A 57,671-nucleotide genomic window follows, 5' to 3' on the forward strand; every position below is an offset into this window, starting at 1 on the left:
CCCCTTTGGTATCAGCACGGTAAATTGGCTTTAAATCAGCCATAAATGCCTTCTGATCTTTACTGGCAACATAGCGTAAAGAATTACGAATTTGATGAACGATACACAGTTGTATTTCTGTTTGAGGGTAAATCGCTGCTATGGCTTCGGGGAAACCTTTTAGTCCATCTACACAGGCAATCAGAATATCCTGAACACCACGATTTTGTAGGTCTGTCAGTACACTAAGCCAATGGTTCGCCCCTTCGCTTTCCGATAAATGCAAGCCGAGTAGTTCCTTCTTACCTTCAACATTTAAAGCTAAAATGGTATAGATCGCTTTGCTCACATAAACACCTTTATCCTTCACTTTGTAATGTATGGCATCTAACCAAACAAAGGGATAAATTGTATCGAGTGGGCGTTGTTTCCATGCTTGTAACTGAGGGAGGAGCTTATCTGTAATATTGGTGATAGCACCATCTGAAATCTCCAATCCATACATATCAGCAACATGCTTTTGAATATCACGATAGCTCATACCAAGTGCATAGAGTGATATGATTTTATTGTCAATTTCTTCTGATAATTTGGTCTGGTTCTTTTTAACTAACTGTGGCTCAAATTCACCATTTCGATCTCTAGGGGTTTCAAGCTCAAATGAACCTGATGTAGATTTTACTGTCTTGCGAGTATAGCCATTGCGGCGATTACCTTGTTTCGGATTCGCTTCAATGTAATTCTCGATTTCTGCTTCAAGAGCAGCTTCGGTCAGCTGTTTAATTAAAGGGGTGAGTATGCCATTTTCTCCAGTCAGTGCTTGTCCTGACTGGAGTTGTTTTAAGGCTGTTTCAAAATCAAATGTAGTTGCCATAATGCATCATTCCTGTTTTTAACAGTTTAAGGAAATGACACAGTTTTTTGAACACTACCTTCATTTATTTTATCGTCATCTGACCGACAAACAGTGGCATAAAATTACTTTTTTAAGTCTATTTTTCACCTTTAACATATCCCATTGGATCCGCATCGAAGTATACGATTTACACCTAGATTATTATTTCCGATCTAACTCTACTAGACCCTGTCTTGCTTCTGTAATGATCAGCTGAATTTCTTCATTTTGCTTTCTCTTTTGTTCAAAATACACATAAATGCCTAGAGAAAATCCCACAGCTAAAATGATCAGCGTCATCATGATAATTGCATTATGATTCATTATATTTAGCCCCTTTAAACTTCCTCACTATTGTGAGATGCAAGGACTATACACAGCAATAACAAAAATGCTCAATTCCAATAAAGAAAATACACTGTTTTTTTTAATTTTATCTAAGAAAAACACTTTATTATTTAACAATATAATAAAAACCAAAATGTAACACGCATTCAAAAAATACGTTAAAATTCAATTATATTTTGTTCTATCTGTCATGATTATATTTTTAAGATATTTTAATTAATTTTCTCTCTATCTCAATTATCAGTCTGTTTAAATAAAAATTGATCTAAAAAACATAAGCTTATTTAAGCCATTACAGCCCGTTTGAAAAATGCTAATCTACAAAAATACCAACACAAATATGTGACGTAGTTAGCATTTTTAATCAATTCTTCAATTTTTTCTTGTGATGTGAAATACAATTTTTTGCATCCAGTGACTAAAAAAACACCAACTTCGATACGCTCCACTGATGCTCAATCATTCTGCTGTTATATTGAAGCTCTGACTAATCTAGATTGAAATGACTTTAAATCACCAAAACTCTGACAATGATGGTTTGATGTTCTTCATTTTCCTCAATCAACTGTAAACGCTTTTGTTCTTTACTCACCACTTTAAAGCGCAAGTTTTGATATTCAATAATGCTTGGAATTTGGTCAAAATATTGTGCATCAGCATCAATTTCATCCTCAAATAATGATGTACCAAGTTGATAGTCCAAACTTTTTAAAACGATATATTTCACCGTTGTTTTCATCACAGCATCCTTTTTATTACTTTTTGCTTTACTTTTATTTGTATCACCGTTCATGCCACGATTAAACCTATAATTGTAAATTTTGCTGTATTTATAGGCAGTTAAATCGTGAACATTCTTATTTTAGCATTTCACTTTTTGATGTTTTTTTCGCACAAGTCGACAAAATTCAGTACACTTGAGCAACTTATTCTATTCACTTGCAGATTTATCATGCTCAAACAATGCTGTGCCATACTTGAACAACGCCAACAGACTGTGGCTTTTATTGAAAGTGCCAGCTCAGGTTACTTATGTAGTCAGTTTTCTATTTATAAAAATAGCGGTGCCAATATTTTACTTGGTGGATTAGTCAGTTACGACCCAAGCATTAAACGTGAGATTTTGCATGTGAATAGTGACTTAATTGCCACCTATACCGCTGAATCCGCAGAAGTCACACAAGCCATGGCAGTTCAAGGCAAAAAACTATTTCAACATGCTGATTTTATTGTGGCATGCACAGGGTTACTGAAACCAGGCGGCAGTGCCACACCAGAAAAACCTGTAGGGACATTTTTTATCGCCATTCATTATCAGCAGCAAACTTTTCAGTACAAATATTTTTTAGATGGCAATCCATTACAACGACTAGAACAGCTCACTCTGTTAGTCGCTCAAGACCTGATTGATCTAATGCAAGATACAAACACTTGTACTGCACCCTGAAGTAAACCTATCTTTTTAAGTCTCTATAAAAATTCTCATGACTGCCCAATTTTAAAAGATAGAGTGTCATGATTTCGTCATCACTCACAGAGTAAGCCAGTAGCACAAGCTGTTTGTCCATTTTAAATTTATAAACAAATACTCCTGCTAAATCCCCCACTTTAGCTTCTCCGATATCAGGATTATTCCAAACGGTTATTACGGCATTATCAACATCTTTTTTCTGCTGCTTGGTTAGTTTTTTCACTGTCCGTTCAAATAAGGGAGTTTGTTGTATATTCATTGAACTCAACCAAAGCTATATGGTGTTGTATTCCCTGCTTTGACATGCGCCATACTAAGCAACAAATCTGCTATATCTTGAAAAGTTAAATCGGGATTGTCTTGTGCGATTTTTCCAATTTTAGCCCAGTACTCAATTTGTTTAGTTGCACTTCTACTTTCAGCCATCCCGTAAATCTTTGCTGATTCAACAATATCGCTGTCGATTTTAACTGCTACATGTGACATTGCTTTTTCCTCATATTAGTTATGGAATAAATTTTAGCCAATCATGCAACCATTTACAACCTTAAGAAACAAAATACAACAACCTTCTTTTATGATCAAATATTTAAAAATGCGCTATCGTACGCCCGATCTTTTTTAATTCTCTAACGCTTCAATAATTACTCATTGTATTTTTGACTACCCTCATCCAAACCTCAAAAAAAATAAGGTTCCATTGCTTAACAATGAAACCTTATCTTCAGCCTAAACTGCTGCATCACATGATGTTCATGCACGGTACAGCTTTTTAGACAACCAATTAAGCAGCCGAACGCTCTGCAATTGGTACAACTTTACGCAATTCTGGGCCTGTATAATCTGCACTTGGGCGGATAATACGGTTATCTGCACGCTGTTCCATCACGTGTGCTGCCCAACCTGTTACACGGCTCATCACAAAGATTGGTGTAAATAGTTTGGTCGCAATACCCATAAAGTGATACGCAGACGCATGGAAGAAGTCAGCATTACAGAATAATTTCTTCTCACGCCACATCACTTCTTCACAACGCACCGATACAGGATAAAGTACTGTATCACCTACATCTTGCGCTAAACGCTCAGACCAGATTTTGATGATGCCGTTACGTGGATCATTGTCTTTATAAATCGCATGACCAAAGCCCATGATCTTTTCTTTACGTTCCAACTTGCCTAGCATTTCACGTTCAGCTTCTTCTGGCGATGTCCAATTTTCAATCATTTCCATCGCTGCTTCATTCGCGCCACCGTGTAATGGGCCACGTAATGAACCAATCGCGCCTGTAATACATGAATGCATGTCAGACAAAGTTGATGCGCAAACACGTGCTGTAAATGTTGATGCGTTGAACTCATGCTCTGCATACAAAATTAATGACACATTCATGACTTGTTCATGCAATTCATTTGGTTTTTCACCACGTAATAAATGCAGGAATTGTGCGCCAATTGAATCATCATCCGTATTTTCTTCAATACGCACGCCATCGTGGCTATAACGATACCAGTAGCAAATAATAGCTGGCAAAGTCGCCAAGATGCGGTCTGCTACATCTTGTTGCTGTTCAAATGACTGTTCGGTTTCTAAGTTACCTAGCATTGAAACACCTGTACGCATCACATCCATTGGGTGTGAATCTGCAGGAATACGCTCAAGCACTTCTTTGAGTGCTTGAGGCAATGCACGTAAAGATTTCAATTTTGCTTTATAGGCAGCCAATTGCTCTGAAGTCGGCAATTCACCAAAGAAAATCAAGTATGCAACTTCTTCAAACTGACAGTTTTCTGCCAAGTCTTGCACATCATAACCACGGTAAGTTAAGCCTGCGCCACTTTTACCAACAGTTGAGAGTGAGGTTTTACCTGCCACTTGTCCACGCAATCCTGCGCCTGTGAGTACTTTTCCTTCAGCCATTTTTTTAATTCTCCTGTTTGAACAGCTTGTCTAATGTATTTTCAAAAGTATGATAATCAAGGAATTCGTATAATTCTTTACGTTGTTGCATTTTGTCTAAGACATTCACTTGCGTGCCATCTTTACGAATGGATTGCATCACTTCAAGTGCTGCTTTTTGCATAGCACGAGTTGGTGAAAGTGGATACAACACCATGCGAATGCCCTGCTCAGCCAATTCTTCAGTGGTGTAATAAGGGGTATCACCAAACTCGGTAATGTTTGCCAATACAGGTACACCTACGGCATCACATACAGTTTTATACATGGTAATATCAGTCATAGCTTCTGCAAAAATTGCATCTGCACCCGCTTCCACACATGCGCAAGCACGGTCAATAACCGCCTGTAAACCTTCTTTTTGCAAGGCATCAGTACGTGCCATGACTACAAAGTTTGAATCGGTTTTCGCATCAACAGCCGCTTTAATACGATCAACCATTTCTTGCTGGGTTACAATTTCTTTGTTTGGACGATGTCCACAACGCTTTTGTGCAACCTGATCTTCAATATGAACTGCAGCAGCACCCGCAGCAATCATTTGTTTAATACTGCGGGCAATATTGAATGCACCGCCCCAACCTGTGTCAATATCCACCAATAATGGTGTATCAACACGCTCAGTAATACGACGTACATCTTCCAAGACGTTGTCTAAACTGGTCATGCCCAAGTCAGGTAAACCGTAAGAATAGTTGGCAACACCTGCACCAGATAAATAAATGGCTTTATAGCCCACTTGTTTTGCCATCATGGCAGCATAAGCATTTACCGTGCCGATAATTTGTAATGGCTTTTCGACTTCCAAGGCTTGTCTGAATCTTAAGCCCGCAGATGTTTGTTCTGTCATCTTCCTTTCCGCTTTTCTTACTATATTTTTCGAGATTCGAGTATATCGAGAATGCGAGATCACGCCATGGCTTTTTAGAATCTATACTCTAAAACTTTAGTCAAATAATTTTCAAATTTATCGCACAATAAATTTTCGTGATGTTGGTTATTCTTTATTTTTGATAAACACAGCTTTTTAGTACACTAAATGAGCAAAATTTAAACTATTTTCTAAAAATATGGCTTTTTCAGCTCAAATCATGCCATGTGCAAGTACACTTCGACACAGCACGCTGTACATATATTTGTTATAATGACAATCTCCCTTCTATTTAATTGATGATTTTTTACTCAATATGCACGAACTCGCCCATTTCGCTCCTTTAGGTAAAGATATACCACCAACCAAGCGTGGTCATGAGCGATGTGTAGCGTTATTAGTCAGTGCAACTGAGCTATTTTTAGAGCGTGGTTACGATGCCGTATCCTTAGATGATATTGTGCAACACGCAGGCGGTTCTAAAGCGTCGATCTATAAATACTTTGGCAATAAAGAAGGGTTATTCAAAGCTATTTGTGATTATCGCCGTGATAAATTTTTTCAGGATATTCACATTCCCTTTGAACAAATTGATTCAAATTTACGTGGTTATTTGATTCAAACCTTATTGAATTTTTATCATCATATTTTGGAACCAGAAAATGCAGCCTTTATGCGTCTGGTATTAGAGCAAAGTCAGCGCAATCCTGATATTGCCTTACACATACATGAGCGCGGCCCTTTGCATGTGCAACTTTGTATTGCCAAAGTATTGGAACATGCCAGTCAGCAAGGTTTAATTTGCTGTGAACAGCCTATTTATTCTGCACAACTGTATTTCGGTATTTTAAGAAATTTTGAATGGCGTATCATCATGGGTATTCCAAAACAAGAAACAGAACAAGAAACAACCAATTATGTAAGTTATTGTGTAGATCGCTTTCTAGACGCTCATCAAAAAGCTTAGATTTTTTGCAATTTCTGCATCCTATAGTATATTAGCCGATTCCCTTTTTCACTTAACCAACCAACAACTAATTGTTGTTTTTTCTCATTCAGCAATTATTGTGGAGTAACGAATGGCTCTACGTCACTTTCTAACATTACGCGATTTATCGACTTTAGAACTGAATCAAATTTTGCAACGCGCCATTGAGCTTAAGCGTAAACAGCATAACAATGAAGTTTTCCAGCCTTTTCCTGGCAAAGTCATGGGTATGATTTTTGAAAAATCCAGCACCCGAACCCGTGTATCGTTTGAAGCTGGCATGAGTCAGTTTGGTGGTAGCGCGATCTTCTTATCATCACGTGACACACAATTAGGTCGCGGTGAGCCAATTGAAGATTCTGCACGCGTCATTTCAAGTATGCTTGACATTGTGATGATTCGTACCTTTGGTCACGACATTGTAGAACGCTTTGCTTCTTACTCTAAAGTTCCTGTGATCAATGCCTTAACTGACGATCATCACCCATGCCAACTCCTTGCAGACATGCAAACCTATGTTGAACACCGTGGTTCAATTGAAGGTAAAACTGTGGCGTGGATTGGTGATGGCAACAATATGTGTAACTCATATATTGAAGCAGCACACATGTGGGGCTTTAATTTAAAAATTGCGACACCGAAAGGTTATGAGCCAGAACAGCGCTTCCTGTCTGAATTTGCACACTGCGTAGAATTGGTCGATTCTGCTCAGGATGCAGCAGTGAATGCTGATCTGATTGTGACCGATGTTTGGGCAAGCATGGGACAGGAAGAAGAACAAAAAATTCGTGAAAAAGCGTTTGCAGACTATCAAGTGAATGAACGCCTGATGGATTTAGCACATCCTGATTGTTTATTTATGCACTGCTTACCTGCGCACCGTGGTGAAGAAATTTCTGAAAATATGCTCGATCACAAAAATGCTGTAGTGTGGGATGAAGCAGAAAATCGCTTACATGCTCAAAAAGCATTGGTTGAGTTTTTATTGAATGAAAATCTTAAAAAAGACTAAGCTTTAAAACCCGTCTTAAATATTCGCAAAACTTTGATGAGTTTTGTTACAAACAGCACCAAAAGGTGCTGTTTTTTTATTTGGCTCGCTATAATCTTGAGTTATGGTCTATTTTTCTAAAATTTCTAAAAGAGCCTAGATGAACAATATGATTTATAAAACACTTGCTACAATTACGCTGTGCACCACTACACTGATCGCGAGTGCTTCACTCTATGCCAAAGCCAGTGAATTAGATCAATATTTAGTCCAACAAAAGATTTTAAGTGCAGATTATAAAATTCAAAATGTTGCTGCATTAAATGAAATTTTAGATGTCATTAGTGATGAAGATTCTCGTACTATGCCTTATCAGGTCGATCAAAATACAGTGATTGAACAAAGTACGGCGACAGACAAACAAATCAATATTCGTGGCATGATTATTTCACCTGACTTCAGGCAGTTTGTAGAAAGTACGGGTTATAACAATGTCAAAAATATGATTAAACAAAACTTAATTCATAATTGTGAATCTATTTTTGAGCATCAGTTCCAACGGGTAAATCCCTATGTATTGAACTTAAAACTCAGTGCAGAAAAAACCCAGTTTAATGTGCAATTGGCAAATAGCGAGTGCCAATTTAAAGCAGACTGAACTGTATTTAAAACTAAAACAACCTCAGCTTTAAGATTTAATGCCTAAGGTTTAATGCGTAAACCCAAATATAACCTAACGTATTAAACCTTGCGGTTGTAAAATAATGATCAATGCGCCTAAAACTACTATCATTCCACCGAACATATCCCAACGTGTTAAATTGACTTGATCTACATACTTTAACCAAATCAAGGCTGTACAAATATAAATACCACCATAAGCCGCATAAATTCGCCCCGATGCCGCAGGATGTAGAGTCAATAACCACACAAAAGCCGCTAAGGCTAAAATTGTTGGCAGCCATAACCACTGTGATTTCCCCTGATTTAAAATCAAATAAGGAAAATAACAGCCTAATATTTCCATAACTGCCGTAACAAAAAACAAGAACGTTGTGCTGGCAATTTTAGTGATCTGAAAATCCATAAATCCTGTGTGGTCTCTCTTTTAGCAGTAACGATTCAAGTTCACGCATCTGCGAATTCATAAAAAATAACCCATGTTCAACATGGGTTATTTTCAAAATTCAAATAAGGATTGATTAGGCTGGTTCAGCCGTTTGATCTTCAAAGACTTCAAGTTTCAAACCGACTGCCTTACCGTTCTCTTTCTTCACAGAAACAGCCACATTACCGCCCTGTTCTGCAAGTTCACCAAACAGAATCATTTCTGCCAATGGCTTTTTCAAGTGTTCCTGAATCAGACGTTGCATTGGACGTGCGCCCATTAAGCGATCATATCCATGCTCAGCCATCCATTCACGCGCATCTTGATCAACCTCAAGAATGACTTTTTTATCATCCAACTGCGCTTGTAATTCAGTCAAGAATTTATCCACTACATTTTCAATTACTGTAGTAGGTAAAGCTTTAAATTGAATGACCCCATCCAAACGGTTACGGAACTCAGGTGAGAAGGCTTTTTTCATCGCTTCTTGGTTGTCATTACTGTTGTCTTGATCCATGAAACCAATGCTCACGCGGGAAATACTTTCCGCACCAATATTAGTGGTCAGAACCAAAATCACATTACGGAAGTCTGATTTACGACCATTATTATCGGTCAATGAACCATGATCCATAATTTGCAGCAATAGGTTAAATACATCAGGATGCGCTTTTTCAATTTCATCCAACAACAACACACAATGCGGATTTTTATGAATCGCATCGGTGAGTAAGCCACCCTGATCAAAACCGACATAGCCTGGAGGTGCACCAATTAAACGTGAAACGGCATGGCGCTCCATGTACTCAGACATATCAAAGCGAACCAATTCCACACCCAACAGTTTTGCCAACTGCTTGGTAACTTCGGTTTTACCAACGCCTGTCGGGCCAGCAAATACAAAACTACCCACTGGTTTGTCTGGTGTTTTTAAACCAGCACGTGACAGTTTAATTGCTGATGCTAACGCTTCAATAGCTTCATCTTGACCAAAGACCACACGTTTTAAATCACGCTCAAGATGTTCAAGTACAGTCTTGTCATCTTTCGATACGGTTTTAGGTGGAATACGTGCAATTTTAGAGACGATATCTTCAATGTTTTCTACTGTGATTAAAGTATCATCTTGCTCAGCTCTTAAACGGCGCTGCGCACCTGCTTCATCAATCACATCAATGGCTTTGTCTGGCAAGAAACGATCATTGATAAATTTGGCCGATAACTCTACCGCAGACACCAATGCTTTATCATCATATTTAACATGGTGAAATTCTTCAAATTTCGATTTTAAACCACGTAAAATATCAATCGTTTCTGAAATTGAAGGCTCATTCACATCAATTTTTTGGAAACGGCGTGAAAGTGCATGGTCTTTTTCAAATACCTGACGATATTCTTGGAATGTCGTCGAGCCAATGCAACGCAAAGTACCATTTGCCAACGCAGGTTTAATTAAATTTGATGCATCCATCGTGCTACCCATGCTTGAGCCTGCACCAATAATCATGTGGATTTCGTCAATAAATAAAATGGCATCAGGTTTCTTTTTCAAGGCATTTAACAGTTGTTTTAAACGCTTTTCAAAGTCACCACGGTATTTTGTACCCGCTACCAACGCACCGATATCCAAACTATATACTTCGGCATTTTCGAGTGGTTTTGGCGCTTTACCATTCACAATCAGCCACGCCAGACCTTCGGCAATAGAGGTTTTACCCACGCCTGGATCACCCACCAACAATGGGTTGTTCTTACGACGACGGCATAGAATTTGTGCAGCACGCTCAATTTCTTTTTCACGCCCAATTAACGGATCGGTTTTACCCTTTTGCGCTTCAGTATTCAAATTTAGCGTGTAAAGCTCTAACGGGCCAGCATTGGCAGAGCTTGAACTTTCGCTATCTAATTCTTCAACCTCTTCTTCCGCTTGCGTTTCGTCTTTACGTGTACCGTGCGATAAGTATTGCGTTAAGGTCAAACGGTTAATTTGATGACGCTTGAGTAGATACACGGCAAATGAATCACGTTCAGAGTACATTGCCACTAAAATATCTGCGCCTTCAACCGTACGGTCACCACCGCTAGATTGCACATGAAAAATACCACGCTGCAAAATGCGGTCAAAACTTTCGGTCGGGTGCGGCGCCTGATCGTTATTTTCAGCAAGTTTAGGGGTATGTTGTTCTACATATTCTTCGAGTTCTTTACGCAGCACAATAACATCTGCACCACACGCCTTGAGTGCATTGACTGCCGAATCATTGTCTAATAAAGCCAATAATAAATGTTCAACCGTTAGAAACTCGTGTCTCTTTTGACGAGCCATGCTAACAGCCAAACGTAGTGATACTTCTAATTGACGACTGAGCATGTAACCCCCTTAATCTTTAGGCTCAATCTGACAAAGTAATGGATGACCTTGTGATCGAGCGTAATTATTGACTTGGTTCGCTTTCGTTTCCGCAATATCCCGCGGATAGACCCCTGCGACACCTTTTCCTTCATAGTGTACAGTTAGCATTACTTGAGTCGCTTGGTCAAGATTCATTGCAAAGTATTGTTGTAAAATTTCAATTACAAAGTCCATTGGGGTGTAATCATCGTTCATTAAAACGACAACATATAAAGGTGGGCGTTTTAATTGTGGCGGCGCAGTTTGTACCGCAATATCACCATCATCTTCATGTCCTGCATCATCCACACTTAAACGCGGGGTTAAATGCCAATCGACATAGCCAGATTGATGAAAAGTGGTTTTAATTTCATTTAAACAGATGGATCTTTTTTGGGTTCGCATAAGTTTTACATATCACACATTATTGAGCGCTAGCTTCTGCTTGTGGAATTTCAGAAATAAAGGCAGAATCTGCCTCCACGGCTTTGCCTTTGCTCCAACTGAAGCGTTTAATCACAGGAGTTGCGCCATTTAAACGGACTTCAATAAAGTCTGGATTAAAGCCTTTAGGCATGCTCCAGCGCCCTGTTAAACGCTCATAATTATCAAAATTAAAATTGCTGTCTTCCATCGGAACAACCAGCACTTCTGTGCCTTGAATTAAACGCAGTTCTACCGTACCACTTGCACGTCGCTTGTTTGGACTCACTTGTACCAAATCGACCTGATATTCATAAGCATTGTCTGGTAATGGTTTCACCCCAAGATTTTGCACGGTCAGGCTTAAACCACCACGTTGACGCAAAACTTCACGATAAATCGCACTCATGCCTTCAGTACGTTGCTTATCTTCAGTTGCTTGAGTGAAAGCTTGATACAAATCATTGGAGTTACTGACCGCAACATCGCGTTCTTGAACCGCAGCATTTAAGCTTTTATTCAGACTTTCCAAACGCGTTTTTTGTTCTTGCACCACTTCAACCAGTTGTTCTGCATCGGCATCGTAACCAACCACAGTTAAGCCCTGACGATGCCCGACTGAATAGCCCAAAAAGCCACTACCTAAAATTAAAATGGCAGCACCAATTGCCAAAGGCGCATTGCTTTCAAGAAATGGCTTTTTTTCTGGCGGTGTAGATGAGGGTGTCATGCTTGAATTCGACTGTGACGTGGTTTCTGTATCGGTGTTATGCATCGTCATCTCTTGTTTTGATTCATTCAAAGCACACATTTAAATCGAAATCTAAATGTGTGTGAAGTTGAAAAACGTGTTCTTATGGTAATAAACCAATCACCTCAAGTCCTGCATGTTCTGCAAAACCAAACATGAGGTTCATATTTTGTACTGCTTGCCCTGCTGCACCTTTCACCAAGTTATCTTGTGCCACCAAAAGTACTAATTTTTTCGGTTGTGGCTTATACAATGCGATACGCAACTGGTTAGCGCCACGTACTGAGCGTGTTTCTGGTGAACTGTTGGCTGGCATGACATCTACAAACTGTTCATTGGCATAAAACTGCTCATACAGGCTTTGTAAATCTGCTGCATCACCTGCATCAGTTAAATCTACATAAATGGTGCTGAGCATACCGCGAATCATAGGTACTAAATGCGGTACAAACACAATGTGATTAAACACATCTTTTTGACCCGAAATATTTTCCAATGCTTCTACAATTTCTGGATGATGACGATGCCCCGCAACGCCATAAGCCTTAAAGTTGTCGGCATTTTCAGAGTAAATCATGCCCAAACTGGCTTTACGCCCTGCACCAGATACACCCGATTTTGCATCAATAATAATACTTTCAGGTTTCACTAAAGCTTCAGCTTGTTTAAATAATGGCGCTAAACCAAGTTGCACTGTGGTTGGATAACACCCTGGGTTACCAATCACCTGTGCTTGTTTAATTTGTTCCCGGTTGAGTTCAGACAAGCCATAAACTGAATCTTTTAAAATGTCTGGGCAAGCATGTTGCATGCCATACCATTTTTCAAACTGCGCTAAATCTTGCAAACGGAAGTCTGCTGCTAAATCGACCACTTTGGTGTTGGCTGCAACAAGCTCCGCAGCATGTTGCATGGCAACGCCGTGCGGTGTAGCAAAGAACACCACATCACACTGTTTTAATTCTTCGATGTTTAAATCTGAGTAGCACAGGTCTGTGTGTCCACGCAGGCTTGGGAACATATCATCTACACGGCGACCCGCTTCTGTACGTGAAGTCAGTACATTTACTTTCACATTTGGGTGTCGTAGCAAAAGACGCAATAATTCAACGCCTGTATAACCTGTACCACCGACAATACCAACTGAAATCACGTGCATTACCTCAATTCAAAAGCATGTTTAAGCTAACGCTATAGTATGACAGGAAGTTTTGGTTTTCTGAACTGTTTTACTAGGGTTTTGGGGCTTTTCTTTATTCTGTTGATTTTATAAAAGATGATTTGGATTGTAGTCAATACGTGCAACACCTTTGCATTGTAGTCTTATCATGTGGGTGTTGGCTTTTTTATTGATACCACCACCAAGGCAAAGACGTTGTTTTTAACTGCTTGCGATGCTGCAAATAGTGCGCATCATGCCGTTGTACTTCAACCCAAAATGCAGGACTATGATCAAAATGTCGTGTATGCGCCAACTCATGCACAGCAACATATCGCACAATTTGTTCAGGAAACAACACCAAGGCGCTATTGAGCATAATATGCTGTTGCGTACTGCAACTGCCCCAACGGGTTTTCGGTTGACGAATTGCGCACTGTTTAAATGGCAAAGCAATTTCATGACTGACTGTTTGCAAATATATCGGCAACATTTGTTTGGCATAAGCAATAACAAAGGCTTTTAAATATGCCGCAGGTTGGCGGTCACTAACCCATAGGCAATGCTGTTTTAAATCTAAAATAAAACTGTGTTTTTGTGTTTGATAATGAATATTTAAAGGCTCAGGCAAATTAAAAAGTGATAACTGATTTGGCAATTCACGCTGCACAAGTCCTTGCTGTGCTTGCTGTTTATGCCAAGTTTCAATCATCCACTGTTCAGATTGTTGCAAAAAATCCTGAATTTGTCGCTGAGTGCAATATTTCGGCACAGTTAAGCGAATTTGATTCGGCTCGACACGTAACCGTAAACGTGTTGCTTTTGCATGTGGTGTAATTTGAATTTCAGGTAAGTCGGATAATGTCATTGTTGTTCTTTTATTAAATCCTCCCCGACCCTCCTTTAATAAAGGAGGGAGAAAAGCCCCCTATTAAAAACAAGGGGCTTGGGAGACGAATTAAACCGCAGTACGTTCTTCAATGCCGTTATTGGTCGCTACAATTGCAATATCAGCTTTATTGATGGCAAAAATACCATTGGTCACAACACCCGGAATATCATTCAAGGTTTTTTCTAATTCCAACGCATTTAAAATATTTAAATTATAAATATCTAAAATCACGTTACCGTTATCAGTCACCACACCTTCACGGTAAGCAGGATCGCCACCTAAAGCCACAATTTTGCGTGCTACCGCAGAACGAGCCATTGGAATCACCTCAATTGGCAATGGAAACTCACGTCCTAATTGCTCTACCCATTTTGAATCATCGACAATACAGATAAACTTACGTGCAATAGAAGCCACAATTTTTTCACGGGTCAACGCTGCGCCGCCGCCTTTAATCATGTGCATGTGACGGTCAATTTCATCTGCACCATCAACATAAGCATCTAAACTGCCCACAGAGTTCATATCGACCACTTCAATACCAAGTTTCTTTAAGCGCTCCGCAGTCGCTTCAGAACTTGCCACAGCTGCTTCTAATTGTAATTCAGGCAATAAATCAATCAGGAAATTCACTGTACTGCCTGTACCTACCCCCAAAATCCCGCCTTTAGGCAAATGTTTTAATGCTGCTTTGGCAGCCGCTTGCTTCTTTTCATCTTGGGTAGCATACAGACTCATGACTTCACTCAACTATTTTTGACATTTGTTGCCGATTTTACAGCGCAAATGTGCAGGGGTTTGTTACAATAACCCCCTATTTTAAACTGTTAGATGGAAGATTAACATGCTGTCTCGTTTGGTTCGACAAATTTTACAAGCAACGGTCTACGATGTTGCAATCGAAACCCCACTCGACGCAGCGCCACGAATTAGTGAAAAACTGAACAATAACATTCGCTTTAAACGTGAAGACTTACAACCCGTATTCTCTTTTAAATTGCGTGGTGCATATAACCGTATTAGCCAGTTACCCAAAGACCAACTTGAACGTGGTGTAATTACCGCCTCTGCAGGCAACCATGCGCAAGGTGTAGCATTGTCTGGGCAAAAACTGGGCATTCGCGCCATTATCGTTATGCCTAAAACCACGCCAGATATTAAAGTACAAGCGGTAAAACGCTTGGGTGGCGAAGTGGTATTACATGGTGACTCATTTGATGTTGCCAACAAATATGCAATTCAACGTGCCCAAGATGAAGGCATGACTTTTATTCCACCGTATGACGATGAATTGGTCATGGCAGGTCAAGGTACGATTGCCAACGAAATTTTGCGTCAATGGCGCGATGTCGAATATGTTTTCGTTGCTGTTGGTGGTGGCGGTTTAATTGCAGGTGTTGCAGCCTACTTGGGCGATGTCGCACCGCATGTCAAAGTCATTCCTGTAGAATATGATGAATCGGCTTGCTTAAAAGCGGCTTTTGAAGCCAATGAACGGGTTATTTTGCCGCAAGTGGGTTTATTTGCCGATGGTACTGCTGTCGCACAAATTGGTGAGAAACCGTTTGAAGTTTTACAACTACAAAAATCAGATCAATCAGGCCCAATTGTTGAGCGCGATGTAGTTTTGGTGAATACCGATGAAATCTGTGCGGCAATTAAAGACACCTTTGATGAAAACCGCAGCATTGTAGAACCTTCAGGTGCAATGGCTTTGGCAGGCATCAAAAAATATGTCGAGCAACACCAATTGCAAAATAAAAATATTGTGTCAATTGTCTGTGGCGCAAACATGAACTTTGACCGTTTACGCTATATTGCGGAACGTACTGAACTCGGTGAACATAAAGAAGCAATTTTTGCCGTGACCATTCCAGAAGAAAAAGGTGCGTTCCTTAACTTCTGCCGTGCGCTGCAAGGTCGTAATATCACCGAGTTTAACTACCGCGCCAGCGATGCCACTGCTGCACAAGTCTTTGTCGGCATCAGCTTAAAATCTGGTGAAAAAGAACGCCACGACATTTATGAGTTACTCAAAACCCAGTACGATGTTGATGATTTGTCGGATGATGAAGTAGCAAAACTACACATTCGTTATTTGGTCGGTGGTCATGCCGATATTGAAAATGAACGTCTATTCCGTGTGGAATTTCCAGAGCGTCCGGGTGCATTACTGACTTTCTTGGAGCGCTTAGGCCCAACCCATAACATCACCCTGTTCCATTACCGTAACCACGGTGCAGCGGAAGGTCGTGTATTGGTCGGTTTAGAAGCTTCGGATGCCAAACAGAACCCAGATGGTTTAATTGAAACTTTGGAAAAGATCACTTATCCATACCAAGAGATTACTAATAACTTGGGTTATCAGCGTTTCTTAAAATAACCGATCACACATCTCAATAAGTGCAAAAAACCGCTGATTTCAGCGGTTTTTTAGTCATATTGCTACAGTATAGAGCCCTAAAATATTTTAGAATATTGGAAGAATAATATAATTTTTCAGGATGATGCTATGGCACAATTTGCTGTCATTGGTTTAGGTAGCTTTGGTGCAACTGTGGCGACACAATTGGTCAAACTCAACCATGATGTCATTGGGATTGATAGCAATAAAAAGTTTGTAGAAAACATTGCCGATCAAATTACCCATGCGGTGATTGCCGATGCAACCGATGAACACGTTTTGGAAGAACTGAATATTCAAAATTGTGATGCAGTGGTGGTCGCCATTGGTGAAGATATTGAAGCCAGTATTTTGTGTGTCTTAAATTTAAAGAATTTGGGTATTTCTAAAATTTACGTTAAAGCCAAAAGTAAAGCGCACACCATGATTTTGACCCATTTGGGCGTAAGTAAAATCATTCACCCTGAAGAAGATATGGGCGTTCGCATCGCGCAATCGCTGAGTTATCCGATGGTGAGTCGTTATATGAGCCTAAACGACAACCACTATATTGTAAAAGTAAAAATTAAAGACAACTTGCATGGCACGCGCATTCATAGTCTGATGTCACATGCACCCGAAGTTAAACTTTTACTGTTTAAACGTGCCGAAACGATTTTTTATACGCTTGAATCCAATTTAATGCTACAAACAGATGATATTTTGGTGGTTGAAGGACAACTTGAACCATTAAAACGCTTATCTAAACAATTTAAGTCAGAATGAAAAAAACAGCGAAACAACCAATCAAAACTGTCAATTTAAGCCCACCCAGTCTTTTGGCACTGGGCTTTTTAAGCTTTATTAGCATTGGCACAATCTTGCTGAAACTGCCCATTTCCCATCATGGCGAGATGAGTTGGATTAATGCCTTATTTACTGCTACATCTGCAGTGACGATCACTGGATTGTCTGTAGTGAATATTGGCGATGCTTATACCGTATTTGGGCAAATGGTCATTATGTTGTTGTTACAATGTGGTGGCTTAGGTTTTATGACTTTTGCGATTTTAGCGGTTTTAAGTTTGTCATCCAAAATTGGTTTAAAACAACAAATCATGGCGCAAGACACCATTGGGCAAACCAACCTGTCTAAAGTGTCGATGACCATTAAAAGCGTGTTGCTCTACTCATTGTTTTTTGAAGGGATTGGCACGGTTATTTTAACCTTGGCATGGATGCAGGATTATCCATTTAGCGATGCATTTTTCTATGCGGCTTTCTATAGTGTTTCAGCCTTTAACAATGGTGGATTTTCATTATTTCCCAATAGCTTAATGAGTTTTGCAGATCAATACCTGATTACCTTAACTATTAGTATGCTGTATATCATTGGCGGTATTGGTTTTGTGGTACTCATGGATATTAAACGTGCCAAACGCTGGAAAAAACTCTCACCCAATAGCAAGCTGATTTTATCGACCATTGCTGGTTTAAACTTTGTGGCCTTTCTGCTGATTTGGGCGATTGAAGCCAATAATCCACATACCCTTGCAGCCATGAGTATTGGCGATCAAGCCCTCAATGCATGGTTTCACGCTACCGTTCCTCGCTCATCAGGCTTTAATAGTCTAGATGTCGCAAGTATGCAAAATAGCTCGACCTTGCTCACCATGCTTCTGATGTTTATTGGTGGTGGTTCGCTCAGTACCGCAGGCGGTATTAAAGTTGGCACATTTATTATTGTCATTTTAAGTGTGATCAGTTTTTTAAGACGTTCAGATGAGGTGCGTGTGTTTAATCATGCTGTACCTGAACGTACCACCTTTAAAGCTTTGGCGGTGATCAGCATCACAGGTATGTTAATTTGCCTCGGTTTGTTTAGCTTACTTGCCCTTGAACCGAAACTGAATTTTTTAGACCTGTTGTTTGAGGCTGTATCTGCAGCGTGCACGGTGGGTTTATCCCGTGGTGTTACAGGTGAATTACAACCTGCCAGCTTAATTATTTTAATGTTGTTGATGTTTGCAGGTCGTTTAGGGCCGCTGACTTTGGCTTATTTAATCGCCACACCACAAAAAAGCCGACTTAAACATCCAACCGCAGATATTCAAGTTGGATAAAAGCTGGATACGATCCGACTTCAAAAACAAACGCCAATCTTCAAAATTGGCGTTTTATATTCAGCGAGCAATAATGAGAAATCAATCTTAATCTACTTAAAACCAATTCATTAAAGACACACCCAAACCAACATAGGTGGCGCGGTGGTTATAATCAATCAGGCTTTCACCATAACCATCAAACAATTGGAAATGACCGCGTAATTTTCCACTGATTGGGAAAACCCAGTCAAACTGTGCTGCACCGTGCGCGTCATCACCGCCTTTTAAGCTATGACGAAGCATCAAAGAAAAGTCATGCTCTTTCCAGCGATAAAATGCCAACATATCGCCACGCCCGATATAATTTTTAATTTCAGGGTTATTGTCATCGCTGCGGTCTTCTTCAATGCGATACCACGGACGTAACATCAAGGCAAAATTGTCTTTTTCAAAACCTAAATTAAAAATCACCCGATTCCAACTGCGTGATAATGGATCAGAACGACCATTGGATTGATGGTTCAACGTCACACCCAATAAACGACCATGCAGCCCCATAAGTGTATAGTTGGTGCGGAACATCAAACTGGCTTCAGGCTCATAATTGGTTTCACGAAATGGACGTGACTCATCACCATTATAAACCTGCCAACGTGATGACTGGGTATAACCTAGCCACACATCACCGTTATCACCCAACAGATTTTCTACCGCTTTGGTTTTTAAAGACAGCTGAAATTTGGTTTCCATTGAGGTCAGGTTTTGCTCCTTACCCACGGGAACGGTATTTTGCTCATTCAAGCTTTGTGGACGTTCATTTTTATCGGACGTCCAAAAAGTAGGCATCAAATACACAGGTTGATAAGCACGTAAATTCCATGTGCCTAATTTGCTATCGGGTGAAAGCTCCCAGCGCTTATCCAGTAAAGATACATTCGGATCAAGCTTTGGTACATCAAATGAAAATAAATTACTCACACCCACTGCAATTTTTTCTTTCACAGTTTCAGGTGCAAGTGCCTGAGCGGCTTGACGTTCGCTAATCAGCGCTGTTTTTTCTGCTTCAGGAATTTTAAACAGAGCATCGTAACACACCAAACGATCAGCATTTGACTCTAAAGCCACACAGGCTTCAGGTGTTGCAGGTGCAACTAAGCTAGCTGGGTCTTGTGCATAGGTTTTCGCCACAAACACAGTGCTGAGTGCGGCAACACTCAGCGACAGTCCTGTGCGTTCAAACAGTTTGAACGCGCTCATAAATCCCCCTAAGTTTTCGTTGTTATTTCACGTATCAGTTCACTTGTTTAATTTCAAAACCAAGTTCGAGCAATGCTTCACGTTTTGACACAGGTGCGACTACGGCTTTAGATGCTTGCTGCTGACGCAAATATTGCTCCGCAACACGTTTTAAATCGTCTAAAGTCACCGCCAATAAACGCTCACGTAATACTGTGCGGAATGAGGGTGTACGCGCGTGCAATAATGCATAACATGCAGTAATCGCTTCACCTGCAGGCGAACCTGGTTTATCCATACTAGCAATTAAACCTAAAATCGCTTCTTCTAGTTGATGCGGCAATTGCTCTGCATTAAATAACCAATCAATACTCGCTTCAAAGTCTGCGAAAGTTTCTGCCAAGCGTGGATCACGATAACTGTAAAAACGGAATGAACATGCATTGCCATCGTAGCTTGCACCGCCACCGTAAGCACCGCCTTTTTCACGGATTGCGCTGTGTAAGAAACCATTGCGCAAATATGCAGCCAATACCATCAAAGGTGCAGCATCAGGATGCGACACTTCCACCGCAGGATACGCAGCCGCACAGAATTGCACATTGGCTTGAATCAACCATGCCTGATCTTGCGTTGAATGATCTACAGGAACTTGAGTTAAAGCAGCAGGATTTTCTGCAACAATAAGTTTATCCCAAACTTCTTGAACTTCTTCGACCAAACGGTCAGATTGATGTTCTTCACATACTAACAAAAATTGCTTAGGTGCTTGCAGTAATTTATGGTGAATCAATTGCAATTCAGCAATCAATTTCTCGTATTCCGCTGCATCTTTTTCAATTTTAGCAACCAAGTCTGCCAACCAATTTAATGCGCCCAAACCTGTGTTGTTGTAATCACGCTGCGCCAAAGCACTGTGATGACGCCCTGCAATTTGCATGGCATAACTGTGCCCCGAACCCGACAAACGTGACTGCCAACGGGTTTTTCGTTGTTGTAACAGCTCAATAATGCGGTCTTTTTCATCAAAACGTAATTGCTCAAATGCTAATTTCAGCAAGCGGATGGCTTCAAGATTATTCACCAAAGACTTAGTGGTTAATGTGAGCCATGCACTGATCTGATTTTTGTCATCGACTTTAGAACGTAAAGATGCACCCATGCCCAAACCACCGCTAACTGCGGTTTGTAGCTGTTGCAATTCTAAATAGCCGTATTCACCTGCACCCACTTCGCCCATTAAAATGGACAGCAAATTAAAGTATGGCGATTGTACAATTTCATCTGGAATTTGAATCAACACTTGCTGATAGTAAATTCCATTGGTTCCTGCATGATATAAATTTAAAGGATAATCAATGCGGTTACTGATAATTTCACGCAACTCACCCTGCACAATATGCAAGGCTGCAGGCACATCTTCCAAACCAACTTTTGGCAATAAGTTCAAATCATCGGGCGTATCTTGACGGACTTTTAAAGCTTCCGTTTGCGCGACGATTTCTGCTTTTTGCTCATCTGTGAGTTGTGCGCCTATCTCAGCCAGACGTGCTTTTTCAAGTGCAGCATCTTTGGCCGATTTTTCTGCATCTGGAACCAAAGTCATTTGAACACGGTGCGGGTTATCAATTAAATGCGTCTGAATTAGCCGTGATAACCACATTGGATCTTTAAGTTCTTCTTTGACTTGCTCAATCGCAGTATCTACATCCCACACCTGAATTGGGTCATTGTGGTGAATTGCACTGCTTAAACCATTTAAAATCAAGCTCAATCCGTATGGCATACCATCGCCATTAATTTCACGCTGATGCAATTCAATTTGATGCAAAATTGCATCGACCAATGCCGTATCCACAGGCTGTGCAGCCACGTCTTGTAAAACTTTTAAAACGCCCGCCTGAAATTCTGCTGCATGTTCAGGGTTAGAACCTTGCACACCACAGAAGAAGGTCATTTCAAAGTTGGAATCATCCACGCCCGTCAATGGCCCTGTAGATTGTGCATGCGCCCAAGTTTCTAAATAATGACGCAGTGGTGATGCAGAATTTTCAAGTAAAACACCTTCAACCAAACGCATACCTAAGCGTAATTTAATATCGCTTGCTTCAGGCAATAACCACGCCAAAACATGATAAGTTTTATCTTTGAGTTCTTCTGCATCGACTGCATAACTTTCAGTCACTGCCACTGGCGCAGCTAAACGACGCTCAGGCTTCGAATACAACGTTTCGCCCTGTTCAAATTTCGCCAAAGCCAACTGTTCAAACTGTTCTTGTAAATCGTATGCAGGCGTATTGCCAAAAGTCATAAATACCGCATTACTTGGGTGATAATGTGACTTATAAAAATCTACCAATTCTTGATAGGTTAAATCTGGAATATCTTTCGGGTCGCCACCTGAATTGTAGTGGTAAGTTGTTTCAGGGAATAAATGATAAGCCAATTGGTGATAAAGCTGATCGGATGGCGAACTCATCGCACCTTTCATTTCATTAAATACCACGCCTTTATAAACAGGCTCGCCATTTTCCAGCTCAATACGAATACCTTCCTGAGCAAAATCGAGAGGATTTAAATTGGCTGCAAAAGCCGCATCCATATACACCGCAAGCAGGTTTTGGAAATCTTTTTTGTTTTGTGTTGCAAATGGATAAGCTGTCCAATCTGCCGCGGTAAATGCGTTCATAAAAGTATTCAATGAACGACGAATCATTAAAAAGAACGGGTCACGGACAGGGAATTTTTCAGAACCACACAACGCAGTATGTTCTAAAATATGTGCCTCACCTTTGGAGTCCATCGGCTGAGTGCGAAATGCGACTAAAAATACATTTTCATCATGTTCTGTCGCTAAGTGATAATGCACCGCACCTGTAACTTTATGTTTATATTCAGACACTAAAATGTCTAAGGCTTCAACATGGTGTTGACGTACCAACTGAAACGCAGGATGTACAGTCTGGGAAATGGTTTCAGTGACATCTACAGTCATGTGATCTCCTAAAAATAAGCAAATAAAAAACTAAAGCCATTATAGCTTTAGTTCTTTAGATAATTCACGTTGAAAACCCGACTAAATTGATTGAAATTTGCAAAGTATCAACAAAATGCTGCGCTGCACTGGCTGTAGCATGAGCAAAACTAGATCAGGTATTTAAAATAACTATAGTTTGGATGATTTTCGACATACACATAATTCTGTTTTTGATAAAAATGCGCTGCCGATTTGGTATCAGTGTTTAAACACAACGCCGAAAAATTAGCACGTGCTTTTTTCTCTAAATGTTGCAAGAGCTGTTTACCTACGCCATGTTTACGATAATTTGGCAAAACATAAAAACGACGTACACGTCCAATACGACTTTCAATATCTTGCTCATTCCATTGCTGGTTTAAGCCACCACATGCAACCAATTGATCACCATCGTAAACAAACAATAAAAACTCACCAGGCTGATTAAAGCGGTTTTTACCACTTTCCCATTCTTCAATTAAACGATGGACAAAATCAAAGCCTTCTTGAGCAGCATGTTTGGCCAAAGTCTGAATTTGCGTTGGTAACTCTTGTGCTTCTTTAATTTCGATGTTCATCTAACCTTCCTGATAACTCTGCTAAACCCCTATTTTTCATCAATAACATTCATTCAGCTGAATTTTATTCATGAAACTACAGCAATCCTGAGCATTGGTGTAAACTTAGCGTTTTTAATTTTGACTGTGATTTAAAGACATGGCAACTGTTGACCTTTTTGCAATTGGTAATGCATTAATTGACCAAGAATTTCAAGTCTCGGATGACTTTCTCATTCAACATAGCTTGCAAAAAGGTACTATGCAATTAACCGATGGTGAAACACAAGCAAATTTATACAACAACTTAATTAAAACACAAAGACATAAAGGCCAAGCTTCGGGTGGTTCTGCCGCAAATACCACCGTTGCATTTAGTGCTTTAGGTGGTCAAGCCTTCTATGCCTGCCGTGTTGGTAACGATGAATTGGGTGATATTTACCTCAAAGGCTTAAATGAAGCAGGTATTCACACCACAACCAAATCGGTCAGTGAAGGCGTTACAGGGACTTGTATGGTACTTGTGAGTGATGACTCTGAACGTACCATGCACACTTACTTGGGCATTACCGCAGAACTTTCTGCTACACAAATTGATTTTGAGCCACTTAAAACAGCAAAATGGCTTTATATCGAAGGTTATTTATCTACTAGTGATACTGCACGTGCTGCGGTAAAACAAGCGCGTGAAATTGCCAAAGCCAATCAGGTTAAAATTGCACTGACTTTATCTGATCCTGCCATGGTGCAATATGCGCGTGAAGGTTTGGATGAGTTACTAGATGATGGTGTGGATTTGATCTTCTGTAACCAGCAAGAAGCCATGATGTACACAGGAACGGAAACGGCTGAAGCGGCATTAGAACAACTAAAACAAAAAAGCAAATACATTGTCATTACATTGAGCGCACAAGGTGCCCTAATTTATGATGGCAACAACGCTTTTTCTGTACCAGGTCGTCAAGTCACTGCTGTTGATGCCAACGGTGCGGGTGATGCCTTTGCAGGTTCATTCCTGTATGCACTCAATGCAGGCTTAGGTTTCCAAACTGCAGCTCAACTTGCCATTCTGATTTCAAGTGAAGTGGTTTCTCAATTCGGCCCTCGTCTTGCGGTAGAAGATTACGCTAAACTTTTGCATAGCATTCAAAAGGAATCTACATAATGAATAAAATTTGTATGATGGAAGACATTCCTGAGCGTGAAGCACGTGCCTACGAAACGCCAAATGGTGACACAATTTTTATCACCCAACGTGATGGCATGTATTACGCTTACCAAAACGTCTGCCCACACCTACAAGTGGAATTAGAATTTTTAGAAAACCAGTTCTTAGACCGCGACCAAGAATATATCGAATGCTCAACGCATGGTGCATTGTTTATGGTTGAAACAGGTGAATGTATTTCTGGCCCTTGTTTAGGTCAATCACTTGAAAAAGTCGAGATCAGCGTTCATTCAGATGGTGGGATTTACTTGATCAACGACTAACTTTTTTGCAACTTTCAGAAAGAAGCGAAAAGTTCCAAATCTTAGCTCTATACAAAACTAGATCATTTATCTATGCTCTCTAAGCAGAGCTAGATCAATGATCTGTGTCTAAATAGCATCACCTATAAATATTTCAACACGTGAGTTTAGCGCATGCATGAGTTTTTATCTGATTTGAACTTAATGCCCTTTCACCTCAGCCTAGTTGTTTTATTGCTACTCAGCACTGTCGAAACGATTGGTTATTACTTTAATTTTCGTCCAAGTCAGTTGCTCAAACGTGCATTTTCACAACGAATTACAGAATCGCCACTTTTAGATGTTAAATTTTCTAAAGTACTGATTTTTGTTTTTTTACTGATGAATTTCAGTGTTGCAGGATATTTTTTACAGTTTTTGATTTACTCACAACAACAACATTTCGTTCCTGCTTATTACATTATTATTCCAGCGTTTATTATTGCCATCTTTTTTACAGTCTTCATGATTCACTGTTTAGACCAAGTGATTAAGCCCAAATATAGCGTGCGCCAAGTCGATTTACTCGGACGTTTAGCCACAATTTCCAGTGGTAATGCCCGTCCTGGTTTTTCTGCACAAGCACGTGTACGTGATGAGTTTGGGCAACTGCATTATGTGCAGGTTGAACCTGAATTTGGTGAACTTGAATTTCAAGCTCAAATTATTATTGTGCGCAAAAAAAGATCTCACTATCTTGCCAAAAAAATTTCGGCATCAAATAACCTATTTAGCAATCAATAAGTTATTTTTTAAGATTTAAAACCAATCTTGCTGACCTAAGAAAGTTAAAATTTTTCACTCAAACTCAACACAATCTGTTTGTTTATAAACGATACATTTCATGTGATCTGAACAATATTTACACAAAATCATTATGAAAAAATGCTGTTTACCCTAGACTAAGCCAAAGACAAAGCACCACTACATTGTAGGGAAATAAAAAAATATGCGGAATCGTCATTAAACTTTAACAAAAGAATGAGAATAATTATTAGCTGATAATATCTCTAATTTATTGCTATTTTTAGATTGATTTTTATTCATAGCAATTTAGTCAGATTTGCTTTTTTAAAATATAAGTATTTTAGTCAGATTTTGAATTATTAATTACAAGTGTTTCTGTCAAGTTTAAAAAATATTACTTTCCTCCATTTATTCTCTGCAACACCCAAAAACAAACTATTGATTTATAATAAGTTAACAATATATTTTCATTTTAACTGTGCCAGCTATTTTTTTTTGTATGTTTTTGTTTAATAATATAAAACACAGTTTAAAAAATAGGCTTATAAAAGTGAGCTTAGTTCCTAAAGATTTAAATAGAAAAGTAGTTCGTGAACTCACGGTCATTTTAATAATTAAGGTCGTGCTGTTAATGGTCATCAAAAATATTTGGTTTGATGCCCCAACTATTCCTCAAAATTTTGATTCACAAGTTGCTGAGCGTATTGCTGGCAGTCCTTCCTCAATCAAGGAGACACGTTGATGATTTCTGAAAGCGTGGTCGATCTCTCGCGGTTCCAATTCGCAATGACCGCGATGTATCACTTTATTTTTGTTCCACTGACTTTAGGTCTGGCTTTTATTCTTGCCATTATGGAAACCACGTATGTGATTTCTGGTAAAGAAATTTATAAAGACATGACCAAATTCTGGGGAAAACTCTTCGGTATTAACTTTGCCTTAGGGGTAACCACTGGTTTAACCATGGAGTTCCAGTTTGGTACAAACTGGGCGTATTACTCACACTACGTGGGTGATATCTTTGGTGCACCACTCGCAATTGAAGGTTTAATGGCCTTCTTCTTAGAATCGACCTTCATTGGTTTATTCTTCTTTGGATGGGATCGCCTCTCCAAAGTGCAGCACTTATGTGTAACGTGGCTGGTTGCACTTGGTTCTAATATGTCCGCTCTCTGGATTTTAGTTGCCAACGGCTGGATGCAGAACCCAGTGGGTTCTACCTTTAACTACGAAACCATGCGTATGGAATTGGTTGACTTCGGGGCGTTAATTTTTAACCCTGTTGCGCAAGTTAAATTCGTACACACTGTTTCTGCAGGTTATGTAACGGGTGCTATTTTCGTTTTAGCGATTTCAAGTTATTACTTATTGAAAAAGCAAGACTTGCCATTTGCGCGTCGTTCATTCGCTATTGCAGCAATTTTCGGTTTAGCTTCTACTTTATCTGTAATTCTACTTGGTGATGAATCAGGTTATGAATTAGGTGATGTTCAAAAAACCAAACTCGCAGCAATTGAAGCAGAATGGGATACTCACCCTGCTCCTGCAGCGTTCACTTTATTTGGTATTCCAAACGAAGAAACGCAAACGACAGATTACGCAGTTAAAATTCCTTATGTCATGGGGATTATTGCAACGCGTTCTATCACCGAAGAAGTGACTGGTATTAAAGACCTGATCGCAAACCACGAAGTTCGTATTCGTAACGGTATGGTTGCTTATCAACAACTTGAGCAATTACGTGCGGGCGACCAATCTCCTGAACTTAAAGCTGCATTTGAGCAAACTCAAACCGATTTGGGTTATGGTTTATTGTTGAAAAAATACACGCCAAACGTAGTAGATGCGACTGACGAACAAATTAAAATGGCTGCTGCGGATACTATTCCACACGTACCAAGTTTGTTCTGGGCATTCCGTGCCATGGTAGCTTCTGGTTTCTTAATGCTGTTGTTATTCGCACTTGCAACTTTTGCAGTGGCTAAACGCAACGCAGAAAGCAAACCTTGGTTATTAAAATTTGCGTTATTCTCATTACCATTACCTTGGATTGCAGCGCAAACAGGTTGGTATGTAGCAGAAGTTGGTCGTCAACCATGGACAATTGGTGAAGTACTTCCAACACACTTGTCTGCATCTTCACTCAGCACTGGCGACGTATGGGGCTCAATCATTGCATTGGCAGCGTTCTATACCGTTTTGCTGATTATTGAAATGTACTTGATGATCAAATTCTCACGTCTAGGCCCAAGCTCGCTTCATACTGGTAAATACCACTTCGAGAAAATTGAAGCTGCGAAAAAAGCCAATGAGGAGGCTTAAGCATGATCGAATATGAATTACTCAAAATCATTTGGTGGGTGTTAGTGGGTGTATTACTCATTGGCTTTGCCCTCACCGATGGCTTCGACATGGGCTCAATGGCGATCATGCCATTTGTAGGTAAAAATGACGAAGAACGCCGTGCTGCAATCAACACGATTGCACCGCACTGGGATGGTAACCAGGTTTGGTTCATTACAGCGGGTGGCGCGTTATTTGCTGCTTGGCCAATGGTATATGCAACAGCATTCTCAGGCATGTATTGGGCACTACTCTTAGTTCTGTTTGCCCTATTCCTGCGCCCAGTTGGTTTTGACTACCGCTCAAAACTTGAAAACACCAAATGGCGTACATCTTGGGACTGGGGTTTGGCTGTAGGTGGTGCAGTTCCTGCATTAGTGTTCGGTGTTGCGTTTGGTAATATGTTCCTTGGCGTACCATTTACCCTAGACGAAACTGTACGTTCAACATATACAGGCAGCTTCTTTGCATTATTAAACCCATTCGCTTTAGTGTGTGGTTTAGTCAGCTTGTCTATGCTTTGCGCGCATGGTGGTGCATGGTTAATGCTGCGTACCGATGGTGACTTACGTGCACGCTCTGCAAAAGCAACGCAAATCATGGGCATTGTGTTCCTTGTGTGTTTCTTGGGTGCAGGCGCATGGCTATACTTCGGTGGTATCGAAGGTTATACCCTAGTCACTCCATACGACACGAACGGCGTAGCAAACCCATTGGCTAAAGAAGTTTTAACCAATGCAAACCCAGGTTGGATGAACAACTACTCAGCGTACCCTATTACCATGATTGCACCAATTATGGGCATCTTGGGCGGTATTTTGATTATTCTTGCAGCAGGTAAAAACAAAGCTGGTTTAAGTTTCACAGGTTCATCTTTAGCGGTGATCGGTGCGATTTTAACTGCAGGTTTTGCATTGTTCCCATTCTTAATGCCATCAAGCCTCAACCCAGTTGCAAGCTTGACCATGTGGGATGCGGTATCAAGTAAAAACACATTAACTGTAATGACTGTTGCAGCATGTATCTTCGTACCAATTATTTTGCTATACACCACTTGGTGTTACTACAAAATGTGGGGCGTTATCACCAACAAGCACATTAAAGAGAATTCACACAGCCTTTACTAAGGCTGTGTCTAAGGAGAATAAATTATGTGGTACTTTGCATGGATTCTCGGTATTCTGATGGCATGCTTTGCAGGTGTCTTGAGTGCCCTGTATATTGAATCTCATCAAGACCTTGACGAGGAATAATTAGATGACAGACACTGCAGTGAACGCTGAAACAACAGTTCAAAAACCGAACAAGATTGCGATGGTTATTTCATGTTTATTGGCATTCCCACTCGCAGCTGTACTGCTTCTTCATCCAGCAGCAATGCTGGATGCCAACGGTGAATATAGCCACCGTGCCATGATGTTTATTATGATTGGTATTTCAGGTGGCTTTGTACACGGTGTTGGTTTTATTCCACGCTTTTGGTTTTGGAAATGGTTATTTAGCCCATTTGTGGCTTGGCCATTGATGATTTGGGGTTATTACACTTGGTTTCTTTAATGAGGTGTAAATAAATTCCTTGAAAAGAGCGCAATATGCGCTCTTTTTTATTGGCTTAATATTTAGGAGCCGCAGATCATTCCTCTGCATCTTCACCATATAAAACAGCGTATAAAATTTTGAAACTTACAATCTAAAAGAAGAACTAAGCTCAAAACTCAGGCAGAAAAAAGCCAAACACTACGGTTTGGCTTTTTTCACAACATATTTTCGCACTTGGCAATGATTATGCACCTTGCTTAAAGCATATTGTTATTTCGGCTCAATGGGTGCAAACGGTGCAACCACATCGGCATTCTGCGCACGATGACGCATGAAATGATCCATCAATACAATCGCAAGCATAGCTTCTGCAATTGGCGTTGCACGCACACCTACGCAAGGATCATGGCGTCCTTTGGTCAGTACATCCGTATCTTCACGGTTTAAATTAATGGTTTTACCAGGTGTAGTAATACTGGCTGTTGGTTTTAAAGCAATCGCAACACGAATATCTTGACCACTAGAAATACCGCCTAAAATACCGCCTGCATGGTTCGCCAAAAAGCCGTCAGTGGTCAGTTCGTCACGGGTTTCATGTCCAAACTGCGCTGCCACTGCAAAACCATCTCCAATTTCAACGCCTTTCACAGCATTGATAGACATCATGGCATGGGCAATATCGGCATCTAAACGATCAAAAACAGGTTCGCCCCAACCCACAGGCACTTTTTCAGCCACAATTTCCAGTTTTGCACCACAGCTTGTACCCTGTTCACGCAATGACGTTACCAATGCTTCAAAACGTGGTACAGCATCGGCATCGCCACAGAAAAATGGATTATTTGGTACTTCGTTCCAATCTAGCTTTTCAGCTTTTTCTGTACCAATTTGAGTGACGTGACCACGAATCACAATTCCAAATTTTTCGAACAGGTATTTTTTTGCAATTGCACCTGCTGCAACGCGCATTGCTGTTTCACGTGCGCTTGAACGTCCACCACCACGATAATCGCGGAAACCATACTTTTGCGTATAGGTATAATCTGCATGCCCAGGGCGGAAAGTCTGTGCAATATTACCGTAGTCTTTCGATTTTTGGTCAGTATTACGAATCAGTAAACCAATTGAAGTTCCAGTGGTTTTACCTTCAAAGACACCTGAAATAATTTCAACTTCATCGGGTTCTTTACGCTGTGTCGCAAACTTAGACGTACCCGGTTTACGGCGATCCAAATCTTTTTGTAAATCTTCTGCAGACAGTTCAATCCCCGGTGGCACGCCATCGACAATCGCCATCAGACCTACGCCATGAGATTCACCACAAGTCGTTACACGGAAAAGTTGCCCTATACTATTACCTGCCACGTCCAACGACTCCTTATGCTTGAACAGATTGAATAAATAAATCGCGATATTGACGGCATTGTGCTGCAGTCAATGCAAAAATACCTGAACCACCTTTTTGGAATTTTAACCAGTGCAAATCAACCGTGTTGAAATTCTGTTTCATCGCCCATTCAGAATTACCTACTTCAATCACAATCAGACCATCTTCAGTTAAGTAATCTGCCGCCTGCGCCAACATTTTACGGACTAAATCTAAGCCGTCTTGCCCTGCTGCCAATGCCAATTCTGGCTCATGATGGAATTCTTCAGGTAAATCTGCCATATCTTCCGCATCAACATACGGCGGGTTAGATACGATTAAATCATACTGATTTTCGGCTGGGATTTTGGCGAATAAATCAGACTCAAGCAACGCCACTTGGTATTGTTTGTTGTGATGTTCACAGTTAATTTGTGCGACTTCCAAAGCATCTTTTGAAATGTCAGTTGCATCGACTTCAGCATCTGGAAAAGCATAAGCCAAAGCAATCGCAATACAACCTGAACCCGTGCACATATCCAAAATACGTTGTGGGGTTTTAGGCGCAGCATTGGCTGGTAAATTGTTATCTGCTTCGCGCATTTGACCTTCTTCATCTAGGCAATATGGCGCAAAACGATTTTCAATTAGCTCGGCAATAGGTGAACGTGGAATTAGAACACGCTCATCTACATAAAATGGTTTTCCGAAGAAATACGCCAAGTTTAATAAGTAAGAAGTTGGTACTTTTTCATTGATACGGCGTTCGAGCAAGCTTAAAAATTCAGCTGCTTCGCTCGGCAATAATTTTGCATCTAAAATTTCAGCGTCTGCATTCCAGTCTAAAGACAAAGTTTGTAACACCAATGCAGAACTTTCTGCAAAATAATCTTCTGTACCTTGACCTAAATGTGCATCGTATTGACGTAGTGCTGTAACCCCAAAGCGAATAAAATCACGAATGGTTGATAGGTTTTCAGCAGCTTCCTGCAAATGTTCAGGGCTAATTGTCGGTCGATCCACTTAAGGCGCTCCAAGGTCAAATTTTAAAACGCCTTATGATACCTTGTTTTGCTCGGTTTTATAATGTTTAAGCAGTTTCCAAGTAATTTATTTACTATGGTTTTACTTATTTGATTCCCACAAACTGACCTTGATAATAATCAGCGCGCTCTGCTGTTTGCAGCAAAACACATTGTGCACGTTGTAATGCGGCAAAATCGCTTTGAGTCGATAAATAACAGCGTTGTTTTACACGGTTTTCCCAAAGTTGATGCTGTTGTTGAATATTACTGGCATTGCCTGCGCTGCGTTTTACATAGGCTTTATAGTGTTTTTTGAGTCGTTTGGTTTGTGCTTTTTGCTCAGTTTTAATACATTTTTGCGATTGGGAAATTTTGCCATAACTATTGTTCATACATTGCGTATAGCCTTGTGAAACGCCATTCGCCCAAACTTGAGCTGTACCCAAAGTCAGCATCCCCAATAGTGTAAATATCCAAACTTTCATATTTTCCCCTGAGCGCAGTCTGTTTTTAAAGCGCGGTAAATTTTCAATATTTTATAATTTTACAAAACCCAAATTGCTGCATTGATGCTACAAGATTCAGGTTAAAAAGCATATAGTCAATCCCCTGCTTTTTATGATTCAGTCTATGATAAATGCACAACAATCATTGAAAAATGTGACAATATCCCAATAATTGAATTACTCATTTTATAGATGAAACTTTCAGCCTTATGAGCTACAAACACAATAATTTGATGGCCATGCGCCAAAGCTATTGGAACGACAACCACTCTGAAGCAGTCTTGATTGAAAAACATTTTTTTCAGCAAATTTTGATTGAAAACGGCATTTTTGAAAATGCGTCATTAGATGATGCCAAATATCTATTTTTTAGTTTGCCCAGCGTGATTATTGTGAAAGGTTATGCACACGGTTTTTTACACCATTCTGTAAAATTGATGATTCTCAAATTTATCCAAGACAACAAAGCACAATTGATGAAAAAAACTGAAACTAAAGTGCAATATCGGATGTAAAAGTCTTTTTAAGCCGTTTTTCATACTTTTTTCACGAGGAAACTCGTCGTTCAGCAAGTTGAACTTTTTTAATACGTTAAGACGCGCTAATATCCGTTACAATCTAATTTTCCTGCGTATTGCTGATTTAAGGATTGATTTTAATGTCAGATCAGAACGATAAGCTTAAACAACTCAAGACTTCCTCTATGGATCGACGCTTATCCATCGCAAAGGCATCTTTACTAGCAGGAACACGATGGGCAGCCTCGAATGCCACCTCTATGTTTTCAAGCGAAGAAGAAAAAGAACGTAAACGAAAAAAAGCCATGAAAGAACAAGCCGATTACTTGGTGGCTGAAATTGGCAAACTCAAAGGCTCTATCGTGAAGATTGGGCAAATGATGGCGCTGTACGGCGAACATTTTTTACCTGAAGAAATTACGCAAGCACTCAACACGCTGAATAACCAGACTGTCGCATTGGCATGGCCTGCAATTAAACAGCAATTACAGGCACAGTTAGGTGCCAAACTTGATGATCTCACCATTGATCATGAGCCATTAGGTACAGCCTCTTTGGCTCAAGTTCACCGCGCGACCCGCAAGTCAGATGGTTTGGAGTTAGTATTAAAAATCCAATATCCAGGCGTAGCAGATGCGATTGACTCAGACATGAGCCTATTTAGAAATATGCTCAAATTGACACGCATGGTGCCGCAAACCCGTGAATTTGATCAGTGGTTTGATGAAGTGCGTGAAATGATGCATCGTGAAGTCAACTATCAAATTGAAGCGGAAACGACACGTCGTTTTGCTGCCCGTTTAAAAGATGATCCGCGCTACATTGTGCCGCAAATTGTGGATGAATACTGTAGCGACCAAGTGCTGTGTATGACCTTTGAACGTGGCGTACCGATTAACAGCCCTGTCATGCTCTCATTACCTCAAGAACGCCGTAACCAATTAGGCGAAGCCTCTTTAGAAATTGCTGTGCGTGAAGTATTTGAATGGGGCGAAATGCAGACTGACCCGAACTTTGGCAACTACTTAGTTCGCTTAGGTAATGGTGAAGATATTCACGATAAAATTGTACTGCTCGACTTTGGTGCTATTCGTCAATTTGATCAACACTTGCTGACTGTGGCGCGTAATTTGATCAAGGCGGGTTATTACCACGACCCACAAATGATGGTGAATGCCATGACGGGTTATGAGTTTTTTGACAGCATCCCTGAAAGCATTAAACCTGACATGGCAAAAGTGTTTCTATTGGCAACCGAAGCCTTTAGTCACTTAGACAATAACCGCGATTTACCTGTAGGCGTGATGGATGAACAATCGCGCTATGACTGGAAAAAAAGTCAGCTGCATAGCCGTGTCATGCAACAAGCATCTAAATCGATGGCTTCGCGTTACTTTAGTGTGCCGCCTAAAGAATTTATGTTTATTAGCCGTAAATTTATTGGTGCCTACACCTTTATGACCGTGATTGATGCGAAAACCAATGTCCGCAAAATGATTCAAAAGTTTATTTAAGTCCCAACTTTTATTTCTTTGATCAAAGCTGTTATATAGACCTAAATGATTGTTGCCCACTCGATGCAATTGTCATTTAGGTCAATTTATTTTAAAAGCGTAGATTTCTATAAAATTAATAATCTATAAAAATCCACATATTAGTCCAGTTATAAGAAAATTTTTACCGTTTATCTTTGACAATTCTGCATGTCAGCAATGACATAGTTTTTTTATAGTCTGCATGTCAGCATAAAAAACAAGCATTCTCTGTGTAGGACAACACAATCATGAGTCAAATGATAAACAAAGCCCAAGGATTCGGCTTAGCGCTACTCACTAAAATGGCATCGAGTGATCTGCTCGATCAATTCAAATTACGCAAATGGGTTGAACAATCTCTATATCACTCAGCCAAAGCAGGTTTTAAAACCTTTGAAACCACTCAAAAAAATTTTAAAAGCACACAAAAATTACCGCAACAACGACTGACACGTCAATCCAAAGATTTATTTGATTTGTCATTGAGTGAAGAACAGCAAATGCTGGTCGATGCCATGCAGCAATTTGCTACAGAAGTGATCTATCCATTGGCACATCAGGCAGATCATGATGCGAAATTCCCACAAGTATTATGGCAATACAGCACAGATTTAGGTTTGAACACCTATGCTCTGCCCGAAGCTTTAGGCGGTGTTGCCACTGAACAAAATATTGTCAGCCATATTTTAATTGCCGAACAATTGGCACGTGGCGACTTTGGCTTAACCGCAGGATTACTTTCCACATTTGGCGTAATGAATGCCATAACTCGCTGGGGTTCAGAACAGGTTCAAAATCAGTATTTATCTGCGTTTTCCGAAACAGACGCGAACCATCCAACGCCACTTCAAGCCACTTTTGCGATTCAGGAAAATACTGCTGCGTTTAATCCGTATCAGCTAAAAACCAAAGCGACTTTGCAAAATGGACAGTACCTAATTACAGGTGAAAAAACGCTGGTGATTTTGGCCGAAACAGCAGATTTATTTTTGGTTAGTGCAGAGCTAAATGGTCAAGCCGATGTGTTCATTGTGCAACGTGATGCTTCTATTCAATTTAAAGCAGCGCCTGCAATGGGCTTAAAAGCCTGCGAAACGGCGACTTTAAAGTTTAATCAAACCCCTGCGGAGCGTTTAGGCACAGATGATTTCGATTACAGCGCATTTTTAGATTTAGGCAATCTCATGTGGTGCGCCATGGCAGTTGGTTGCTGTGAAGCAGTGAAAAGTTATTGTATTCGCTATGCCAATGAGCGCACTGCATTTGGCGAACCAATTTCACATCGTCAAAGTGTGGCTTTTATGATTGCAGATATGGCCATTGAAATTGAAGCCATGCGCATGCTGTTGCTGAATGCAGCGAGTCTTGCCGAATCGGGTAAAAACTTTCATCGAGAAGCATATTTAGCACGTCTGCTCTGTGCAGAAAAATCTATGCAAATTGCCACCAATGGCGTGCAAATTTTAGGTGGTCATGGCTTTACCAAAGAACATCCTGTAGAGCGTTGGTATCGTGATTTACGTGCGACTGCAATTATGCATTCAGGCTTGCATGCTTAATCTCACACCATCAATAAACGATAGCCAGCTAGAAAAATAAGGAATACATCCATGAATTTACAAAATCCAAAAAAATTCAAAATGTTGGTCGATCAGGCACATGAAGTTGCTTTAAATGTATTACGTCCCATTTCAAGGAAATATGATAAAGCCGAACACGCCTACCCGAAAGAATTAGACATGCTTGCCGCCTTAGTTGATGGTATGAACCAAGCGGGCGATGGCATGAATGCAGGTGCAGCAGTCAACAAACGTGGTGACACATCTACAGGTAACAAAAATGGCGTAAATATGTCTACCGCACTGAGTATTGTCGAAATGTGTTATGGCGATACAGGTTTATTACTCAGTATGCCACGCCAAGGTTTAGGTAATTCTGCGATTGCTGCGGTGGCCAATGAAGAACAATTACAACGCTTTAATGGTGTTTGGGCAGCCATGGCAATTACCGAACCCAACTGTGGTTCTGACTCTGCGGCTATTCGTACCACTGCCACCAAAGTAGACAATGAATATATTTTAAATGGTGAAAAGATTTTTGTGACCTCTGGTGACCGCGCCGATGCCGTTGTTGTGTGGGCAACCTTAGACAAAAAACTGGGACGTGCTGCGATCAAATCCTTTGTTGTGACTAAGGGCACACCTGGCATGACCGTGGAACGCTTAGAATATAAATTAGGGATTAAAGCCTCGGACACAGCAACAATTCGATTTGAAAATTGCCGTGTTCCTGCGAGCAACCTTTTAGGCAATACAGAAATTGATGTTGCCAAAGGGTTTGCAGGTGTGATGGAAACCTTTGATAACACTCGCCCTTTGGTGGCAGCTATGGCCGTTGGTTGTGCCAAAGCCGCTTTAGAGCGGATTAAGGAAATTTTTAAAGACCAATTAGATGCAAATTATGCCACGCCCTATTTACAGTGTTCACATATCGCAGCACAGACTTATCGGATGGAAGCAGAATGGGAAGCCGCACGTTTATTGATGCTCAAAGCAGCATGGATGGCAGACAATAAACAGCCTAACTCACGCGAAGCTTCTATTTCCAAAGCCAAAGCTGGTCGCGTGTGTAATGAAATCACGCTCAGGTGTGTCGAGTTAGCTGCATCGGTGGGTTATAACGAAGATGAGTTATTGGAAAAATGGGCACGTGATTCGAAAATTTTAGATATTTTTGAAGGTACGCAACAGATTCAGCTATTGATTATTGCCCGTCGTGAATTAGGTAAAAGTTCGAGTGAGCTCAAGTGATTTTATGATTTAAGGCATATAGTAAAGTAAGATAAAAGACAGATTTTCATAGAAATATTGCTATAAATTTCTGTCTTTTTCTATATAAATTAATCTTCAGGTGAAAAAATTGCGATATATCTTGCTAAAACCTCATCCAAAACATCTGCGTGCGAGGATTCTAAAAACCGCGCGTGTCTAGCTTCAAAATCTAAAGCTCTAGATTGATCACAACGCACAATACCTGTAGTTTTCCCACCAATAAGCTCTACAGCGAAACCCATATTTCGTGCAAAGTTTCCACCAGAAGTAATAGGCAAAACAATCGGCATTTTAGTAATAAGATTAAATGACTTAGGTGAAATAACAAATACAGGTCGCTTACCTTGTTGTTCATGTCCAAGTGTTGGATCTAATGAAATCAAATAAATATCGCCTTGATTCATTAGATTTCTTCTCGCCCAACTGCTTTTACATCATGCCACGCATCTTGCTCTAATGCTAAAGCTTGATGCTCTTGCAGCAAGTCAGCCAATTTATAAGATGGCTTCGCTTTAGGTTCGACCACTAACTTACCATTCACAATGCTCAGAGAAACTTCCTTTCCCGCATCTAAACCTAAACTTTTTAATAATGTAGGCGGTACGGCAAGCATGACCGAACCACCTACTTTTCTCAAGTTTGTATGAATCATACCCACCTCAATATTATATAAATATATAACTTTATTATGCGCCAAAATGAGATGAAGTCAATTCATAGTAAGATGAGTGAAAATAGACATCTGGTATACATCTCAATCTTTCCTTTGAAAGATATATACAAAAGAAATATCAAAATGAATATTAAAAAATAATCTTAATAATTCAATCAATTATCCACCACACCAAATTTCTTAAAAATTCGTGCACGGCGTTTAGGCTGAATATTGGCTTTGTTTAAATTGCCTTGATAATGTTCAAATACACGTTTATCCATAATTTTAAACCACAAAGGTGGAATCATGGCAGGCAGCAACATGCTGGCATAACCGCTTGGTAATTCAGGCGCTTCATCAAAATGTCGCAAAGCCTGAAATGGTCGGGTTGGATAAGCATGATGATCGGAATGACGTTGTAATTGATACAAAAACAAATTGGTCACAATATTGTTATTATTCCAGCTGTGTTCAGGCATAGTGCGCTCATATTTGCCATGCGCATCTTTTTGTCTAAGCAAGCCATAATGTTCTATATAATTAATTATTTCAAACAGGCTAATGCCATAAAAAGCCTGTGTCGCCAAATACGGAATGATCCCAGTACCAAAACGCGCCAACAATGCAGCATGAAATGCCGCACTCATGCCCCAGCCTTGTAATAATTCATTGTCTTTCGACCAAAAACTTTTGCCTTTACGTTTTAAACGCTGAGTTTCAATTTGCAGTGCAGACTTAAACGAACCTTTTACCGTGCGGGGCCAAAACTCATAAAATGTTTCTCCCATACGTGAAGATGCAGGGTCTTCAGGTGTCGCAGCACGTTTATGATGCCCATACGGATGCTCAACCCGAAAATGGTTATATCCTGTTGGTGCTAAAGCCAAATGTGACAGTAAGTGATCTATTTTTGAAGATTTATGGCTGAGTTCATGCGCAGTATTGACAGCAATACCATTCACCATCCCCATGGAAATACCCAGAAAAATTTTATCGACTAACGAGGTTTGTGGCCGTCCAACCAAATAAGCTGCATAAATATTGGCGGCATATTGCAAAGGAATAAAACTTTTCACCAAACGCGAATAATACCGATCTTCCTCAAGTCGTTTCACATCTTCATTGCTTGGGTTATTGGCATCTTGACCAATTAAAGTATCAATTGTTGGAATAATCACATGCAATAATAAAGGGCCACCTAGAGCAAAAACTTTTTTCGCAGGCTTCGGAGCGAATTGATAACCCGCCAAAATCCCCATCCCCAATACAGGTAAAAATGGGCTGATCAACCATAAATAACGCTTTTTATCGAGTTGAGCCGCGCTTTTATAAGGAACATCCTGTTCCATCTCTTTAAGCAAATGAAGTGGTGCGTTCATCTTATTTTCTTCCTTCTACGCTGTTCTACCTATATATTTGAGGAAAGACACGAGAATGAACAGTTGCAGACGTCCAAAAAAGCTATGCAAAAGTCTTTGGCGCAAAAATGCGCTATATTGTCCTGAAATCACAGGTTTATTTTTTATAATGATTTATGCTTAAAATATGGATGCTTTAAGTAAAATTTTTGATGATATACATCTGCACCAATCAGAATATATCTATTTAAATCCTCAAGGAGATTGGTCATTTCAATATCGTGACCAAGGGGCAATGCTGGCTTATGTAGTACTACAAGGCTCGCTGCATATCCATTTATCTGCACAGACACACCTTCACATTGATGCAGGTGATATTGTCCTGATTCCATCGGGTTGCAGTCATTACGCAAGTGCAACTGCAGACACTCACTGGACAGAACACTTTGATATTTCGGATTTATTTCAAATTCAGTCACAGCAGTCAATAAATTTTGGCACGATAAATCACACACAAGCTGAAGACGCATTTATTTTGGTGATTCAATGCCACATGGACACCACCATGGCAAAACCGCTTTTAAGTGCCCTACCCGAATATCTGCATATTCCGCATATCATGTGCAGCACAGCGCCCGAGTGGTTACAAATTGGCTTGCAATTTTTAGCGGTGGAAAGTCATCAAATCCGACCGGGACGGGATAAAATATTAGATCACTTGGTCAGTATTTTACTGATTGAATGTGTGCGTGATTATATTTTTCAGCTTGATGACTCAAATAACTGGCTCGGCGCTTTGGCACATCCTGAACTTTCCAATGCGCTCGCAGCTATTCATGGTCAACCCGAAAAAGCATGGACGGTAGAAAGTTTGGCAGAACAATGTTGCATGTCACGTTCTAAATTTGCCAATTTGTTTAATCAGGTGATTGGTGAGCCGCCTTTGGCATACTTACAACAACATCGGCTACGCTTGGCATCGCATTATTTACAGCAAGGACAATTGTCGATTCAACAAATTGCCCATCGTGTCGGTTATTCTTCCGAAACCGCCTTTAGCCAAACTTTTAAAAAGCAATTCGAGCTAACACCTAGCCAGTATCGGCAGCAGTTTCAAAACAACAATGCAATCACGAAATGAACAGTTTAACGATCTAAAATCGCCAAAATTGCTTGTGCAGGGTCTTCGCTGTTATCGGACAATAATTGCTTATGCATAGTGATATGTTGCATCACTTGAATTTGTGCAGTTTCGATATAAATTAACTTTTCAATTTCTGCTGCCAAACGCTCTGGTGTTGCATCATCCTGAATTAATTCCTGAATCACCTTTTTACCTGCAATAATATTTGGCAATGAATAATAAGGAATTTTCACCAACAGTTTCGCAATCCAGTACGTAATGCGATTGAGCTTATAAAACGTAACCATTGGACGATGTAATAGCATCGCTTCTAACGTCGCCGTGCCTGAAGCCAGTGCAATCATATCGGACGCATTCATTACCTGACGACCAATTTTGGATTCTGTGCCACGATTTTCCATCAATTGCACTTTGTCTTGTAATGCACTCGGATAAGACTGCAGTAACGCTTCAATTTGTTGTTTACGTGCATCATTAATTGCAGGAATTAAAAACTTAAACTGCGGATATTTTTGCGTCAAAATATAAGCCGCATCTAAAACTAACGGCCCTAAACGCTCAATTTCACCACGTCGGCTACCAGGCAATAACGCAATATGTTGTTGCTGTTGGTCTAAACCCAATTCTTGTTTTGCTGCAGCAATTGGATTTTCCAACGGCAACTGACTCGCCAAAGGATGTCCGACAAAGGCTGCAGGCACATCCCATTTTTTAAAAAAGGCTTTTTCAAACGGAAATAAACACAGTACCAAATCTATACTGGCTTTAATGCCATGTACCCGACCTTGTCGCCATGCCCATACCGAAGGACTGACATATTGCACGGTTTTAATCGGCAAGTTTTTCTGTTTTAAACTTTTGGCAAGACGTAAATTAAAATCAGGCGCATCAACTCCGACAAAGACATCGACGGGATGTTGAGTCCACTTTTCGACCAAACCATCCCGTACTGCAAAGAGTTTTTTCAAATCTTTCAGCACTTCAACAATGCCCATTACCGATAAAATATCCATCGGATAATAACTTTTAAAACCTTCCGCAATCATTTGTGGGCCACCAATGCCTTCAAACTCTGCATCAATGCCTTGCTCACGAAAACGTCGCATGAGTTGTGCCCCTAAAGTATCACCCGATACTTCTCCCACAACGATACCTATTTTAAGTTTCCGATTTTGCAAGCGTTTTGTCCTCTAAATTTTAATGGATATGAATTTTCGCATTTTAGCATAGCCACTGTATTTTGTAAGAAACAGAAAGTAAGCCGTGGCTTGAATCTGCGATCTTTTGCACTGATTTTCCACATTGACTATATCTGTTTTAAGAATAAGTAAATCATTAATCAAGACAACAGCTTATTGCCAAAAGTCATAATATATTCACGATTTTTGACTTCGGCATATCTTCATGGTTGGTCCTTTAGAGTTTATTTTGGCAGGTGTATTGGTCGGCTTCTGCGTGGGTGTGACTGGCGTAGGTGGCGGTTCACTGATGACTCCCATTCTGATCAGCTTGTTTAAAATTGAACCGCATATCGCAATTGGAACAGACCTACTTTATGCCGCCATTTCAAAATTCTGCGGCTCATTGGTTCATGCCAAAAAAATGAATATTGTATGGCCCATTGTCATTTGGCTTGCGGTGGGCAGTATCCCTGCTTCATTTGCGACCCACTGGGTTTTAGAGAATTATTTAAGCCAATCTACCCATTACAAAATGGTACTGACCGTGGTACTGGGCTTTATGTTGACCTTAACTGGCATCTCAATTGTGTTTCGCAGTCAAATTGAAACGTTTTTTAATAAATACCATAAACAAGAATTGCCCGATATGACCCAAGACCTTGAAAAGGTCAAACTACAGGCTGCAGATAAGCGTGCCCTCATTGTAATTATGGGAGTTGTACTGGGTGTATTTGTCACACTTTCTTCAGTGGGTGCAGGTGCTTTTGGCATCATGGCATTGGTGCTGATGTTCCCGAATCTACCGATGATTCGTATTATCGGTTCAGATGTCGTGCATGCCGTCTTACTTACCCTAGTTGCAGGCTTAGGTCACATGAGTTCAGGCAATGTCGACTTTCACCTATTGGTTTGGTTGTTGGTTGGCTCGATTCCTGCAATTGTGGTGGGAACTTTAGTCAGTTCACGTTTACCTGAAAAAGTGATTCGTAAAGTTTTAGGTATTACCTTATTTATTATCGGGATTAACTTTATGGTCAATCCTGTGAAATCAAAACCTATCAGCACACCAGAAACTGCAACAGCAGTTTCTGAGGCACAAGCCAGCCAATAATGAATGCTTTATCTGACAGGATTTTGCTAAAACAGACCGTTTAATTTATCTACCCGATTCATCACTTATTTTTTAAAGAAGTATTCATCTTTTTATAACAAAATACAGTGAAATTCATGTTATATTCAGACTATTAAACAATCTTTTGTATGATCAAACCAGTGACGGCAATGAATACTTTACAGTCTAATCCTCTTACACAATCAGACATCGATGACGTGAATATTGAAAGTATTCAGCCACTCGTGACTCCTGCAGAATTAAAAACTGAGTTACCTTTGACTGAAAATGCTTATCAAACCGTTCTTCGTGGTCGTGAAACAATCCGCAATATTTTAGATGGTAAAGACAAGCGTCTATTTGTGGTGATTGGTCCATGTTCTATTCATGACCCTGCTGCTGCACATGAATATGCAGATCGTTTAAAAGTATTAAGCGAAAAAGTAAAAGATTCTCTTTATATTGTGATGCGTGTTTATTTTGAAAAACCACGTACTACAGTGGGCTGGAAAGGCTTAATTAACGATCCAGACATGAATGACTCTTTTAACATTGAAAAAGGCTTGCGTCTTGGTCGTAAACTTTTACTTGAGTTAAATGAAAAAGGTTTGCCATGTGCGACTGAAGCACTTGATCCAAACTCTCCGCAGTATTATCAAGATTTAATTTCTTGGTCTGCAATTGGTGCACGCACTACAGAAAGCCAAACGCACCGTGAAATGTCATCTGGTCTTTCTTCTCCAGTCGGCTTTAAAAATGGTACAGATGGCGGCTTAACAGTTGCTACCAATGCCATGCAGTCGGTAAAACACGGTCACAGCTTCTTGGGTCTTAATGATCAAGGTCAGGTTTCAGTAATTCGTACTAGCGGCAACCCGTATGCACACGTGGTTTTACGTGGTGGTAATGGCAAGCCTAACTACGATGCAGGCTCTGTTGCAGATGCTGAAAATGCATTAAACAAAGCCAAAGTCAGCACCAAAATCATGATTGACACCAGCCATGCTAACTCAAACAAAGACCCATTCTTACAGCCATTGGTATTAAAAAATATCACTGAGCAAATTTTAGATGGCAATAAGTCTATTGTTGGGATTATGGTCGAAAGTCACCTGAAAGGTGGTCGTCAAGATATTCCTGAAAACTTATGCGATTTAGAGTATGGTAAGTCTGTGACTGACGGTTGTATCGACTGGGATACCACTGAAAAAGCATTGCTTGAAATGCATGAAGCATTAAAAGACGTTTTAGTGAATCGTTAAGATTTAAAAACGCCATCTTCATGATGGCGTTTCTATTTGTAGCATAGGAAATTCTGCGCGCATGAATGACATTGAAACCCAACTTAGCCAAATTAAAAATTTCCAGTTCATTCATGAGCGTTTGTTTTCTTCAGGTCAGCCTACGGCTGAAGAATTAAAACAAATTAAAGAATATGGTATTGGCACTGTCATTAATTTGGCTGAAAGTGATGCGGAACACGCCCTTCCCCATGAAGACAAAATTTGTCTGGATGTTGGACTAAACTATATTCAACTGCCAATTTCATGGGAAACACCATCCTCTGATCAATGTTTATTATTGCTCGATTTGGTCAATCATTTATTAGAAAGCCAAATGGTGTGGGTACATTGCAGCAATAACAACCACGTCAGTAGTTTAATGTATTTGTATCGTCAATATTTTATGGATGTGGATATTGCAACGGCTCAAGACTTTTTACATGATATCTGGAAACCCAATGAAACTTGGACAGGCTTAATTCACGCCGTTTCTTTGCAATTACAAGGTCGTAAAGCCACGCAAGATTTACAACAAGCTTTAGAATCTGCTGAACTTTCTTAATTCAGCAGATTGTATAGATAAAATTCTAACGCGATTATTTTGTATGAGAAATCAATACAATCGCTGTTGCTAAAATACCTTCCTGACGCCCAGTAAAACCTAATTTTTCAGTGGTTGTCGCTTTGATACTGATTTGTGTGACCTCTACATCCAATACATCAGCGACACTTTGGCGCATTTCTAGCGTATGCGGTGCAAGTTTAGGACGTTCGCACGCCACAGTAATATCGGCGTTATTCAGTTTATAGCCACGGTCTAAAATGAGTTGATAAACCTGTTTAAGCAATACCCGACTATCTGCACCTTTATAATTTGGATCGGTATCTGGAAAATGCTGCCCAATATCCCCCAGCGCCAAAGCACCTAATAATGCATCGCATAGTGCATGCAGCACTACATCACCATCTGAGTGTGCTTTTAAACCTTGTGTATGAGGAATTTGAACACCTGCAAGCGTCACAAAATCTCCCGCTTCAAAGGCATGAACATCTAATCCTTGTCCAATACGAATCTGTGCAACCATGTTCAACTCCTGTAGAAATAAATCATTGAAATCTTGTATTCATACTTTCGATTTCGCTATATTAGACCTAGCGCAACATAGTGAAAGTATAAGCGATCATGCTGTTGAAATCTGAGATTCATCTTATCAAAAACTTAAGTACACTGCTGTTATTTGGCTGTTTATATTCATCTTTCTCTTATGCACAAGGGATTGATTGTAGATCTACACCCAATAAAAAGTTGGCGCAGGTGTGCACAGAAAATTTCTCAGAATTGCGTGAAAAATTAAGTGATCAACATTTAACAGCTTATTTGATGAGTGATGCGCCTATTCGCTTGTTAGAAGATACTCAGCAATTGTGGATCCAACGCTTACAGCAATGCAAAAGCTTAAATTGTTATACTCAGCAATTTGATTTTAGAATTGATCAACTGAATTTTTTCACTTCAATGAATCAAAGCATGACTCAACATTATTTAAAATATGAAAATGGTCAATTTGCTGCACAACCCGTACATTTACAAATTCATCAACTCAATAAAAACAGCATTAAAATTGAAGGTATTGCTTATCGCAATCCAAATAACCGCCTTGAAAGCCAAAGTATTGCCTTTTTAGCTTATACAACACCTGATCAAAAAAACAAAATCATCGACAATGAGCACGATTGCAGTTATGAGTTTAATTATTCTAAAGCAATCTTAAAAATTCAAACCAAACAAAAAGGTTGTGAACGCTTTGCGGGCATCTATCGTTTATACGATTAATGCTGAACAATAGATTGTATTAGACAGATTAAATGAGCAACCACAACACAATTGGCAAAGTTAATGCGGCGAATACGGTTTGCAAGCTAATAATTGAAGCCATTAAACGACTATCTCCCCCTAAAACTTGTGTAAGTACATAAGCTGCCGATGCAGTAGGTAAAGCAAAAAACAAGACTAAAATTTGCGACTCCAACACTGGAACATTTAAGCTCTGACAAATTAGCCAAGCCAAAGCAGGCATAAATAACAAACGCCCGAACACATTCAATGCCAATGCGAATACATCTCGTTGCAAGCCATTAAATTGTAATGCTGCGCCCACACACATTAATCCCAAAGGCAAACTGCATAACGCTATTTGACGAATAAAATGCGCTGCACCTTCCCACAAGCTCAAACCTGATAAATTAAATAGACCGCCAACAATACACCCTAAAATTAATGGATTTTTCATTAATGACCATAAGATTTGCTTTGCCTGTAAAGTCTTAGTATCGCTTAAAGCCAGCACAGATAAAACATTCACCAATGGAATGCAGAACACCAAAATAATCGCAAACAGCGCCATGCCCTGCACCTGAAACAATGCTGCGACCAAAGCCAAACCGATATACGTATTGAAACGTACCATGCTTTGCATATACACCCCAAAACGGACTGCGGGTGTTTTGAAATAGCCGCGCAAGGCATATAACAGACAACTTACTAAAGCCACAATAATCCCTACGACCGACAAAATCTGTGCGATTGATTTCGCTTCAATGTTTGCTGTAGCGAGGTTTAAAAACAACATGCTAGGAAACAAAATATAGTAATTTAACTTTTCTGCACCCTTCCAAAATGGCTCATCCAACATACGTGATTGCTTAAGCAGATAACCCATTGCAATTAAGGCAATCAAAGGGAAAAGTGCAATAAAAATTAAATGGGTCATGGGGTGCTCTGTGTTACTGTTATGCTGTTCTTTTTAAATTATTGCTTAATAAATAAAGTAAATTTACTGGATATTATAAGGATTGTTTTGTGTTTATCCTAATTGCTTAGGCTTTTTAAAACCACAAAAAGAGAAAAAGAGAAAAAGATGATAATAGCAAAACTCACCTACATCATCTTTCAGATGGATTCTGTATTAACGATGAGTATGGATAGACATCACAATCCCCATACTCGCCAACATGGAAATAACAGCCGTTCCACCATAACTCATCAGCGGCAATGGGTCACCCGTTACAGGTAAAATACCACTCACCATCCCTGAGTTTAGAAATACAAAGAAAAAGAAAGTCAGACCAACCGTGCCTGCATACAAACGTCCAAAATTATGGAAACAATTCATCCCAATCATCAAACAACGTAAAATAATGGCAGCAAACAAACTGAACAGTAAAAATACGCCAATAAAACCAAATTCTTCGGCATAGGTCGACATAATAAAGTCAGTATGATGTTCAGGCAGATAACCCAAATGTGATTGCGTTCCTTCTAAATAACCTTTACCTGTAAAGCCGCCTGAACCAATGGCAATTTTAGATTGAATAATATTCCAGCCTGCCCCCAAGGCATCCGACTCTGGGTCAAATAAGGTTAGTACCCTTTTCTTTTGGTACTCCTGCAAAAAGAACATCCAAAGCAATGGTGCTGCGAGCGCCAATGCAGTGATTCCTCCTAAGATTAATCGCCATGACATGCCACTTAAAAATAGCGCAAAGACACCAGGAATAATCAAACCAATGTTTAAATCGGGTTGCAATGCCACCAAGACAAAAGGAATCATCATAATCACTAAAGCGACAATGATATGGATCAATTTAGGCGGGAAAGCACGACGCGAAAAATACCACGCCATCATCAATGGCATGGCAAATTTCATAAATTCACTGGGTTGCATACTGCCAATACCCGGCAAGCTGATCCAGCGTTTTGCCCCCATACGGGTTTCACCAATGACCAAAACCAAAGCCAGCATGATGACTGCAAAGATATAAAAATATGGACTGGCAGCTTGATATACCTTAGGCGGAATTTGCGCCAAAATAATCATGGCGATAAAACCAATGCCAAAACTGGTTGCTTGACGCAGCACCATCCCCATATCTTGCGCGGTGGCACTATATACCACCATTAAACCCAGAATCGCATTTAAAATCAGAAAACACAGCAACCATGGATCTAAATGTAATTTAGTCCAGCGTGAGGAATCATTTTTAATGCTTCTACCATCACGTAATGAGTGACGTAAAAAACGATACTGCTGCGATGGATTCATGCGACTCAAAGGTATTTAAAATAGACAGGATGGACAATTATAGAAGCAAAGCGGCACAGAGTGAATCATTAAAGCTTAATCGTTGAAGATTCAAGTTTAACGCGGTGTTAATTACACTAGATTTTTATCATCCATGTTGTTGTGAGGCTAAAATTAAACGTGCCAGCTCTAAATCATCGGGATAGGTGATTTTAATATTATCCGAACGACCGTGCACAACATTTACAATTTGCCCTGCTGCTTCTAAAGCACTGGCCTCATCGGTAATCGTCAATTGCTGTTTTAATGCAGATTCAATGGCTGTTTTAAGCACATCAAGTTTAGCAATTTGCGGAGTTTGCGCTTGCCAAAGTTGGTCACGGCTTACCGTGGTTTCAATTTTTGTGCCTTGGCTTACCTTTTTTAAAGTATCACGCACTGGAATAGCCAAAATTGCACTTTGATCTGTTGCCAGTGCAGTCTGATACAACTGTTCAAGGCAAGCAGCTGTCACACAAGGACGCGCTGCATCATGCACCAAAACCCAGTCATCTACATGGGCGATTTCAGATAAATAATGCAGTGCATTCAAGACTGAATCCACTCGCTCTGCACCACCTACGCAAAAATGTGCTTTTTCTTTTTCTGCCAAGTTTAGGTTTTGCGCCACATCATCTGCTTGACCAATCGCCAAAACATAACCCGCTAAAGGCAAGTGATTTAAACGTGCGATGCTGTGCGCTAAGACTGTTTGATCTTGAATATACTGATATTGTTTAAGTTCAGTTCTAGAAAAACGACTACCAGAACCCGCTGCGGGAATAACCGCCCAAAGTTTAGGGTGTCGGGGCGGTTGCTGCTGCAGGTTGTTGTGATTCATTGGTGCGTAAATCTACTGTGGAATTTGGTTGAATATAAATTGGTTTATATTGTGTGCTGATGGTGCTCATTTGCACAAAGGTTTCATGTGGCTTAATTAAGCCTAAATCTAAACGGGCATGCTCTTCAATGGCTTCTACCCCATTTTTTAAATCATAAACTTCTGCTGCAAGTACACGATTGCGCTCCTTCAGCTCTGTATTTAATTCTATTTGTTGTTGGATTTTTTCTGTCAGTGCAGCATGGTCACGATAACCACCTTCACCAAACCAGTGTAAATATTGAAACCCTGCGATCAAAAAGATCGCAAGGCCCAACAATGCTTTACTCGCTTTGGAGTCAAATACATTTAATAATGACATCTACTGATTTCGCTTAGTTCAAACCTTTGAACTCAGCTTTACCGCGATATGCAGCATTCGTCAATTCTTCAATACGAAGTAATTGGTTATATTTTGCTACACGGTCAGAACGGCACAGTGAACCAGTCTTGATTTGACCTGCTGCTGTACCTACTGCAAGATCCGCAATTGTAGAATCTTCAGTTTCACCTGAACGGTGTGAAATAACAGTTGTGTAACCATTGGCTTTCGCAAGGTAAATTGCATCAAGCGTTTCAGTCAAAGTACCAATTTGGTTGTACTTGATCAGGATTGAGTTACCTACTTTTTCATCGATACCGCGTTGTAAGATTTTCGGGTTAGTAACGAACAAGTCATCACCGACCAATTGAATCTTGTCACCTAAGATCGAAGTGAGGTAAGACCAACCTTCCCAATCAGACTCATCTAAACCATCTTCAATTGAGATAATTGGATATTGATTTACAAGACCAGCTAAATAGTCAGAGAATTGGTTGCTTGTGAATGCTTTGTTGCCTTCACCTGCAAGAATGTACTGACCATTTTTGTAGAATTCTGAAGATGCACAGTCAAGCGCCAACATGATGTCAGAACCCGCTTTGTAGCCAGTCTTCTCAATAGCTTCAAGAATAACTGTGATTGCTTCTTCGTTAGAACGTAAGTTTGGCGCAAAACCACCTTCATCACCCACTGCTGTGTTTAAACCTTTTTGATTCAATACAGATTTTAATGAGTGGAAAATTTCTGCACCAGCACGTAATGCTTCAGAGAATGAAGTAAAGCCCACTGGCTCAATCATGAACTCTTGAATATCAACGTTGTTGTCTGCGTGTGAACCACCATTTAAGATGTTCATCATTGGTACAGGCATGGTTAAAATGCTGTTGTTACGAAGGTCTGCGATGTATTGGAAAAGAGGAATTTTCTTTTCATCAGCAGCAGCGCGCGCAGCAGCCAAAGACACGGCTAAAGTTGCGTTAGCACCTAATTTTTCTTTGTTTTCAGTACCATCAAGCGCAATCATGGTGTTGTCGATGTCTTTTTGTTCAAACACAGACTTACCAAGTAAAGCATCACGAATTAAAGTATTGACGTTATTTACCGCAGTTTTAACGCCTTTACCCAAGTAACGTGCTTTATCGCCATCACGAAGTTCTAGAGCTTCACGAGAACCAGTTGAAGCACCTGATGGTGCACATGCACGGCCAACTACGCCAGATGCTAAGATTACGTCTGCTTCGATGGTTGGGTTACCACGAGAGTCCAAAATTTCACGTGCACGAATGTCAACGATTTGGCTCATGAACAATTCCTCAGTTGATTAATAACGTGATGCTTTAGGCATCAATGAGTCTATAATTTAATATGGATCTAATTTAGTGTGTATCTAGCTTTTGGAAACCTTTTACCAAGGTATCCAATTCTTTAAGCTGTGCCAAGAACGGCTCAAGTTGTGATAGACGCAATGCACATGGGCCATCACACTTTGCCTGCTCTGGTTCGGGATGTGCTTCTAGGAATAAACCTGCCAAGCCAGTTGCCATACCTGCACGTGCCAAGGTGGTAATTTGTGCACGACGACCACCTGCCGAATCTGCACGACCACCCGGAGTTTGCAAAGCATGGGTTACATCAAAGAACACAGGTACATTCATTTCTTTCATGATGTCAAAGCCCAGCATATCGACAACCAAGTTGTTGTAACCAAATGCTGAACCACGCTCACAAAGAATCAATTTGTCATTCCCTGCTTCTAAACACTTATGCAAAATATGACGCATTTCGTGCGGCGCAAGGAATTGTGCTTTTTTGATGTTGATAATGGCTTGAGTTTTTGCCATCGCTTCAACCAAATCGGTTTGGCGACTTAAAAACGCAGGAAGCTGAATAATATCTGCCACTTCTGCCACAGGCGCAGCCTGATACGGCTCATGCACATCGGTAATAATTGGCACATTAAAATGCTTTTTAATGTCAGCCAGCCATTCAATACCTTTTTCTAAACCGGGACCACGAAATGAGTTCAGGCTAGAACGGTTGGCTTTGTCAAAACTGGCTTTGAATACATACGGGATATTTAAGCGTGTGCAAATATCCACATAAGTTTCAGCAATTTCAAATGCAAGGTCTTTAGACTCAAGTACATTCATGCCGCCAAACAATACAAATGGCAAATGATTCGCCATTTGTATATCACCCAAACGTACAATTTCTTGTGGTTTTAATTGTGACATTTCAACTTCCTAGTTTATCCCTAAAGCCATCTTATTTGGTTTTTTGATGCTGTTGTTTTGCCGCACCGATAAAGCCAGCAAACAATGGATGTCCATCACGTGGCGAGCTGGTAAATTCTGGGTGGAATTGTACCGCAATAAACCAAGGATGTTGCGGAATTTCAACAGTTTCAACCAAGTGCTGAATTGGTGAATAACCCGAAATTTTAAGACCTGCTTCTTCAAGCACAGGAATATAACGGTTATTCATTTCATAGCGATGGCGATGGCGCTCTACAATTTCTGCAGAACCATACACTTCACGAGTTTTGGTACCTTCAACCAATTCAGATTTTTGTGCACCTAAACGCATAGTGCCGCCCAAGTCAGAATCGACAGAACGCTGTTGAACTTCGCCGCGCTCATCTAACCATTCAGTAATCAAACCAATAAGTGGCGACTTAGTCGAACGGTTAAACTCTGTTGAACTTGCATCGGCAATACCTGCCACATTACGTGCATATTCAATAACAGCCAATTGCATACCCAAACAGATTCCCAAGAATGGGACACCGTTTTCACGTGCATATTTGATGGCTTGCATTTTACCTTCGGTACCGCGCTCACCAAAGCCGCCCGGAACTAAAATTGCATCGGCATCTTTAAGTACAGTATTAACGTCTTGGCTTTCAAGGTCTTCTGCATTGACATAGTCAATTTCAACTTTGACGCGGTTTTGAATACCCGCATGCAATAATGCTTCGTTTACAGATTTATAGGCATCTGGCAGTTCAACATATTTACCCACCATCGCCACACGAACGCTGTATTCAGGGTTCAATAATGCATCAACTACGTTATCCCAATCAGATAAATCTGCTTCTGGAAGATCATTGAAGCCAAAACGCTCACAAATTAAATCATCAACGTCTTGTTCATAGAATGTACGCGGAATTTGGTAGATGGTTTTGGCATCTTTACATACCACAACCGCACGTGCTTCTACGTTGGTAAATAACGCAATTTTACGGGTAGTGTCAGCATCAACATCATGTTCAGTACGGCAGATGAGAATATCTGGCTGAATACCGATAGATAACAATTCTTTAACTGAGTGTTGAGTTGGCTTGGTTTTTAACTCTGCCGCAGATTTGATATATGGCAATAAAGTTAAGTGCATGAGCATAGTACGCTTATGCCCTAATTCCACCATCAATTGACGTACAGATTCCATGAATGGGAGAGATTCAATGTCGCCTACTGTACCGCCAATTTCTACGATTGCGACATCGTAGCCTTCGCCAGCGCGAAGTACACGTTCTTTAATATTATCGGTAATGTGTGGAATCACCTGAACAGTACCGCCCAAGTAATCACCACGGCGCTCTTTGTTTAGAACGTCTTGATACACGCGACCAGATGTAAAGTTATTTAACTTGGTCATTTTCGCACGACGCAAGAAACGTTCGTAATAACCCAAATCTAAGTCAGTTTCGGCACCATCCTCTGTGACAAAAACTTCACCATGTTGGAAAGGACTCATTGTCCCTGGATCGACATTAATGTATGGATCCATTTTGACCATGGTTACTTTTAAACCACGGGCTTCTAAAAGTGCAGCAACTGAAGCAGCTGAAATACCTTTACCTAGTGATGAAACTACACCACCAGTCACGAAAATAAAATGGGTCATTGGGTTTCTCGTACAATCGAGCCTAAATCGGCCTGCAATGTTGCGCAATTTTACTTTACTCTGCACCAATAAAGCAAAGTCATTCCGCATCAATTCATAGAACAATAAACAATTGGTTATTCTATCAGCATTTCCTATAAAAAATTAGAACTTCTTGAGAGGATTTTCATCTGTCATTTTATTGCTATAATACGTCCGTCTATCCGATCTTTTATTTTGTGCAATTATGAATAAGAAACTTTTAATTTGTGGTGCAATTGCAACGGCGTTGTTATTAACTGCATGTGTAAAAAAAGAACAGCCAAAGCAAGATGAGCAAGAACAAGTAGAGGTTCAAACTGAACAAACTACTGAAACTGCTCAATTTGAACCACTAGAACCTGTTGAAAACATTCAAGATGCTGAACCAGAAGCGCCTGCACAGGTAGAAGTGGAGCGCACTGAAACAGTGAACACCACAACTGAAATCCGTCGTGAAACACCTGCACAACCTGCTGCTGCACCTGCGCCTGCGCCGAAAGCGGCAGCTCCTGTAGCAGAAGATAAACCAACTCAAGCACGTCCAAGCAATAACACAGGTGCTCAATCTGAAGATGATGCTGTTGCCGCTGCGATTGCTGCTGCAACCCCAGCACTTGAGAACTAAGTGCTCACTTAAAACTAAGCTTTAAGTTAAAGTCAGTTTTAAGGTGTAAGTTCTTATCTTAGATTTGAATTGACGTTAAAAAACCCAGTCATTGTGTACTGGGTTTTTTATTCATTTGGATGAGTCTTCGCTGAGATAACTCGTGAATACATTTGCAATACAGCTACCTATTTCTATATAGGTTTGTGCGCTTCACTTTAACTTGCCTGCAGCAACTGCGATTGCACTTTAAAATAATTAGAAATTAAACGCGATGCCCAAGATTTAGTAAAACCGACACCTTCATAAAAACCACAATGACTGCCTTTACGGGTCGTCACTACCATAATATTTGGCATTTTCCGTATGGTTTCTTTATAAGGATCAAAGTTTTTGATGTGGCACACTGGGTCATCTTCTGCATTTAAAACCATAAGCGGAATTTTGACATTCTCAAACACATAAATTGGGTTAATGGCTTGTGTGTAGCTGTCATAATCTTCAAAACCCGCCAATTCAAAATACGCCTTTTCAAACTCTGCCAGTGTAGTCGCACTTAACACTTGCGATAAAGATTTTACGTTTTGCCAAATGTCCTGATGGGGCTGAATAAAAAACTGGAATAATTTTTTGGTCATCACTTTACTGTAAAAAGGATGCACATGCTGAAAGCCTAGTTCAGTGTTATATCCTGGGCACAGTGCAAACGCGGCTTTAATTGGGGTTTGCTCGCCTTCTTCGCCCAAATAGCGCACCAATAATCCTGTCCCTGCGGAAGAACCAACAGCATATAATTCAGATTGTGGAAATTGTTGCTGAATAAACACTATTTGTTCACGCAAATCATGCGTCGAACCAAACAGATTCATTTGTGGTACAGGCATAGGTAAATTGCCATGCCCACGACGTAAACATAAGGCAATACGCCACTGTGTCTGCTGATGTAAATCGCGCACCAACTCACGCATACTTTCCAAAGAACCTGTAATGGTATGCATTAAAACAATTGTGGGAGTATCTGCAGGTAAGTCATAACCCACCCAAGCAACTGCGGTGATACCGCCATCTTGCATAGTGAGTTGATCAACCCGATCATACTGCTGACGAATGGTTTTCTTTTTAATTAAATCAAAATATAAAAGATGCGCATGTGTATTGGACAGCCACGGTGTTGGACGGTATTTTTCTTTGAGCTGTGGTAAATAATCCAATACCCGACGGATTTCTCCATGTGGATGATAATACAACGTTGGTAAATCTGCGCCTGTGACCTGATCTAAAACCGCTTGTGTAATTTTCGCTATTTTTTGTAATGTAGACATCATTTTACTCCCAAGCAATACATGCACTTTCAAGCATGCCAACCCAAAACCGATTTCTATAAAACAACTTCATTGCCATACACACGCGGTATTTTATTTTTCGGTTGGCATAAAGGCAGCCATACGTTGTCCCATTTGCACAGCCAATGCCTCTAAACCACTTTTCGGGCGAATCATCACTTCAAAGTCCACAATTTGTCCTTGTGTATTGAATTGAATCATATCAATTCCTTTAAGTTTTTTATCTCCCACATTGGCGGAAAATTCAAGTACAACATTGCAACCATCTTCAGTATAAAACTCACGGTGATAAGTAAAGTTTTCAAAGACCTGAATTACATTGGTCAAAATAAAAAATACCACTTGTTTACCCGCATAAGGTTGGTACGCTACAGGTGAACGAAACACCACATCATCTGCCAGCAATTCACTCAAAATAGACATATCATGGTTTTGCAGCATTGTATGCCAACGCTGTACCGCTAATTTTGTTGTTTCCAAAGTCATGTTAAGTTCCTTTTTTTTGTTTTGATATTTCATTTCTATGCAGAGTCCCTGAGTGAGACTGAAGCACTGCTGCACTGGGCAGAAGCGATTATTAACTCTCTCCCCAGCCCCCTCCCAAAGGAGAGGGAGAAGGAATTACATTAAATTTTCGCTGCCAATTCAGCACCCTGACGAATTGCACGTTTGGCATCTAACTCGCCTGCTTCTTTCGCCCCACCAATTAAATGCACATTTTTGCCTGCTGCCTGTAATTGCTCATACATGGCGGTGTAAGACTCTTGCCCTGCACAAATCACCACATGATCAACTTCGAGCACTGTACTTTGACCATTGACGGTGATGTGCAAGCCTTGATCATCAATCAGGTCATAACTTGCCCCTGCAATCATTTTAACGTCACGGTTTTTTAAACCTGTACGATGAATCCAGCCTGTTGTTTTACCCAAGCCAGCACCCACGGATGATGCTTTACGTTGCAATAAATAAATTTCACGTGGCGATTCTTCAACTTTTGCTGCTTTTAAACCACCGACATGCGCATAATTGGTATCAATTCCCCATTCATCGTAGAATTTTTCAGGATTTAGACTACCACTTTCACCTTCATGGCTTAAATATTCTGCAGTATCAAAACCAATACCACCAGCGCCAATAATCGCAACACGTTGACCTACAGGCTTACGCTCTTTTAATACCTCAATATAGCTCAGCACTTTAGGGTGATTAATACCTGCGATATCCAATTGACGCGGGGTTACACCTGTTGCCACAACCACATCATCGAAGTCAGCATTGAGCAATTGTTCAAAACTAGCCGTATGATTCAATACCAATTTAATATTCGGTTGCAGCTCAATTTGGCGTTTGAAATAGCGCAAAGTTTCGTAAAACTCTTCTTTACCAGGAATGGTTTTAGCAATATTAAACTGCCCACCAATTTGATTCGATGCTTCAAAAATCGTCACCTGATGCCCACGTTCTGCAGCATAGGTTGCAAAGCTCAAACCTGCAGGCCCTGCACCAATCACCGCAATTTTTTTAGTCTGTGTTGCTTCTTTAAAAATGAGTTCTGTTTCATGGCAAGCACGTGGATTGACCAAACATGAAGCAATCTTCATTGAGAAAATATGGTCTAAACAAGCTTGGTTACAACCAATACATGTGTTGATTTCATCACTGCGACCTTGCTCTGCTTTTTGCACAAAGAAAGCATCTGCCAACATTGGACGTGCCATCGATACCATATCGGCATGTCCTGCAGCCAAAACATGCTCAGCCATTTCAGGGGTGTTAATACGGTTTGAAGTGATCAGTGGCACTTTAACCAAACCTTTTAATTTCTCTGTCACCCATGTAAAAGCTGCGCGAGGGACTTTGGTAGCAATGGTTGGGATACGTGCTTCATGCCAGCCAATCCCTGTATTGATAATGGTTGCACCTGCTTTTTCAATCGCTTGTGCCAATTGCACCACTTCTTCAAAACTCGAACCGCCTTCGACTAAATCCAACATCGACAAGCGGTAAATAATAATAAAGTTTTCACCCACTTCTGCACGGGTACGTTTAACAATTTCAATTGGGAAACGAATACGGTTTTCATAACTGCCGCCCCATTCATCATCACGATGGTTGGTACGCGCAACAATAAACTCATTAATTAAATAGCCTTCCGAACCCATGATTTCGACACCATCATAGCCTGCGTATTGTGCCAATTTGGCACAATTCACAAAGTCGGCAATGGTTTGCTGTACTTCTGCCGATGTTAGTGCATGTGGTTTACTTGGGTTAATCGGTGCCTGAATTGCTGAC

At 40.3% G+C, this 57,671-nt stretch carries 60 protein-coding genes (1 of these 60 running past the window's edge); 25 read left to right on the forward strand and 35 right to left on the reverse strand.

Annotated features, from left to right (window positions below; genetic code table 11):
* The 3 genes from FTT74_RS04290 to FTT74_RS04300 all read right to left on the reverse strand — a co-directional run.
* Positions 1-853: IS256 family transposase (locus FTT74_RS04290; protein WP_180168146.1), on the reverse strand; the 853-nt coding region annotated here is incomplete at its 3' end.
* A gap of 183 nt (positions 854-1,036) precedes the next feature.
* A complete protein-coding gene (locus FTT74_RS04295) occupies positions 1,037-1,198 on the reverse strand; it encodes a hypothetical protein (protein ID WP_004973471.1) in 162 nt (53 codons plus the stop codon).
* A 532-nt stretch (positions 1,199-1,730) separates the two neighbouring features.
* Positions 1,731-1,961: a hypothetical protein gene (locus tag FTT74_RS04300; protein ID WP_026438431.1), complete on the reverse strand. Its 231-nt coding sequence runs from the start codon at positions 1,959-1,961 to the stop codon at positions 1,731-1,733.
* Between the two features lie 213 nt (positions 1,962-2,174).
* On the opposite strand from FTT74_RS04300, the gene FTT74_RS04305 reads away from it, so the two are divergent.
* Positions 2,175-2,669: a CinA family protein gene (locus tag FTT74_RS04305; RefSeq protein ID WP_096901591.1), complete on the forward strand. Its 495-nt coding sequence runs from the start codon at positions 2,175-2,177 to the stop codon at positions 2,667-2,669.
* A 7-nt stretch (positions 2,670-2,676) separates the two neighbouring features.
* Here FTT74_RS04305 and FTT74_RS04310 read toward each other — a convergent pair whose 3' ends face one another.
* The 4 genes from FTT74_RS04310 to prpB all read right to left on the reverse strand — a co-directional run bounded on the left by FTT74_RS04310 (position 2,677) and on the right by prpB (position 5,503).
* Positions 2,677-2,952 carry a type II toxin-antitoxin system RelE/ParE family toxin gene (locus FTT74_RS04310; RefSeq protein WP_004973465.1) on the reverse strand — a complete coding sequence of 92 codons (276 nt, stop codon included), beginning with the start codon at positions 2,950-2,952 and terminating at the stop codon, positions 2,677-2,679.
* 5 nt (positions 2,953-2,957) lie between these two features.
* On the reverse strand, positions 2,958-3,179 hold the full coding sequence (locus tag FTT74_RS04315; protein ID WP_004973462.1) for a hypothetical protein: 222 nt from the start codon (positions 3,177-3,179) through the stop codon (positions 2,958-2,960).
* 298 nt (positions 3,180-3,477) lie between these two features.
* Positions 3,478-4,614, reverse strand: coding sequence for a 2-methylcitrate synthase (gene prpC, locus FTT74_RS04320; RefSeq protein WP_004973461.1), 1,137 nt, complete (start codon positions 4,612-4,614; stop codon positions 3,478-3,480).
* A 4-nt stretch (positions 4,615-4,618) separates the two neighbouring features.
* A complete protein-coding gene (gene prpB, locus FTT74_RS04325) occupies positions 4,619-5,503 on the reverse strand; it encodes a methylisocitrate lyase (RefSeq protein WP_004973459.1) in 885 nt (294 codons plus the stop codon).
* A gap of 337 nt (positions 5,504-5,840) precedes the next feature.
* Between prpB and FTT74_RS04330 the strand changes: the two genes are divergently transcribed.
* The 3 genes from FTT74_RS04330 to FTT74_RS04340 all read left to right on the forward strand — a co-directional run bounded on the left by FTT74_RS04330 (position 5,841) and on the right by FTT74_RS04340 (position 8,161).
* On the forward strand, positions 5,841-6,491 hold the full coding sequence (locus FTT74_RS04330; protein WP_096901590.1) for a TetR/AcrR family transcriptional regulator: 651 nt from the start codon (positions 5,841-5,843) through the stop codon (positions 6,489-6,491).
* A gap of 112 nt (positions 6,492-6,603) precedes the next feature.
* Entirely contained in the window at positions 6,604-7,524 is a 921-nt protein-coding gene (gene argF / locus FTT74_RS04335) for an ornithine carbamoyltransferase (RefSeq protein ID WP_179988617.1), read from the forward strand.
* A gap of 139 nt (positions 7,525-7,663) precedes the next feature.
* Positions 7,664-8,161 carry a hypothetical protein gene (locus FTT74_RS04340; protein WP_167846032.1) on the forward strand — a complete coding sequence of 166 codons (498 nt, stop codon included), beginning with the start codon at positions 7,664-7,666 and terminating at the stop codon, positions 8,159-8,161.
* 75 nt (positions 8,162-8,236) lie between these two features.
* Here FTT74_RS04340 and FTT74_RS04345 read toward each other — a convergent pair whose 3' ends face one another.
* From FTT74_RS04345 to rpiA, 7 genes are all read right to left on the reverse strand, one after another.
* Positions 8,237-8,590, reverse strand: coding sequence for a YnfA family protein (locus FTT74_RS04345; RefSeq protein ID WP_004973443.1), 354 nt, complete (start codon positions 8,588-8,590; stop codon positions 8,237-8,239).
* A gap of 115 nt (positions 8,591-8,705) precedes the next feature.
* On the reverse strand, positions 8,706-10,982 hold the full coding sequence (gene clpA, locus FTT74_RS04350; protein WP_004973441.1) for an ATP-dependent Clp protease ATP-binding subunit ClpA: 2,277 nt from the start codon (positions 10,980-10,982) through the stop codon (positions 8,706-8,708).
* A 9-nt stretch (positions 10,983-10,991) separates the two neighbouring features.
* On the reverse strand, positions 10,992-11,408 hold the full coding sequence (gene clpS / locus FTT74_RS04355; protein ID WP_004973438.1) for an ATP-dependent Clp protease adapter ClpS: 417 nt from the start codon (positions 11,406-11,408) through the stop codon (positions 10,992-10,994).
* Between the two features lie 19 nt (positions 11,409-11,427).
* Entirely contained in the window at positions 11,428-12,201 is a 774-nt protein-coding gene (locus FTT74_RS04360; protein ID WP_096901621.1) for a DUF6776 family protein, read from the reverse strand.
* Between the two features lie 79 nt (positions 12,202-12,280).
* Positions 12,281-13,336, reverse strand: coding sequence for an N-acetyl-gamma-glutamyl-phosphate reductase (argC, locus tag FTT74_RS04365; protein ID WP_171287379.1), 1,056 nt, complete (start codon positions 13,334-13,336; stop codon positions 12,281-12,283).
* A gap of 187 nt (positions 13,337-13,523) precedes the next feature.
* Complete coding sequence (locus FTT74_RS04370; protein WP_179988618.1) at positions 13,524-14,204, reverse strand: M48 family metallopeptidase; 681 nt, start codon at positions 14,202-14,204, stop codon at positions 13,524-13,526.
* A 90-nt stretch (positions 14,205-14,294) separates the two neighbouring features.
* Positions 14,295-14,966 (reverse strand): ribose-5-phosphate isomerase RpiA, encoded by a 672-nt coding sequence (gene rpiA / locus FTT74_RS04375; RefSeq protein WP_004973429.1) that lies wholly within the window; start codon positions 14,964-14,966, stop codon positions 14,295-14,297.
* A 106-nt stretch (positions 14,967-15,072) separates the two neighbouring features.
* Between rpiA and ilvA the strand changes: the two genes are divergently transcribed.
* The 3 genes from ilvA (at position 15,073) to FTT74_RS04390 (ending at position 18,734) form a co-directional block, all read left to right on the forward strand.
* Positions 15,073-16,611 carry a threonine ammonia-lyase, biosynthetic gene (gene ilvA, locus FTT74_RS04380; protein WP_019837302.1) on the forward strand — a complete coding sequence of 513 codons (1,539 nt, stop codon included), beginning with the start codon at positions 15,073-15,075 and terminating at the stop codon, positions 16,609-16,611.
* Between the two features lie 129 nt (positions 16,612-16,740).
* On the forward strand, positions 16,741-17,397 hold the full coding sequence (locus FTT74_RS04385) for a TrkA family potassium uptake protein (RefSeq protein WP_004973425.1): 657 nt from the start codon (positions 16,741-16,743) through the stop codon (positions 17,395-17,397).
* A complete protein-coding gene (locus tag FTT74_RS04390; protein WP_004973423.1) occupies positions 17,394-18,734 on the forward strand; it encodes a TrkH family potassium uptake protein in 1,341 nt (446 codons plus the stop codon). Before FTT74_RS04385 ends, FTT74_RS04390 begins: the two co-directional genes overlap by 4 nt.
* Positions 18,735-18,830: 96 nt before the next feature.
* Here FTT74_RS04390 and FTT74_RS04395 read toward each other — a convergent pair whose 3' ends face one another.
* The 3 genes from FTT74_RS04395 to FTT74_RS04405 all read right to left on the reverse strand — a co-directional run bounded on the left by FTT74_RS04395 (position 18,831) and on the right by FTT74_RS04405 (position 23,546).
* Positions 18,831-19,973, reverse strand: coding sequence for a phospholipase A (locus tag FTT74_RS04395; RefSeq protein WP_179988619.1), 1,143 nt, complete (start codon positions 19,971-19,973; stop codon positions 18,831-18,833).
* Positions 19,974-20,007: 34 nt separating this feature from the next.
* Complete coding sequence (locus FTT74_RS04400; RefSeq protein WP_179988620.1) at positions 20,008-22,947, reverse strand: insulinase family protein; 2,940 nt, start codon at positions 22,945-22,947, stop codon at positions 20,008-20,010.
* A 149-nt stretch (positions 22,948-23,096) separates the two neighbouring features.
* Positions 23,097-23,546 carry a GNAT family N-acetyltransferase gene (locus tag FTT74_RS04405; protein WP_004973417.1) on the reverse strand — a complete coding sequence of 150 codons (450 nt, stop codon included), beginning with the start codon at positions 23,544-23,546 and terminating at the stop codon, positions 23,097-23,099.
* Between the two features lie 139 nt (positions 23,547-23,685).
* On the opposite strand from FTT74_RS04405, the gene FTT74_RS04410 reads away from it, so the two are divergent.
* The 8 genes from FTT74_RS04410 to FTT74_RS04445 all read left to right on the forward strand — a co-directional run bounded on the left by FTT74_RS04410 (position 23,686) and on the right by FTT74_RS04445 (position 29,681).
* The gene (locus tag FTT74_RS04410) at positions 23,686-24,690 is read left to right on the forward strand and encodes an adenosine kinase (RefSeq protein ID WP_179988621.1); all 1,005 of its coding nucleotides are present in this window, start codon (positions 23,686-23,688) and stop codon (positions 24,688-24,690) included.
* A 14-nt stretch (positions 24,691-24,704) separates the two neighbouring features.
* Positions 24,705-25,016 carry a Rieske 2Fe-2S domain-containing protein gene (locus FTT74_RS04415; protein WP_179988655.1) on the forward strand — a complete coding sequence of 104 codons (312 nt, stop codon included), beginning with the start codon at positions 24,705-24,707 and terminating at the stop codon, positions 25,014-25,016.
* 153 nt (positions 25,017-25,169) lie between these two features.
* Complete coding sequence (locus FTT74_RS04420) at positions 25,170-25,778, forward strand: OB-fold-containig protein (protein ID WP_096900848.1); 609 nt, start codon at positions 25,170-25,172, stop codon at positions 25,776-25,778.
* A 553-nt stretch (positions 25,779-26,331) separates the two neighbouring features.
* Positions 26,332-26,523: a cytochrome oxidase putative small subunit CydP gene (gene cydP / locus FTT74_RS04425; RefSeq protein ID WP_004973408.1), complete on the forward strand. Its 192-nt coding sequence runs from the start codon at positions 26,332-26,334 to the stop codon at positions 26,521-26,523.
* Positions 26,523-28,103 carry a cytochrome ubiquinol oxidase subunit I gene (locus FTT74_RS04430; RefSeq protein WP_096900849.1) on the forward strand — a complete coding sequence of 527 codons (1,581 nt, stop codon included), beginning with the start codon at positions 26,523-26,525 and terminating at the stop codon, positions 28,101-28,103. Before cydP ends, FTT74_RS04430 begins: the two co-directional genes overlap by 1 nt.
* Positions 28,104-28,105: 2 nt before the next feature.
* Positions 28,106-29,251 carry a cytochrome d ubiquinol oxidase subunit II gene (gene cydB, locus FTT74_RS04435; protein WP_004973405.1) on the forward strand — a complete coding sequence of 382 codons (1,146 nt, stop codon included), beginning with the start codon at positions 28,106-28,108 and terminating at the stop codon, positions 29,249-29,251.
* Between the two features lie 24 nt (positions 29,252-29,275).
* Positions 29,276-29,377: a cytochrome bd-I oxidase subunit CydX gene (gene cydX, locus FTT74_RS04440; protein WP_004860610.1), complete on the forward strand. Its 102-nt coding sequence runs from the start codon at positions 29,276-29,278 to the stop codon at positions 29,375-29,377.
* Between the two features lie 4 nt (positions 29,378-29,381).
* The gene (locus FTT74_RS04445) at positions 29,382-29,681 is read left to right on the forward strand and encodes a cyd operon YbgE family protein (protein ID WP_004973403.1); all 300 of its coding nucleotides are present in this window, start codon (positions 29,382-29,384) and stop codon (positions 29,679-29,681) included.
* 252 nt (positions 29,682-29,933) lie between these two features.
* On the opposite strand, the gene aroC is transcribed toward FTT74_RS04445, so the two are convergent.
* From aroC to FTT74_RS04460, 3 genes are all read right to left on the reverse strand, one after another.
* Entirely contained in the window at positions 29,934-31,028 is a 1,095-nt protein-coding gene (gene aroC, locus FTT74_RS04450; RefSeq protein WP_004973401.1) for a chorismate synthase, read from the reverse strand.
* A 13-nt stretch (positions 31,029-31,041) separates the two neighbouring features.
* A complete protein-coding gene (gene prmB, locus FTT74_RS04455) occupies positions 31,042-32,052 on the reverse strand; it encodes a 50S ribosomal protein L3 N(5)-glutamine methyltransferase (RefSeq protein ID WP_004973398.1) in 1,011 nt (336 codons plus the stop codon).
* A 106-nt stretch (positions 32,053-32,158) separates the two neighbouring features.
* Entirely contained in the window at positions 32,159-32,539 is a 381-nt protein-coding gene (locus FTT74_RS04460) for a DUF1311 domain-containing protein (RefSeq protein WP_004973395.1), read from the reverse strand.
* Positions 32,540-32,769: 230 nt separating this feature from the next.
* On the opposite strand from FTT74_RS04460, the gene FTT74_RS04465 reads away from it, so the two are divergent.
* The 4 genes from FTT74_RS04465 to FTT74_RS04480 all read left to right on the forward strand — a co-directional run bounded on the left by FTT74_RS04465 (position 32,770) and on the right by FTT74_RS04480 (position 37,423).
* Positions 32,770-33,075: a hypothetical protein gene (locus tag FTT74_RS04465; protein ID WP_179988622.1), complete on the forward strand. Its 306-nt coding sequence runs from the start codon at positions 32,770-32,772 to the stop codon at positions 33,073-33,075.
* A 143-nt stretch (positions 33,076-33,218) separates the two neighbouring features.
* The gene (locus FTT74_RS04470) at positions 33,219-34,592 is read left to right on the forward strand and encodes an AarF/ABC1/UbiB kinase family protein (protein ID WP_179988623.1); all 1,374 of its coding nucleotides are present in this window, start codon (positions 33,219-33,221) and stop codon (positions 34,590-34,592) included.
* Positions 34,593-34,861: 269 nt separating this feature from the next.
* Positions 34,862-36,172, forward strand: coding sequence for an acyl-CoA dehydrogenase family protein (locus FTT74_RS04475; RefSeq protein ID WP_004973388.1), 1,311 nt, complete (start codon positions 34,862-34,864; stop codon positions 36,170-36,172).
* Between the two features lie 51 nt (positions 36,173-36,223).
* Positions 36,224-37,423, forward strand: coding sequence for an acyl-CoA dehydrogenase family protein (locus tag FTT74_RS04480; RefSeq protein WP_154320715.1), 1,200 nt, complete (start codon positions 36,224-36,226; stop codon positions 37,421-37,423).
* 89 nt (positions 37,424-37,512) lie between these two features.
* On the opposite strand, the gene FTT74_RS04485 is transcribed toward FTT74_RS04480, so the two are convergent.
* The 3 genes from FTT74_RS04485 to FTT74_RS04495 all read right to left on the reverse strand — a co-directional run bounded on the left by FTT74_RS04485 (position 37,513) and on the right by FTT74_RS04495 (position 39,478).
* Positions 37,513-37,848: a type II toxin-antitoxin system PemK/MazF family toxin gene (locus tag FTT74_RS04485; RefSeq protein ID WP_096900853.1), complete on the reverse strand. Its 336-nt coding sequence runs from the start codon at positions 37,846-37,848 to the stop codon at positions 37,513-37,515.
* Complete coding sequence (locus tag FTT74_RS04490; protein WP_004973383.1) at positions 37,848-38,096, reverse strand: AbrB/MazE/SpoVT family DNA-binding domain-containing protein; 249 nt, start codon at positions 38,094-38,096, stop codon at positions 37,848-37,850. The genes FTT74_RS04485 and FTT74_RS04490 overlap by 1 nt, the downstream gene beginning before the upstream one ends.
* A gap of 176 nt (positions 38,097-38,272) precedes the next feature.
* Entirely contained in the window at positions 38,273-39,478 is a 1,206-nt protein-coding gene (locus tag FTT74_RS04495; protein ID WP_004973378.1) for an alkane 1-monooxygenase, read from the reverse strand.
* 166 nt (positions 39,479-39,644) lie between these two features.
* Here FTT74_RS04495 and FTT74_RS04500 point away from each other — a divergent pair, with 166 nt between their 5' ends.
* Positions 39,645-40,598, forward strand: a complete 954-nt coding sequence (locus FTT74_RS04500) for an AraC family transcriptional regulator (protein WP_096900855.1) — start codon at positions 39,645-39,647, stop codon at positions 40,596-40,598.
* A 5-nt stretch (positions 40,599-40,603) separates the two neighbouring features.
* Here FTT74_RS04500 and lpxB read toward each other — a convergent pair whose 3' ends face one another.
* Positions 40,604-41,779, reverse strand: a complete 1,176-nt coding sequence (lpxB, locus tag FTT74_RS04505) for a lipid-A-disaccharide synthase (RefSeq protein ID WP_004973375.1) — start codon at positions 41,777-41,779, stop codon at positions 40,604-40,606.
* A 226-nt stretch (positions 41,780-42,005) separates the two neighbouring features.
* Between lpxB and FTT74_RS04510 the strand changes: the two genes are divergently transcribed.
* From FTT74_RS04510 to FTT74_RS04520, 3 genes are all read left to right on the forward strand, one after another.
* Entirely contained in the window at positions 42,006-42,893 is an 888-nt protein-coding gene (locus FTT74_RS04510) for a sulfite exporter TauE/SafE family protein (protein ID WP_004973373.1), read from the forward strand.
* Between the two features lie 170 nt (positions 42,894-43,063).
* A complete protein-coding gene (locus tag FTT74_RS04515) occupies positions 43,064-44,155 on the forward strand; it encodes a 3-deoxy-7-phosphoheptulonate synthase (RefSeq protein WP_042068745.1) in 1,092 nt (363 codons plus the stop codon).
* Positions 44,156-44,216: 61 nt separating this feature from the next.
* A complete protein-coding gene (locus FTT74_RS04520; protein WP_004973370.1) occupies positions 44,217-44,738 on the forward strand; it encodes a protein tyrosine phosphatase family protein in 522 nt (173 codons plus the stop codon).
* A gap of 34 nt (positions 44,739-44,772) precedes the next feature.
* Here the strand turns inward: FTT74_RS04520 and ispF are convergent, their stop codons facing one another.
* Positions 44,773-45,261: a 2-C-methyl-D-erythritol 2,4-cyclodiphosphate synthase gene (ispF, locus tag FTT74_RS04525; protein ID WP_004973369.1), complete on the reverse strand. Its 489-nt coding sequence runs from the start codon at positions 45,259-45,261 to the stop codon at positions 44,773-44,775.
* Between the two features lie 98 nt (positions 45,262-45,359).
* On the opposite strand from ispF, the gene FTT74_RS04530 reads away from it, so the two are divergent.
* Positions 45,360-46,010: a hypothetical protein gene (locus FTT74_RS04530; RefSeq protein WP_004973366.1), complete on the forward strand. Its 651-nt coding sequence runs from the start codon at positions 45,360-45,362 to the stop codon at positions 46,008-46,010.
* 28 nt (positions 46,011-46,038) lie between these two features.
* On the opposite strand, the gene FTT74_RS04535 is transcribed toward FTT74_RS04530, so the two are convergent.
* From FTT74_RS04535 to FTT74_RS04565, 7 genes are all read right to left on the reverse strand, one after another.
* Complete coding sequence (locus FTT74_RS04535; RefSeq protein WP_154320714.1) at positions 46,039-46,947, reverse strand: AEC family transporter; 909 nt, start codon at positions 46,945-46,947, stop codon at positions 46,039-46,041.
* Between the two features lie 195 nt (positions 46,948-47,142).
* Complete coding sequence (gene rodA, locus FTT74_RS04540; RefSeq protein WP_179988624.1) at positions 47,143-48,279, reverse strand: rod shape-determining protein RodA; 1,137 nt, start codon at positions 48,277-48,279, stop codon at positions 47,143-47,145.
* A 127-nt stretch (positions 48,280-48,406) separates the two neighbouring features.
* On the reverse strand, positions 48,407-49,138 hold the full coding sequence (gene ispD / locus FTT74_RS04545) for a 2-C-methyl-D-erythritol 4-phosphate cytidylyltransferase (RefSeq protein WP_167846042.1): 732 nt from the start codon (positions 49,136-49,138) through the stop codon (positions 48,407-48,409).
* The gene (locus tag FTT74_RS04550) at positions 49,095-49,499 is read right to left on the reverse strand and encodes a septum formation initiator family protein (RefSeq protein WP_167846043.1); all 405 of its coding nucleotides are present in this window, start codon (positions 49,497-49,499) and stop codon (positions 49,095-49,097) included. Before FTT74_RS04550 ends, ispD begins: the two co-directional genes overlap by 44 nt.
* Before the next feature lie 13 nt (positions 49,500-49,512).
* Complete coding sequence (gene eno / locus FTT74_RS04555; protein ID WP_004973347.1) at positions 49,513-50,802, reverse strand: phosphopyruvate hydratase; 1,290 nt, start codon at positions 50,800-50,802, stop codon at positions 49,513-49,515.
* Between the two features lie 73 nt (positions 50,803-50,875).
* A complete protein-coding gene (gene kdsA, locus FTT74_RS04560; protein WP_004973345.1) occupies positions 50,876-51,733 on the reverse strand; it encodes a 3-deoxy-8-phosphooctulonate synthase in 858 nt (285 codons plus the stop codon).
* A gap of 31 nt (positions 51,734-51,764) precedes the next feature.
* A complete protein-coding gene (locus FTT74_RS04565; RefSeq protein WP_004973343.1) occupies positions 51,765-53,405 on the reverse strand; it encodes a CTP synthase in 1,641 nt (546 codons plus the stop codon).
* 226 nt (positions 53,406-53,631) lie between these two features.
* Between FTT74_RS04565 and FTT74_RS04570 the strand changes: the two genes are divergently transcribed.
* On the forward strand, positions 53,632-54,051 hold the full coding sequence (locus tag FTT74_RS04570) for an internalin (protein ID WP_096900861.1): 420 nt from the start codon (positions 53,632-53,634) through the stop codon (positions 54,049-54,051).
* A gap of 197 nt (positions 54,052-54,248) precedes the next feature.
* Here the strand turns inward: FTT74_RS04570 and FTT74_RS04575 are convergent, their stop codons facing one another.
* The 3 genes from FTT74_RS04575 to FTT74_RS04585 form a co-directional block, all read right to left on the reverse strand.
* On the reverse strand, positions 54,249-55,355 hold the full coding sequence (locus FTT74_RS04575; RefSeq protein WP_026438425.1) for a YheT family hydrolase: 1,107 nt from the start codon (positions 55,353-55,355) through the stop codon (positions 54,249-54,251).
* 90 nt (positions 55,356-55,445) lie between these two features.
* Positions 55,446-55,859: a nuclear transport factor 2 family protein gene (locus tag FTT74_RS04580; protein WP_004973337.1), complete on the reverse strand. Its 414-nt coding sequence runs from the start codon at positions 55,857-55,859 to the stop codon at positions 55,446-55,448.
* Positions 55,860-55,999: 140 nt separating this feature from the next.
* Positions 56,000-57,671 carry the 3' portion of an NADPH-dependent 2,4-dienoyl-CoA reductase gene (locus FTT74_RS04585; protein WP_004973335.1) on the reverse strand. It continues 353 nt past the right edge of the window, so the window shows 1,672 of its 2,025 coding nt (coding positions 354-2,025); its start codon lies beyond the right edge, outside the window — the gene reads right to left on this strand; its stop codon occupies positions 56,000-56,002.

The organism is Acinetobacter sp. YH01007 (assembly GCF_013420425.1).
In the GTDB taxonomy this organism is placed as follows: Bacteria; Pseudomonadota; Gammaproteobacteria; order Pseudomonadales; family Moraxellaceae; genus Acinetobacter; species Acinetobacter towneri.

Excerpts from the sequence above, each read along its gene's own strand:
- FTT74_RS04330 (WP_096901590.1), top strand. The coding sequence starts at position 5,841 with ATGCACGAACTCGCCCATTTCGCTCCTTTAGGTAAAGATATACCACCA.
- FTT74_RS04485 (WP_096900853.1), bottom strand. The coding sequence starts at position 37,848 with ATGAATCAAGGCGATATTTATTTGATTTCATTAGATCCAACACTTGGA.
- eno (WP_004973347.1), bottom strand. The coding sequence starts at position 50,802 with ATGAGCCAAATCGTTGACATTCGTGCACGTGAAATTTTGGACTCTCGT.
- FTT74_RS04430 (WP_096900849.1), top strand. The coding sequence starts at position 26,523 with ATGATTTCTGAAAGCGTGGTCGATCTCTCGCGGTTCCAATTCGCAATG.
- FTT74_RS04315 (WP_004973462.1), bottom strand. The coding sequence starts at position 3,179 with ATGTCACATGTAGCAGTTAAAATCGACAGCGATATTGTTGAATCAGCA.
- FTT74_RS04480 (WP_154320715.1), top strand. The coding sequence starts at position 36,224 with ATGAATTTACAAAATCCAAAAAAATTCAAAATGTTGGTCGATCAGGCA.
- FTT74_RS04565 (WP_004973343.1), bottom strand. The coding sequence starts at position 53,405 with ATGACCCATTTTATTTTCGTGACTGGTGGTGTAGTTTCATCACTAGGT.
- FTT74_RS04420 (WP_096900848.1), top strand. The coding sequence starts at position 25,170 with ATGCATGAGTTTTTATCTGATTTGAACTTAATGCCCTTTCACCTCAGC.
- cydX (WP_004860610.1), top strand. The coding sequence starts at position 29,276 with ATGTGGTACTTTGCATGGATTCTCGGTATTCTGATGGCATGCTTTGCA.
- argF (WP_179988617.1), top strand. The coding sequence starts at position 6,604 with ATGGCTCTACGTCACTTTCTAACATTACGCGATTTATCGACTTTAGAA.
- FTT74_RS04415 (WP_179988655.1), top strand. The coding sequence starts at position 24,705 with ATGATGGAAGACATTCCTGAGCGTGAAGCACGTGCCTACGAAACGCCA.
- ilvA (WP_019837302.1), top strand. The coding sequence starts at position 15,073 with ATGCTGTCTCGTTTGGTTCGACAAATTTTACAAGCAACGGTCTACGAT.
- cydB (WP_004973405.1), top strand. The coding sequence starts at position 28,106 with ATGATCGAATATGAATTACTCAAAATCATTTGGTGGGTGTTAGTGGGT.
- FTT74_RS04570 (WP_096900861.1), top strand. The coding sequence starts at position 53,632 with ATGAATAAGAAACTTTTAATTTGTGGTGCAATTGCAACGGCGTTGTTA.
- FTT74_RS04400 (WP_179988620.1), bottom strand. The coding sequence starts at position 22,947 with ATGACTGTAGATGTCACTGAAACCATTTCCCAGACTGTACATCCTGCG.
- prpB (WP_004973459.1), bottom strand. The coding sequence starts at position 5,503 with ATGACAGAACAAACATCTGCGGGCTTAAGATTCAGACAAGCCTTGGAA.
- FTT74_RS04370 (WP_179988618.1), bottom strand. The coding sequence starts at position 14,204 with ATGACATTATCCGACTTACCTGAAATTCAAATTACACCACATGCAAAA.
- FTT74_RS04580 (WP_004973337.1), bottom strand. The coding sequence starts at position 55,859 with ATGACTTTGGAAACAACAAAATTAGCGGTACAGCGTTGGCATACAATG.
- FTT74_RS04475 (WP_004973388.1), top strand. The coding sequence starts at position 34,862 with ATGAGTCAAATGATAAACAAAGCCCAAGGATTCGGCTTAGCGCTACTC.
- kdsA (WP_004973345.1), bottom strand. The coding sequence starts at position 51,733 with ATGTCACAATTAAAACCACAAGAAATTGTACGTTTGGGTGATATACAA.
- FTT74_RS04465 (WP_179988622.1), top strand. The coding sequence starts at position 32,770 with ATGAGCTACAAACACAATAATTTGATGGCCATGCGCCAAAGCTATTGG.
- FTT74_RS04510 (WP_004973373.1), top strand. The coding sequence starts at position 42,006 with ATGGTTGGTCCTTTAGAGTTTATTTTGGCAGGTGTATTGGTCGGCTTC.
- prpC (WP_004973461.1), bottom strand. The coding sequence starts at position 4,614 with ATGGCTGAAGGAAAAGTACTCACAGGCGCAGGATTGCGTGGACAAGTG.
- clpS (WP_004973438.1), bottom strand. The coding sequence starts at position 11,408 with ATGCGAACCCAAAAAAGATCCATCTGTTTAAATGAAATTAAAACCACT.
- rpiA (WP_004973429.1), bottom strand. The coding sequence starts at position 14,966 with ATGAGTCTGTATGCTACCCAAGATGAAAAGAAGCAAGCGGCTGCCAAA.
- FTT74_RS04470 (WP_179988623.1), top strand. The coding sequence starts at position 33,219 with ATGTCAGATCAGAACGATAAGCTTAAACAACTCAAGACTTCCTCTATG.
- argC (WP_171287379.1), bottom strand. The coding sequence starts at position 13,336 with ATGCACGTGATTTCAGTTGGTATTGTCGGTGGTACAGGTTATACAGGC.
- FTT74_RS04490 (WP_004973383.1), bottom strand. The coding sequence starts at position 38,096 with ATGATTCATACAAACTTGAGAAAAGTAGGTGGTTCGGTCATGCTTGCC.
- FTT74_RS04300 (WP_026438431.1), bottom strand. The coding sequence starts at position 1,961 with ATGAAAACAACGGTGAAATATATCGTTTTAAAAAGTTTGGACTATCAA.
- clpA (WP_004973441.1), bottom strand. The coding sequence starts at position 10,982 with ATGCTCAGTCGTCAATTAGAAGTATCACTACGTTTGGCTGTTAGCATG.
- FTT74_RS04410 (WP_179988621.1), top strand. The coding sequence starts at position 23,686 with ATGGCAACTGTTGACCTTTTTGCAATTGGTAATGCATTAATTGACCAA.
- rodA (WP_179988624.1), bottom strand. The coding sequence starts at position 48,279 with ATGAATCCATCGCAGCAGTATCGTTTTTTACGTCACTCATTACGTGAT.
- FTT74_RS04345 (WP_004973443.1), bottom strand. The coding sequence starts at position 8,590 with ATGGATTTTCAGATCACTAAAATTGCCAGCACAACGTTCTTGTTTTTT.
- FTT74_RS04405 (WP_004973417.1), bottom strand. The coding sequence starts at position 23,546 with ATGAACATCGAAATTAAAGAAGCACAAGAGTTACCAACGCAAATTCAG.
- FTT74_RS04385 (WP_004973425.1), top strand. The coding sequence starts at position 16,741 with ATGGCACAATTTGCTGTCATTGGTTTAGGTAGCTTTGGTGCAACTGTG.
- FTT74_RS04360 (WP_096901621.1), bottom strand. The coding sequence starts at position 12,201 with ATGCATAACACCGATACAGAAACCACGTCACAGTCGAATTCAAGCATG.
- FTT74_RS04340 (WP_167846032.1), top strand. The coding sequence starts at position 7,664 with ATGAACAATATGATTTATAAAACACTTGCTACAATTACGCTGTGCACC.
- FTT74_RS04460 (WP_004973395.1), bottom strand. The coding sequence starts at position 32,539 with ATGAAAGTTTGGATATTTACACTATTGGGGATGCTGACTTTGGGTACA.
- FTT74_RS04395 (WP_179988619.1), bottom strand. The coding sequence starts at position 19,973 with ATGAGCGCGTTCAAACTGTTTGAACGCACAGGACTGTCGCTGAGTGTT.
- FTT74_RS04520 (WP_004973370.1), top strand. The coding sequence starts at position 44,217 with ATGAATGACATTGAAACCCAACTTAGCCAAATTAAAAATTTCCAGTTC.
- ispF (WP_004973369.1), bottom strand. The coding sequence starts at position 45,261 with ATGGTTGCACAGATTCGTATTGGACAAGGATTAGATGTTCATGCCTTT.
- FTT74_RS04495 (WP_004973378.1), bottom strand. The coding sequence starts at position 39,478 with ATGAACGCACCACTTCATTTGCTTAAAGAGATGGAACAGGATGTTCCT.
- FTT74_RS04550 (WP_167846043.1), bottom strand. The coding sequence starts at position 49,499 with ATGTCATTATTAAATGTATTTGACTCCAAAGCGAGTAAAGCATTGTTG.
- FTT74_RS04390 (WP_004973423.1), top strand. The coding sequence starts at position 17,394 with ATGAAAAAAACAGCGAAACAACCAATCAAAACTGTCAATTTAAGCCCA.
- FTT74_RS04515 (WP_042068745.1), top strand. The coding sequence starts at position 43,064 with ATGAATACTTTACAGTCTAATCCTCTTACACAATCAGACATCGATGAC.
- FTT74_RS04500 (WP_096900855.1), top strand. The coding sequence starts at position 39,645 with ATGGATGCTTTAAGTAAAATTTTTGATGATATACATCTGCACCAATCA.
- ispD (WP_167846042.1), bottom strand. The coding sequence starts at position 49,138 with ATGAATCACAACAACCTGCAGCAGCAACCGCCCCGACACCCTAAACTT.
- FTT74_RS04530 (WP_004973366.1), top strand. The coding sequence starts at position 45,360 with ATGCTGTTGAAATCTGAGATTCATCTTATCAAAAACTTAAGTACACTG.
- FTT74_RS04535 (WP_154320714.1), bottom strand. The coding sequence starts at position 46,947 with ATGACCCATTTAATTTTTATTGCACTTTTCCCTTTGATTGCCTTAATT.
- FTT74_RS04575 (WP_026438425.1), bottom strand. The coding sequence starts at position 55,355 with ATGATGTCTACATTACAAAAAATAGCGAAAATTACACAAGCGGTTTTA.
- FTT74_RS04305 (WP_096901591.1), top strand. The coding sequence starts at position 2,175 with ATGCTCAAACAATGCTGTGCCATACTTGAACAACGCCAACAGACTGTG.
- FTT74_RS04445 (WP_004973403.1), top strand. The coding sequence starts at position 29,382 with ATGACAGACACTGCAGTGAACGCTGAAACAACAGTTCAAAAACCGAAC.
- FTT74_RS04295 (WP_004973471.1), bottom strand. The coding sequence starts at position 1,198 with ATGAATCATAATGCAATTATCATGATGACGCTGATCATTTTAGCTGTG.
- FTT74_RS04310 (WP_004973465.1), bottom strand. The coding sequence starts at position 2,952 with ATGAATATACAACAAACTCCCTTATTTGAACGGACAGTGAAAAAACTA.